Source organism: Hydrogenophaga intermedia, from assembly GCF_000723405.1.
GTDB classification, from domain to species: domain Bacteria; phylum Pseudomonadota; class Gammaproteobacteria; order Burkholderiales; family Burkholderiaceae_C; genus Hydrogenophaga; species Hydrogenophaga intermedia.
The window spans coordinates 1-42,586 of record NZ_CCAE010000038.1 but is presented as its reverse complement, the minus strand read 5'-3'; the positions used below and the strand labels follow the sequence as shown (position 1 = coordinate 42,586).

Sequence of the window (42,586 nt, the reverse complement as noted above, 5' to 3'; positions counted from 1 at the left end):
TCCCTTCATGGGCGCTCGCATGCTGCGCCGTCAACTGCAGCGCCAGGGCATTCACGTCGGGCGGCGCCACATGGGCACGCTCATGCAGCGCATGGGCATCCAGGCCCTGTGCCCGCAGCCTGGCACCAGCAAGCGCCACCCGCACCACAAGGTCTACCCCTACCTGCTGCGCAAGGTGGCCATCCGCCGCGCCAATCAGGTCTGGGCGCTGGACACGACCTACATCCCGATGAAGCGCGGGTTCGTCTACCTCACGGCCGTGGTGGATGTGGCCAGCCGCCGGGTGCTCGCTCACAAGGTGGCCATCACGCTGGAGGCCTGTCATGCCAGCGAGGTGATCGAGCAGGCGTTCGCCCGCTTCGGGGTGCCCGAGATCGTCAACACCGATCAGGGCAGTCAGTTCACGGCTGATGAGTTCACCCACGCGGTGCTCTCGCGCGGATGTCGCCTGTCCATGGACGGCAAGGGGGCATGGCGCGACAACGTGTTTGTGGAGCGGTTGTGGCGCACCATCAAGTACGAGCGGGTGTATTCGCCCGTGTGGGCCTCGTCTTCAACGATCAGGATCTTCATGGTCGCAAGGGTTCAAAACGAGTGTGCCATGGGGCCAGCGCATATTCCCAACATGACAAATCTGTAATGAAGCCGACAGATCGCTGTTCCCGCCCCCGCCCAACAATCCGCACGCCAATCCAATCGATCAAAGGAGTCGGTGAGTGAAAAATCCATTGAGCAAGCATGGCCCCAGCGTGCTGGTGGCCGCGGTGGTTCTGTCCATGACGGCCGTGGCCGGCGCCCAAACAGCGGTGGAGCAGTCATCGGACTGGAAGGCGGCCAACGAGGCCGTCGGACAGTTCAAGCGCGGACACGCGGACCTGCTCAAGTGGGAGGCGGCCAACGGCGCCGAGGCGCCCAAGGATGCCGCCGCCGCGACCGGTTTCCCCGTACCCTCGCTGGAGGTGGCCACGCGCCTGGCTTGGCGGCCGCACCTGGAGCTTCAGAAGGTTCTGCCCCGACTTGGTGAGGCCAATGTCGATCGCATCGTCCAGGGTCGCTGGCAAGAGGTGGACGCTCGCCATCAGCGCCGCATCGAAGGGGTGGACGAGGTATTCGAGGTGGCCGCTGAGGCGCGCCGCGCCTGGCTGCGCGCCGTGGCAGCCAAGCAGTCCGTGCGCTTGCAGCGCGCCTCGCTGGAGGCGGCCGAGGCTGCCACCGAATTGGGCCGACGCATGGTCAAGGTGGGCAACTGGAGCGCGTATCAGCAGAGCCGCGTCGAGCTGGGCCTGGCCAGCGAGCGGCGCGCGCTGCAGCAGGCCACCGTGGCCGCGCGGCAAGCGGAGCGCACCCTCCTCCACACGCTGCAGCTCAACGGCGTGCACGAACGCCTGGCATTGCCCGACACCTTGCCGGATCTGCCAAAACGAACGCTCTCACCAGCGGAACTCAATACCGAACTAGCCGAGATTCAAGCGCAGTTGCCCCGTGTGGAGCAGTGGAAGGCCGAAGCCAACTTCGGGCAGGCGCTGGCCTCGCGCGACGCCACCCTGAGCGTGGCGCGCGGCCTGCGCGACGATGTGATGGCGCAGCGAAACCTCATCGTGGACGAGAGCGTGCTCCAGTACAACGGCATGCTCAAGAGCGTGTGGGAGTTGCTCACCGAGGTGCAGGCCCACGCGCAGGCGCAGCGCGAAACCATTGACGCCGTGCGCGACTACTGGCTCGCCGACACCGACCTGATGTGGGTGCTGCAAGGCGGCGAGCCCACGGCCTTCGTCTCGCCCGGGGGCGCCGCCGGCGGCGAAGCCGCTGCGGCCGGTCACTGAACACCCAACTGAACATCAACATGAACAACCGTCGTCAATTCTTCGCTGGCGCCGCCGCCACCATGGCGGGCCTGTCCGTTGCCCGATCGGCGCTGGCCGCCCTGCCCGAGCCCGTCATCCAGACCTCCGTCGACACGGCCCCGCCGCTGGTGCCCAACACGGGCCGCCCCTACAACCCCGTGGTCACGCTCAACGGCTGGAGCCTGCCCTGGCGCATGAGCAACGGCGTCAAGGAATTCCACCTGGTCGCCGAGCCCGTGGTGCGCGAGATGTCGCCCGGCTTCAAGGTCAACATGTGGGGCTACAACGGCCAGAGCCCGGGGCCCACCATCGAAGTCGTCGAGGGCGACCGCGTGCGCATCTTCGTCACCAACAAGCTGCCCGAGCACACCACCATCCACTGGCACGGCCAGCGCCTGCCCAACGGCATGGACGGCGTGGGCGGCCTCAACCAGCCCGCCATCCCGGTGGGCAAGACCTTCGTCTACGAATTCGAGGCGCGCCGCCCCGGCACCTTCATGTACCACCCGCACGCCGACGAGATGGTGCAGATGGCCATGGGCATGATGGGTTTCTGGGTCACGCACCCCAAGGGGAAGCACCCGCACATCAGCGAGGTCGACCGCGACTTCTGCTTCCTGCTCAATGCCTTCGACGTCGAGCCCGGCAGCAAGACGCCCAAGGTCAACACCATGACCGACTTCAACATCTGGGCCATGAACAGCCGGATCTTCCCGGCCATCGACACGCTCAACGTGCGCCTGAACGACCGTGTGCGCATCCGCGTGGGCAACCTGACGATGACCAACCACCCCATCCACCTGCATGGGCACGAATTCCTGGTGACCGGCACCGACGGCGGCCCCACCCCGCCCGCCACCCGTTGGTACGAGGTGACCACCGACGTGGCTGTTGGCCAGATGCGCCAGATCGAGCTCATCGCCGACGAGGAAGGCGACTGGGCCTTCCACTGCCACAAGAGCCACCACACCATGAACGCCATGGGCCACGACGTGCCCACCATGGTCGGCGTGGACCACCGAGGGCTGGTGAACAAGATCCAGCGCGTGGTGCCCGACTACATGGTGATGGGCGAGCGCGGCATGGCCGACATGGGTGAGATGCAGATGCCCATTCCCGACAACACCGCACCCATGATGACCGGCACCGGTCAGTTCGGCCCCATCGAGATGGGCGGCATGTTCAGCGTGTTCAAGGTGCGCAAGGACCAGAAGCCTGGCGACTACAAGGACCCCGGGCCCTACAAGTTCCCGCAAGGCACCGTGGCCTACGAATGGGCCGGCGCCACGCCGGCTGCGCCGCGCGCGGCCACGCCGCAGGGCAAGGCCGACGCAACGGCGGTCAAGCCGCACTCTTCCGGCAAGCACCATTGAGTGCGTGTGTCATTCCTTGTCTACTACAACCCACTGGAGCCTTTCATGAAACTTCGCACCACGGCTTTGTTGCTCGCGCTGGCCTCGATCACCTCGCTCGCTGTCGCCCACGGCAATGAGGAGCACAAGAAAGCCGGGCCGGTCAAGATGGAGCAGAAGGATTGGGGCATCGCCGGCAACCCCAAGGCGGTGACCCGAACTATCGAGATCGGCATGACCGACGCCATGCGCTTCACGCCGGACAAGCTGGAGGTGCGCCAAGGCGAAACCATCCGCTTCGTGCACACCAATTCGGGCAAGGTGATGCACGAGTTCGTGCTGGGCACCAAGAAGGAGCTTGATGAACACGCGGCGCTGATGAAGAAGTTCCCTGGCATGGAGCACGAGGAGCCCTACATGTCGCACGTGGCCCCCGGCAAGCGTGGCGAGATCGTCTGGCAATTCAACCGCGCCGGCGAGTTCGACTTCGCCTGCCTGCTGCCCGGCCACTATGAGGCCGGCATGGTCGGCAAGATCAAGGTCGTGGCCAGGTGAACCAGGGCCATTGCGTATCCACTTTCAGGAGAAACACCATGAAATTCACCCCTATCCTCGCGGCGGCCGCCCTTGCCTTGGGCGCGCTGGCCCAGCCGGCCTTCGCCCAGGCCATGGACCACGGCAAGCCCGGCATGCAGCAGAACCTGCCCCCGGTCGACGCCGAGGTGCGCCGAGTCGACAAGGACAACGGCAAGATCACCCTCAAACACGGCGAGATCAAGAACATGGACATGCCGCCCATGACCATGGTGTTCACCGTGCGCGACAAAGCGATGCTCGAGGGCATCGCCGCGGGAGACAAGGTGCAATTCACCGCCGTCAACGAAAAGGGACAGATGCTGGTCGAATCGATCAGGCCCATCAAACCCTGAGCCCAGACAGCAGGCAGCACGGCCCGAGATTCGCACCGCCGGCGCGGCCGATGGCTTAGCATCCGTCCATGCGCCACTGGATCGCCATCTTGCTCTTGCTGACCCTGCCGTGGCAGGCCATGGCCAGCACGGGCTCTTGGACGATGCCCTGCGCCATGGCGGGTGAAGCCATGGTGGCCGATGCGTTCGCCGATGGCGACACGGCCGACGCCGGCAGCGATTGTTGCAACGACTTTGCCGCCTGGGCGCGCACTGGCCAGGTCTGCCAAGCGGGGACTGTCTGCATGCCAGCCAGTGTCTGGCCCGCGCTGGCCCCCCTCGCTCTGGCACTGTCTCCGCCGCCGCCCGCGTCTCCACCCATGTGGCTGGGACGACACGGGCCCCTGTTCTCCCCTTCCGGTATCTGGCGACCGCCTTCGGTGGGCTGAGGTTTTTCGTCCTCAGCGGCGGCGCGTCTCTTGGCGCCGCCAGTTTCGTCATTTTCCGGAGATACCCCCATGGTTTCCTTGCCTTGCAGCCGCTGGCGGCTGCGCAGGGCGCTGGGTGCCGCCCTGCTGCCTGTGGCAGGGTTGGCGGCCCTGCTCGGCTCGCCCACCCTCCATGCCCTGACCCTGGACGAGGCCGTTGCCCTCGCGCAGTCGCGCTCGTCCGCGGTATCGGCCCGCAACAGCGAGGCGCGTGCAATGGGCGAGCAAGCCGCCCAAGCCGGCACCCGGCCAGATCCGGTCCTGCGCTTGTCCCTGGACAACCTGCCCATCAACGGCGCCGAGCGCTGGAGCACCACACGCGACTTCATGACGATGCGCTCGGTTGGTGTCATGCAAACGCTGCCTTCGAGCGACAAACGAGAAGCACGCCGACTGGAGCGTGAACGCCAGGCCGAAGCCCTGGCCGCACAGGCCGTGGCCCAGGCCGCGGCGGTGCGCCGGGAGGCGGCCTGGGCCTGGTGGGGCCTGCGGGCTGCGGCGCAGCGCCGCGAGGTGCTGCAGGCACAGGTCGCACAGACCGCGGATCTGCTGCTGGCGGCCGAGGCGGCGTGGCGCAGCGGGCGAGGCAGCGCCAGCGCGGCGATCGCCGCGCGCGAGCAGGGGCAGCGCCTGCAACAGGCTTTGCTTGCCGCCACCGCCGAGCACGAGGCCGCGCGCACGTCACTGCAGCGCTGGACCCGCGAGACCGCGCCCGAGTGGCTGGCCGAGGCCCCAGCCATTGACGGCGGCTTGCCGGATACCGCCGCACTCTTGGCTCAACACCCCGAGACGCAAGCGGCACAGGCCCGCGTCGCGGCCACGCACGCCTCGGCCGGCCTGGCCGATGCCGAGCGCTCGCCCGACTGGAGTGTGGAGTTGATGCTCAGCCAGCGGGGATCGCGTTACACCGACATGGTCTCACTGGGCGTATCGATTCCGCTCACTCTCCAGCGAGGGCTGCGGCAGGATCGCGAACTGGCCGCGCGCCTGGCCGAGGCCAGCGCACGCGAGGCCGAGGCCGAGGACGTGCAGCGCGAGCTCGAGCAGCAACTGCAAACCTGGCGGCTGCAATGGCAGGCGGCGCTTGCCCAGCGTGAGCTCATCGATCGGCAACGTGCGCCGCTGGCGCGTGAGCGCGTGCAGGCGGCGTTGGCCGCCTACCGGGCGGGGCAGGAAACTCTCGCGACGGTGATCGAGGCCCGGCAGGCCGAGCTGTCACTGGCGCTCGAGCGTATCGACGTGGAACTGTCGGGCGCGCGCGCCTGGTCGGCACTCACCTATGCCCTGCCCCGGGACCAGAAGGCCGTGGCCCAAGGAGAACGCCCATGAAGACATCTTCCATTCGAGGCCTCGGGCGGTGGCTGAGCGGCGCGCTGATCCTGGTCGTGGTCGCCTTGGCGGGCTGGTGGGTCGGCCGCCAGGGTGCCGTGCCGGCGCCCGCCGTACAGACACGGGCCGATGCGCCCGCCACCTTGCAGGATCCCAGCCAGTGGACCATCGCGCAAGGCGAGGAAGCCACCCGGCGCCACCTGAGCGAAGGCCTGAAGGCCGGCGACCAGGACCCGGTGACGGGTCGGCGGATTCTGAACTACCACGACCCCATGGTGCCGGGCAGAAACTTCGAGGCGCCGGGCAAGTCACCCTTCATGGACATGATGCTGGTGCCCCGCTACGCCGGTGCCGAGGGCAGCGACAGCGGCAGCGTCAGCGTGAGCCCGCGCATCCAGCAGAACCTGGGGCTGCGCACCGTGGCCGTCACCGAAGGCCGGCTGCGGTCGCAGGTGCTGGCCGTGGGCAACATCGCCTGGAACCAGCGCGAACAGACCCTGATGAGCGCACGTGCGCTGGGCTTCGTCGAGCGACTGCATGTGCGCGCGGAGTTGGAGCGGGTCAGCCGCGGCGCGCCTCTGTTGGACTTGTACGTGCCCGAGTGGGTGGCCGTGCAGGAGGACTACCTGGCCACCACGCGCATGCAGGGCCCGGGGGCGGACGTGCTGCGCGAGGGCGCGCTGGCGCGCATGCGCCAGGCCGGGCTGTCGGCCGAGCAGATCGACGCCGTGGTGCGCGCCGGAAGGGTGCAGGCTCGCGTGACGCTGCGCGCGCCGCACGCCGGCTTCGTGAGCGAGTTGATGGTGCGCGAGGGCGCCACGGCGACGCCCGGTCTGCCGCTGCTGCGCCTGCAGGGCACGCGCCAGGTCTGGGCCGAGGCCGAGGTGCCCGAAAGCCAGGCCGCCGGCCTGCGTGTCGGTATGGCCGTGAGCGCGACCACGCCGGCCCTGCCTGGCGAGACACTGAAGGGCGAGTTGCAAGCCCTGCTGCCCGCGCTGGACCCGACCACGCGCACTCAGCGAGCGCGGCTCGTGCTCGACAACCCACAGGGCCGCCTGGTGGCCGGGCAGCTCGTGCAGATGCGCCTGCAGCCCGACGAGGGCGAAGCGCGCCTGCTGCTGCCAAGTGACGCGCTCATCCGCACCGGGCGGCGCAACGTGGTGATGCTGGCGGAGGACGGCGGACGTTTTCGTCCCGCAGAGGTTGAGGTGGGCCGCGAGGCCGATGGCCAGGTGGAGATCCTGTCGGGACTGCAGGCCAACCAGCGGGTGGTGCGATCGGGGCAGTTTCTCATCGATTCCGAAGCCAGCCTGCGCGGGCTGCAAGCACGCCTGAATCAGGAGGCCCCACCCCCGGGACCGACCACACCCACCGCAGCCGCCGCCCTCACCCACCGCACCGAGGCGCGCGTCACCGCGCTCAAGCCCGGGCTGGTCACGCTGGACCACCCGCCCATCGCGTCCTTGAAATGGCCGGCGATGGTGATGGACTTCCAGCTGCCGCCGCCCCAGCGCTTGCCGCGCGATCTGGCGGTCGGTGAGCGCGTGCAGGTCGAGTTCCGCGAACAGGAAGGCGAGCTGCCGCGCATCGTCGAACTGCAGCGCCTGGCACCGGGAGCGCCGCGATGATCGCCCGCCTCATCCGCTGGAGCATCGCCAACCGGCTGCTCGTGCTCATCGGCACGCTGCTGGTCAGTGCCTGGGGTGTGGTCTCGCTGCTGCGCACGCCACTGGATGCCTTGCCCGACCTGTCGGACACGCAGGTCGTGGTGCGCACGAGCTGGCCCGGGCAGGCTCCGCAGATCGTGGAGAACCAGGTCACCTATCCGCTGACCACCACCATGCTGTCGGTGCCGGGGGCGCGCGCGGTGCGCGGCTTCTCCATGTATGGCGACAGCTTCGTCTACATCCTGTTCGAGGACGGCGTGGACCTGTACTGGGCGCGCTCGCGCGTGCTGGAGTACCTCAACCAAGTGCAGTCGCGCTTGCCGGCGGCGGCGCGCTCGGCCATCGGCCCCGACGCCACTGGGGTGGGCTGGGTCTACCAGTACGCCCTGGTCGATCGCAGCGGCGCGCAGGATCTCGCCCGACTGCGCGCCCTGCAGGACTGGTTCCTGCGTTTTGAGCTCAAAACCGTGCCGGGCGTGGCCGAGGTGGCCAGCGTGGGGGGCATGGTGCGGCAGTACCAGATCGTGCTCGATCCCAATCGCCTGGCCGCGTACCGCCTCACGCAGCAGGATGTGAGCGAGGCGGTCGCGCGCGCCAATCAGGAGGCCGGCGGCTCGGTGCTCGAACTCGGGGAGGCCGAGTACGCGGTGCGCGCGAGCGGCTATCTGCGCACGCTGGACGACTTCCGCGCCATTCCCCTGCGTGCTGCGGCCACGGGCGCAGCGGTCACGCTGGGCGACGTGGCGCGGGTGCAGATCGGCCCCGAAGCGCGGCGCGGCATTGGTGAATTCAATGGCGAGGGCGAGGCCGCGGGAGGCATCGTCGTCATGCGCAGCGGCGAAAACGCGCTGGCCACCATCGCGGGCGTGAAAGCGCGGCTGGCCGAACTCCAGCGCAGCCTGCCCCCCGGCGTGGAGGTCGTTCCGGTGTACGACCGCTCCGGCCTGATCGAGCGCGCAGTGGACAACCTGCGTACCAAGCTCATCGAGGAGTTCATTGTGGTGGGCTTGGTCTGCCTGGCCTTCCTGTTCCACCTGCGCAGCGCCTTTGTCGCCATCATCACGCTGCCACTGGGGGTGTTGATGGCCTTCATCGTCATGCACCAGCAGGGCATCAACGCAAACGTCATGTCGCTCGGAGGCATCGCCATCGCCATTGGGGCTATGGTGGACGCGGCCATCGTGATGATCGAAAACGCGCACAAGTGGCTGGAGCGCTGGCAGCACGAACACCCCGGCGAGACGCTGCGCGGTGAGGCTCGCTGGCGACTGGTGGGCGATGCCGCGGTCGAGGTGGGACCGGCGCTGTTCTTCTCGCTGCTGGTGATCACGCTGAGCTTCGTTCCCGTGTTCACGCTGCAGGCCCAGGAGGGCCGGCTGTTCTCCCCCTTGGCCTTCACCAAGACCTACGCCATGGCGGCTTCGGCGGGCCTGGCCGTGACGCTCATACCGGTGCTCATGGGTTACCTCATCCGCGGCCCTATCCCGGCGGAAGACCGCAACCCGATCAACCGCGCTCTGATGGCGCTGTACCGCCCGGCCCTGGACGCGGTGCTGGCCTGGCCAAAGCTCACGCTGGCGGTCACCGCCATGCTGCTGCTGGCCACCGCCTGGCCTTTGCACAAGCTGGGCTCCGAATTCATGCCACCGCTGGATGAGGGCGACCTGCTCTATATGCCCACCGCTTTGCCCGGCCTGTCCATTGGCAAGGCGGCGGAGCTGCTGCAGCAGACCGACCGGCTCATCAAGACCGTGCCCGAGGTGCAGAGCGTCTACGGCAAGGCAGGCCGCGCGGAAACCGCCACCGACCCGGCGCCGTTGGAGATGTTCGAGACCACGATCCGCTTCAAGCCGCGTGAGCAGTGGCGGCCCGGCATGACCATGGACCGGCTGGTCGAAGAGCTTGATCGCACGGTGCGAGTGCCCGGCCTATCCAACATCTGGGTGCCGCCGATCCGCAACCGCATCGACATGCTGGCCACCGGCATCAAGAGCCCCGTGGGCGTGAAGCTGGCCGGCCCCGACCTGGCCACGATCGAGCAGCTTGCAAGCGAAGTGGAGCAGGCCGTGAAGGCCGTGCCAGGCGTGAGCAGTGCACTGGCCGAGCGTGTAGCCGGCGGGCGCACCATCGACGTGGACATCGACCGCGCACGTGCCGCCCGCTTTGGGCTGAACATCGCCGACGTGCAGGCCGTGGTGGAAGGTGCCATTGGGGGACAGGTCATCGGCGAGACGGTGGAGGGACTGCAACGCTTCAGCATCAACCTGCGCTATCCGCGCGAACTGCGCGACTCCCTGCCCGCGCTGGGCACCCTGCCCATCGTGGCGCCCAACGGCCAGCGCCTGGTGCTGAGCGACGTGGCCAATCTGCGCATCGCCGATGGCCCGCCCATGCTGCGCAGCGAGAACGGTCGCCTGGCCGGCTTCGTCTATGTGGACGTGCGCGGGCGCGACCTGCGCGGCACCGTGCTGGACATGCAGCGCGCGGTGGCGCAGGCCGTGGCGCTGCCGCCGGGGTATTCGGTGTCGTGGTCGGGCCAGTTCGAGTATCTGGAGCGCGCCGCCGCCCAGTTGCGGCTGGTGGTGCCCTTCACGCTGCTGATCATCTTTGTGCTGCTCTACATCACCTTCCAACGGATGGACGAGGCCCTGCTCATCATGGCCACGCTGCCCTTCGCGCTGGTGGGTGGCGTGTGGCTGCTGTGGGCGCTGGGACACCAGCTCTCGGTGGCCAGTGCGGTGGGCTTCATCGCGCTGGCGGGCGTGGCCGCCGAGTTCGGCGTGATCATGCTGGTCTACCTCAAGCAGGCGTGGCAGGCGCGCCTGGCGATGGGTCAGGTGGGCCAGCACGCGCTGCTCGATGCGATCCGCGAAGGCGCGGTGCTGCGCGTGCGGCCCAAGGCCATGACGGTGGCCACCATCGTGGCGGGCCTGCTGCCCATCCTGTGGAGTGAGGGCACCGGCAGCGAGGTGATGCAGCGCATCGCCGCGCCCATGGTGGGCGGCATGCTGAGTGCGCCGCTGCTCTCGCTGTTCGTGGTGCCTGTGATCTACCGGCTGATGCGCCGCGGCGAAGGAGATCAGGCCGGGCGGTAGCCGGCTTCGCTCAAGGCCTCGGCCAAGGTTGCTCGGCCCTCGTCGCTGCGGACGGCGACCTTGCGAAGCGCCATGTCGACCTCGACCGCGCAAGCCGGATCGACCTGCTTGAGCGCGCGATTGACCTTTGCCGCGCAGTGGCCACAGGTCATGGAAGGCAACTGAAATTCATGCATGAGAGGCTCCGTGAAGGTGAAAGGAGGCTTCACGGTAGGCCTTGACATCATGGCAAGGTCAAGCGGCAAGGCATATCGTGGACATGCTTGACCTTGACACCATGTCAAGCCTGAGCATCAGCTTCCACGCTGAAAATCACTTCGAAAGCCACCATGAACTCACTTGTTACGTCTCTTTCCGAATACCGCTTGCCCATAGGAGGCATGACCTGTGCGTCCTGCGTGACCCGAGTGGAAAAGGCGCTGAAAGCCGTGCCCGGGGTGAGCGAGGTCAGCGTCAACCTAGCCACCGAGACCGCCTCGGTCAACGCCAGCGGCCCGGCTGCCGGTGCCCAGCTGGTGGCGGCTGTCGAGAAGGCCGGCTACCAGGTCGCCGCACAGAGCTTCGAGTTCGCCATCGAGGGCATGACCTGCGCCTCCTGCGTGGGCCGTGTCGAGAAGGCCTTGCAAGCCGTGCCCGGCGTGAGCGAGGCCGAGGTCAATCTGGCAACCGAACGAGCAACGGTCCGCGCCATCGGCGTCACCGCGCCCGTGCTGGTGGCGGCCGTGGAAAAGGCGGGCTATTCGGCCCTGCCCCATGAGGAGCAGAACACGGCCGCGCACGGCGCCCATAGGTCCAGCGACCCGTGGTGGCCCGTGGCACTGGCGGCCCTGCTGTCGCTGCCGCTGGTGCTGCCCATGGTGGGCATGCCGCTCGGCGCCGACTGGGCTTTGAACGGTTGGCTGCAACTGGCCCTGGCCACGCCGGTGCAGTTCGGGCTGGGCGCGCGCTTCTACCGCGCGGGCTGGAAGGCGCTGCGCGCGGGCACCGGCAACATGGACCTGTTGGTGGCCCTGGGCACCAGCGCGGGCTACGGTCTGAGCCTGTATCTGCTGTTCAAGCATGCGGACCATGGCACGCCGCACCTGTACTTCGAGGCCTCGGCGGTGGTCATCACGCTGGTGTTGCTGGGCAAATGGCTTGAGGCGCGCGCCAAGCGCCAGACCACGGCCGCCATCGCCGCGCTCAACGCGCTCAAGCCGGAGATCGCGCGCGTGCGCACGCCCAATGGCGATGTGGACCTGCCGCTGGCGCGGGTGAAGTTGGGTGACGTGGTGATCGTTCGCCCCGGCGAGCGTGTGCCGGTGGACGGCAAGGTGCTCAGCGGTGCGAGCCAGGTGGACGAGTCCCTCATCACGGGTGAAGGTCTGCCGATAGCAAAGCACACGGGCGACAAGGTGACGGGCGGATCCGTCAACGCCGAGGGCCTGCTGGAGGTGGAAACCACCGCGGTCGGCGCCGAGTCCACGCTGTCGCGCATCGTGCGGTTGGTGGAGTCGGCCCAGGCGAAGAAGGCACCCATCCAGCGCATCGTGGACCGCGTGAGCGCGGTGTTCGTGCCGGTGGTGCTGGGGCTGGCGTTGCTCACACTGCTCGGCTGGGGCTTGTTCGCGGGCGACTGGGAACGGGCCATCCTCAACGCCGTGGCGGTGCTGGTGATCGCCTGCCCCTGCGCGCTGGGCCTGGCCACGCCCACGGCCATCATGGCCGGCACCGGCGTGGCCGCACGTCACGGCATCCTGATCAAGGACGCCGAGGCACTGGAGGTGGCGCACCGCGTGGACACCGTGGCGTTCGACAAGACCGGTACGCTGACCGAGGGCCGGCCACAACTCGTGGCCAGTCTGGCCGCGGCGGGGCACGAGGCAGATCTGATTCCCTGGAGCTTGGCGCTGCAGGCCGGCAGCGAACACCCGCTGGCGCGCGCTGTGCTCGAGTCGCCTCAGGCCGCGGGCCTGACGCCCCTGCCCGCCCGCCAGGTGCACGCGGTGCCGGGGCGCGGCATGTCAGCCGAGGTCGACGGCCATGCACTGCGCCTGGGCAGCCCGCGCTTCATGCAAGAGCTGGGTGTGGACACCTCGGCCCTGGCCGCGCAGGCGCAGCAACTGCAAAACGAAGGCCGCACCGTGTCCTGGCTGGCCGACGTGACGCAGGCGCCGCAACTGGTGGGCTTGCTGGCCTTCGGCGACGCGCCCAAGGCCAGCGCGGCGCGCGCGGTGGAGCGCCTGCACGGCATGGGCGTGCGCACGGTGATGCTGAGCGGTGACAACCGGGGCGCCGCCACGGCCATGGGCCAGCGGCTGGGCATCGCCCGGATCGAGGCCGAGGTGCTGCCGGCCGACAAGGCCAGCATCGTGGGCGAGCTGAAACAGGGTGGCCACACGGTGGCCATGGTGGGCGACGGCATCAACGACGCCCCTGCCCTCGCCTCGGCCGACGTGGGCATCGCCATGTCCACCGGCACCGACGTGGCCATGCACGCGGCCGGCATCACGCTGATGCGTGGCGACCCGGCCCTGGTGGCCGACGCGATCGATATCTCGCGCCGCACGTACAGCAAGATCCGCCAGAACCTGTTCTGGGCCTTCGCCTACAACGTGATCGGCATACCGCTGGCGGCGGCGGGCCTGCTCAACCCGATGGTGGCGGGCGCGGCCATGGCGCTGAGCAGCGTGAGCGTGGTGAGCAACGCCCTGCTGCTGCGCGGATGGCGGCGCTGAAGCTTCAGTGGCCGCGCGCCGCGGCCACAAACTGCGCGAAGCCCTGCACGAAGTCCGACAGTTGGCGGGCGATGGCTTCGTCCTGCAGATCGCCGTCGGCGCCAAACACCGAGCCGGCGCGCGACACCATCAGGCGCCCGCCGCTCCAGTGTTGCGCGCCCAGGGTGCGCAGCACGGGCAGCCAATGGGCCTGGCCCATCACCGTGCCGAAGCCGCCGGGCGAGGCACCGATGACGGCGACCGGGCGGTTGCGGAACACGTCTGGCATGCCCGGTGTGGGGCGCGACAGCCAGTCGATGGTGTTCTTGAACACGCCCGGGATGCCGTTGTTGTATTCGGGCGATACCAGCAGCAGGCCGTCGGCGGCCAGGATGCGTTCCTTCAATTCGCGCACGGCCGGTGGCGTGCCGCTGGCCTGCTCCACGTCGCCGTCGTACAGCGGCACGCCGTGCACGGTGGCGGTGTCGAAGGCGATGTCCGCTCCGGCGCTCGCCTGCGCGGCCTTGAGCAGCGCGGTGTTGAAAGAGCCGGCGCGAAGGCTGCCGGACAGTCCAAGCAATGTCGTCATGGGATGGGGCTCCTGGTGGGAACCGCGAGGCTACACCGGCTGATCAGCGTCCCATGCCCTCCCGCTCCATCAACAGGTAGGTGTTGTAGGCGTTGATGCGGTTGGCCGCCCCGAACAGCGGCAGAGACTCGAAGCGCGACCAGTCGGTTCGCGCGTACGCGTCCTCGAAGGGTTCCAGGTTGCGCGCAGCCTCGCCCATGGCCTGGCGCAGGTGGACGAGGTAGTCGCGGGTCAGTTGGAGGTCGGCAACCGACTGATCGGACACCGGCCCATGGCCCGGCACCAGCAGACGCGGCTGCAAAGTCAGCAGGCGGTCGAGCGAGCGAATCCAGCCGCTGCTGTCGGCCAGGCCCACGAAGGGAATGCGGCCGCGAAACACGAGGTCGCCCGCGAACAGCACGCCGGTGCGTTCGTGCAGCACCACCAGGTCTTCGGGCGTGTGCGCCGGGCCGGCGAGTTGCAGTCGAAAACGCTCGCCGCCGAGTTCGATCACGGTGTCGGCCTGCAACCAACGGTCTGCCGGCACCAGTTGCGTGTGTTCGTCGATCCAGGGCGCCAGCTCTTCGCGGCTGGCCTGCAGGCGCAGCCGCGCCGTGTCGGATGCCAGGTACTCACGCCCCTGCTCCCCTGCCACGATGGTGGCGCCCGCTGCCTTGAAGCGCTGCAAGCCGTAGATGTGGTCCGCGTGGTAGTGGGTCACGATCACGTAGCGAACTGGCAGCGGCGTGACCCGCGCGATCTCGGCCAGCAATTCGTCAGCCAGGGCTGGCGAGCCCAGCGCGTCGATGACCACCACGCCCTCGCGCGTGACCACGAAGGCGGCGTTGGAGATGAAGTTGCGGTTGGCCGGCGAGCCCAGCGCGGCCGCACCTTGCGCGAACCAGGTGTCGGGGGCCACCGGCTGCACGCGCAGCGGCGCTTGTGCCAGGGCCTGGGTCAGTGTCAGCAGGCCCGACAACAGAGCGAGAACAGCGCGGCGAAGGAAATAGCAGAACATAAGCAAGGCCGAATGTATCAGCGCCAGAGCGGTCTGGCGAGGCCGTGCCGGCGCGGCCGCTGGCTTGCTTCTTGCACTCGCGACTGGGGGCCACTGACCGAGGGAAACACCTGCCCTTTTGGAGCCAGCTCCCCAGAACCCCAGACCTACAATCCCGCCTACTTCGCACCACCCGGATGGCCCGGGTGGGCGGCAACCGAGATCTCTCATGAAACACGCTGTCCTGTATTCCGCGCTCGTCGCCGCGGTGGCCCTGTCGGCCTGCGGCAAGAAAGAGGAAGCGGCCCCCGCCGCGGCGCCGGCTCCGGCCCCGGCCGCTGCGCCCGCCGCCGCCCCGGCCCCGGCCGCGCTGCCCGAACTGAAGGTCGCCATCGACCCGACCTACGAGCCCTTCACCTTCAAGACCGCCGACGGCAAGCCCACCGGCTTCGACGTGGACATCGCCGAGGCCCTGTGCAAGGAAATCAAGCGCCAGTGCGTCTTCGTCGAACAGGTGTGGGACAGCATGATCCCCGGCCTGCAGGCCAAGAAGTACGACGCGATCATCAGCTCCATGTCCATCACCGAGGAGCGCCTGCAGGTCGTCGACTTCACGGACAAGTACTACTTCACGCCCAGCCGCATCGTGGTGAAGAACGGCACCGCCTACACCGACCCGGCCTCGCTCAAGGGCAAGAAGCTCGGCGTGCTCAAGGGCAGCACGCAAGAGAAGTACGCCATGGCCGAGCTCAAGCCCGCCGGCGCGAACATCGTTCCCTACGAAGCGCAGGACCAGGTCTACCTGGACATCAAGTCCGGCCGCCTCGACGGCACCGTGGCCGACCAGGTGGAAGTCAACGGCGGCTTCCTGAGCAAGCCCGAAGGCAAGGACTACGGCTTCGTCGGCCCCGTGCTGGACGACCCCAAGTACTACGGCACTGGCGTCGGCGTGGCGCTGCGCAAGGGCGAAACCGCGCTCAAGGACGAGCTGAACGCCGCCATCAAGACCATCCGCTCCAACGGCGTCTACGACACCGTCAGCAAGAAGTATTTCGACTTCGACGTGTACGGCAAGTAAGCCAGGCGCGGTTTGTCCGGCTACTACCAGTCCATCCTGCAAGGCGCCCTGCTGACGGTGGGCGTCTCACTGGCCGCCCTCGTGGTGGCCATTTTGTTGGGCCTGGTGGGCGCGGTGGCCAAGCTTTCGGGCCGCCGCCCCCTGGTGTGGCTGGCCACGGTCTACACCACCGTGGTGCGCGGCGTGCCCGAACTCGTGCTCATGCTGCTCATCTTCTACGGCGGCACCATCGGCCTGAACCACCTGCTCGAAGCCATGGGCAGCCGCCGCACGGTGGACATCAACCCTTTCGCAGCCGGCGTGCTCACCATCGGCTTCATCTATGGCGCCTACATGACCGAAACCTTCCGCGGCGCCATCCTCGCCATCCCGCGCGGGCAGATGGAAGCGGCCTGGGCCTTCGGCATGGGGTCGGTGCGCACGTTTCTGCGCATCACCGCGCCGCAGATGGTGCGCTACGCCATCCCCGGCTTCACCAACAACTGGCTGGTGCTCATCAAGGCCACGGCCCTGGTCAGCCTGATCGGCCTGCACGAGATGACCTACCTGGCCAAGCAGGCCAGCGCGGCCACGCGCGAGCCCTTCACCTTCTTCCTGTTCGCGGCGGCGCTGTTCCTCGCCTACACCTCGGTGTCGCTGTGGGCGCTGCGCTGGGTCAACCGGCGCTTCAGCCTCGGCGTCAAGCGCGCGGCCTGAGCCGTTTCGAGCCTCACGCATGCGCTGGGACATCATCTTCCAACCCGCCCACCTCGCCATGTACGGCGAGGGCGTGCTCACCACCCTGAGCCTGCTGCTGTCCTGCCTGGCCATTGGCGGGGTGCTGGCGGTGGTGTTCGCTCTGGCGCTCACGCAGGGCCCGGCGCCCCTGCGCTGGCTGGTTGGCGGCTACACCTACGTGATCCGCGGCACGCCGCTGCTGATCCAGATGTACATGATCTATTACGGGCTGGCCCAGCTTGAATGGATCCAGGCGCGCTGGGACGCGGTGTGGCCCTGGACGATGTTCAAGGACGCCTTCTTCTGCGCCCTGCTCGCCTTCAGCCTGAACACCGCGGGCTACACGGCCGAAATGCTGGCGGGCTCCATCCGCGAGACGGCTGCCGGCGAGATCGAGGCCGCGCAGGCCATGGGCATGGGCCGCTGGCAGGCGCTGCGGCGCATCGTGCTGCCCAGCGCCATGCGCCGCACCCTGCCCGCCTACAGCAACGAGGTGGTGATGATGCTGCACAGCACCAGCCTGGCCAGCGCCGTGCCGGCCATGCTCGACGTGACCGCCGCCGCCAGCCGCATCTACTCCGACTTCTACCTGCCCTTCGAGGCCTACATCTTCGCGGCCGCCATCTACCTCACCATCACCTTCACCCTGGTGGGCGTGTTCAAGCTGAGCGAGCGGCACTTCCTCGCCCACCTGGCGCCGCGCGCGCACTGACTGAGCTATCGTGTGTCCACCATGGAACGGCGCGAACACCCCCTGCTGAGCCCGAGCCTGGGCAGCCAGAAGCACCTGGTGTCCTTCCGCTATGGCGCGGCTGACGCCCGCCCCAAGGTCTACCTGCAAGCCAGCCTGCACGCCGAGGAATTGCCGGGCATGCTGGTGGCGCACCACCTGCGCCCGCTGCTGGACGCCGCCGAGCGCGCCGGCCGCCTGCGCGGGCAGGTGGTGCTGGTGCCCGCGGCCAACCCCATCGGCCTGTCGCAGCGGCTCAACCACCGCGCCATGGGTCGCTTCGAATTCGGCACCGCGCAGAACTTCAACCGCCACTACCCGAACCTCGCCAACGCAGTGTTCGACTCGGTGCGCGACCGCCTGGGCGCTGACCCGGCCGCCAACGTGGCCCTGGTGCGCCGCGCCGCCACCGACTGGCTCAAGGCGTGGCAGCCCGCGAGCGAGCTCGACAGCCTGCGCCGGCAACTCTTCTTGCTGGCGCACGACGCCGACGTGGTGCTCGACCTGCACTGCGACTGGGAGGCCGTGCTGCACCTGTACGCCGAAGAGGCCTGCTGGCCACCGCTGGCACCGCTGGCGTGGCTGCTGGGTTGTCGCGCCGTGCTGCTCGCGCGCGACTCGGGCGGCGAACCCTTCGACGAAGCGCTCTCCGGCCTGTGGTGGCGGCTGGCCGAGCGCCTGCGGGCCGAGGGCATCAAGCACCCGCTGCCGCAGGGCTGCGCCAGCGCCACCGTGGAACTGCGCGGCGAGGCCGACGTATCGCACGCGCACGCGCAGGCGGATGCGAAGGCCCTGATGGACTACCTGCAGCACGTGGGCGTGATCGACGGGCCCGCGCCCGCCATTCCCGCACCCTCGTGCCAGGCCACGCCGCTGGCGGGCTCGGAAACCCTGCACAGCCCCGTGGCGGGCGTGGTGGTGTTCAGCGCCCGCCCGGGCGACACGCTCGCGGCTGGCGACCTCGTCGCCGAAATCATCGACCCCCCCGCGCCGGGCGCCTCGCGCGTGCACCGCGTCACCGCCGGTGTGGCGGGCGTGCTCTACGCCGCCATCGGTGAACGCTACGTCGTGGCCGGCGGCGAACTCTGCAAGATCGCCGGCACCACACCGTTTCGCACCGGGCACCTGCTCGGCGCCTGACTCACCACGCAACCATGACATCGACCGCCCCCTTCCCCGCGGCCGCCGCGCCCCTGCTGGCCGTGCACGACATCCACAAGCGCTTCGGGCAGAACGAGGTGCTCAAGGGCGTGTCGCTCGAAGCCCGCGCGGGCGATGTGATCAGCCTGATCGGCAGCTCTGGTTCGGGCAAGAGCACCCTGCTTCGCTGCATCAACCTGCTCGAAAAACCCAACGCGGGGCGCATCGTGCTCGGCGGAGAGGAGCTCAAGCTGGCGGCCGATCGGCACGGCGAGTTGCACGCGGTGGACGCCAGGCAATTGCAGCGCCTGCGCACGCGCCTGGCCATGGTGTTCCAGCACTTCAACCTGTGGGCGCACATGACGGTGCTGCAGAACATCATCGAGGCGCCGGTGCACGTGCTGGGCGTGCCGCGCGACCAGGCGGTGCAGACGGCGCGCAAGTACCTGGAGCGTGTGGGCCTGGCCGGCGTGGAAGACCGCTATCCCTCGCACATGAGCGGCGGCCAGCAGCAGCGCGTGGCCATTGCGCGTGCGCTGGCGGTGGAGCCGGCGGTGATGCTGTTCGACGAGCCCACCTCCGCGCTGGACCCGGAACTGGTGGGCGAGGTGCTGCGCGTGATGCGCCTGCTGGCCGAGGAAGGCCGCACCATGGTGGTGGTGACGCACGAGATGGGCTTCGCGCGTGAGGTGTCCTCGCACCTCATCTTCCTGCACAAAGGCTGCATCGAGGAACAGGGCGTGCCACGCGAGGTGCTGGCCGCGCCGAAGAGTGAGCGGCTCGCCCAGTTCCTCAAAGGGAACCTGAAGTAAGCCGCGCCCGGCTCAGGGCGTCATCTCCATCTGGCTCGCCCACCTGGGCGGCTTCAGGCTCAGCGAGCGGTGCCCGTTCGCCGACCACGTGGCGCTCATGTCGCGGTAGCGGCTGGAGAACACGTTGCCGCTTTGTCCCGTCTGGTAGATGAAGACCGAGCGGTCGAGGTCGGCCAGGTCGTAGATGGCGCGCAGGCTTGCCGCGTGCCGGTTGGCGAAGGGCGCGTCGGCCTTGTCCAGGTGGTACTGGCCCACGTTCACAGTGAAAGGATCGCCGCCAGTGGGCTCGCGCACCTCGAAGAAACGCGCCAGCGGCTTCACGTTGGAGAACGGTCGGTGCGCCGAGATGGCCGGGTGCGCGTCGCCCCAGCGCCAGGCCGACACGTCCGATCCGTGCGCGGCCGACAGCCTGTCGAGCGCGCGCGAAAAGGCCTCGCCCGAGGCGTGCACGCAGCCCTGCACGCCGCACCAGGCGCGGTTGTCGCTCTCCAGGAAAACCTCCACCGACTGGCGGAACAGGCGCTTGCCGTACAGCGCCTCGAAGCGCTCCTTGCCCAGGCGCTGCCCGATCACGCCGCGCGTGAACTCGTCGATCCACGCGGTGTAGATCAACGGCGCGGCCGAGTCGGCACGCATCACGCCGTCGAAGCCCTGCAGCGCGGCGCGCGCGGCCTCGGCCAGCGGGTGCGTGGACGGCGCCTTCAACAGGTGCGGCATCAGCCGCAGCGTGGACTCGGCGTGCTGGTCGCCCTGGATGGTGCGCATGCTGGCCACGTCGTGCTTGGGCGTGGCCTCCAGCAGCGTCTCGATGCGCTGCTGGCGGTACGGCGGTGCCCAGTCCTGTGTCAGGAAGTGCGGGTAGTCGGCGGCGTGGATGCGCTGGTTCGCGGTGGCGATCCAGCCGCGCGCGCCATCGTCCTGTGGCGTGTCGGCGTAGGGCAGCCAGCCCGTCCAGTCGTAGCGCGGCTCCCAGCCCGGCGCTGGCGCCACGCCACGGATGTCGTTGTCCGGCGCGCGCAAGGGCACGCGCCCGGCCGCCTTGTAGGCGATGCGCCCCGTGCGGTCGGCCATGACGATGTTCTGCATCGGCGCGCGGAAGGTGGAGAACGCGGCCAGCAGGTCCTCCACGCTCTGCGCGCGATTGGACGCGATGGTGGCGGACACGTTCTCGTCGTCGGCCAGCGCCGTCCAACGCAGCGCGAGCACGAAGCGAGCGGTGTCGATCACCCGCCCGTGCTGTGTCTGTGCGTCGCTGAGCACCGGGCCGTGGCGCGTGTGGCGCACCAGGTGCGTCACGTCGGCCTGCCCTTTCACGCGGATGGTCTCGGCGCGCACGGTGAACGGGGCCCAGGCGGGCTCGCCGTTGGCCGAGGGCACGCGGTACTCGCCCGTGTTGGCTGGGTTGATCTGCTCCAGGTACAGGTCCTGCACGTCGGGCCCCGTGTTGGTGAAGCCCCAGGCCACCCCGGCCGTGCGACCCAGCACCACGAAGGGCGTGCCCGGCAGCGTGGCGCCGATCACGTCCATGCCCTTGAGCCCGCCGGCGTCGGGCGCCTGCAGGCGCGCGAAGTACCAGATGGCGGGCGCGCTCAGGCCCAGGTGCGGGTCATTGGCCAGCAGCGGCTGACCGCTTTGCGTGCGCGAGCCGGCCACCACCCAGTTGTTGGAGCCCTTGTTCTCGTTGAATCCGAAGCTGGCGGTCCAGTCGCGCAGGTCCAGGGCGATGCGCTCGCGCCAGCCGGTGTCGCCGGTCGTGGACGGCGCCTGCGAGGTGGTGGTGCCATTGCCTGAACCGTTGACCTTGAACACACCCAGCTCCCGGTACAGCCGGCCCAGGTCCGCCGTGGCGGCGGGCGCCTCGCCTGGGTACGGCGGGAACAGCTCCCACAGCGCCGGGGTGTCCAGCACCTGCAGCGCGGACAGGCGCGCGAACTCGTTGCCCCAGTTGCCGCCCAGGTCCAGCGCCATCATGATCGACCAGCCAACGCTGTCGGCCGGGTCCCACCAGGCGCCGCGCTTGGCTTCTTCGCGCGGGTCCACGCCCAGCACCAGGAACTCGGGCGTGAGCGCCTGTTCGCTGCTGGCGAAGAAGGCGTTGACGCCCGCGCTATAGGCCTCCACGGCGGCCTTCGCCTCGGGCGGCAGCGTGGCCAGCTGGCGCTGCGCCACCTGGCGGATGCCCAGGGTGCGCATGAGCTTGTCGGTCTCCAGCGTGGCCGGGCCCAGGAACTCCGACAAGGTGCCGCGCATGACGGCGCGGTTGAACGCGAGTTGCCAGCCGCGCTCCTGCGCGTGCACATAGCCCAGCGCCATCCAGGCGTCGCGCGGGCTTTGCGCCAGGATGTGCGTCACGTCGCTCCCGTCGCGGTTGACCTGCACCGGCGCGGCCAGCCCGCTCACCTTCAACTGGCCCTCGGTCTGCGGCAGCGTCTGGCGCGCGTACCACAGGCCCAGGGCGGCGGCCAGCACGAGCAACAGGCCGATCAGGGTGACGAAGCGGCGGATCCAGCGCATGGTTCTTGTCTCTCTCGGGGCTTGCAACGAGCCGCGAGGATATACCCCCCACTACCGGAGACTAGGCGAGGCTGTCGCCCAGGTGCGGGAGGTTCAGCGTGCGCTGGCGGCGGAGCTGCGCGCCAGCGCCATGCTGCCGTCCATGAGCTTGTAGCTCACGGTGGGCGCGCTGAAATCGGAGAACGGCGCGCCCAGCGAGATCTCGCCGTCGCTGTGCAGCACGCAATCCTGGCGACGCAGCTGCACCACCGAATCGCTGCCGCCAAAGCGCACCCAGGTGCCGTAGCTGCTCACGTCTTCCAGCACATAGTTGCCTGAGCGCAGGCCGATGGTAGCGTGCATGCGCGACACGCGCGGGTCGCTCACCACGAAGCTGGCCTCGGGCACGCGGCCAATGCGCAGCGGCAACTCGCCCGAGCTGAACGTGCGCGTGGCGTCGAGCCAGGCGAGCTCGATGCCCGCGAAATCGGAGTCGTCCTTGGGTGTGAGGGCGTGCAGATCGGCCGGCACGGTGAGGAACTCGGACTGCATGTCGGCCTGCCACTCGACGCGGAACACCTCGCAGGGATCGACCTTGCCCTTGATGCGCATGGCGCCCAGGTTGCGGCTGCGCACCAGCGAACGCGGCTCGAGCTTCTGGATGACGGTGTCGCTGGCGAAGATCTGCTCGGGCCCGGCCAGGTCGCTCAATCGCGAGGCCAGGTTCACCGCGTCGCCGAAGCAGTCGCCGTCCACCCACACCACCGGCCCGCGGGCCAGGCCGATCTGCATGAGCAGCTTGAGGTGGGCCGGCCATTGCTGCACGCGCTTGCCGTGCTCCTGCTGGATCTGCACCATGGAATCGACGGCCGCGCGGTTGTCCGCGAAAGCCATCAACACGCCATCGCCCAACATCTTCACCACCGTGCCACCGTTGGCCTGGCCACGTGCACCAATCCATTGGGTCAGCTTGGTGACCGCCTTGGTAGCCCGGTCATTGCCCAATGTCTCGAACACGGACGTGCTACCGGTGAGGTCGACAAAGGCGATCGTGAGTTCGGGCATGGGGGCGGGAAAACCTGCGGACCATTAGAGCATGGCCATTCGAGCAGATCGTTACATCCTCAACCGATGCAAGTGCCCTTTACGCGTCGTGAATGGCCGCGCCGTATGTGTCGCGCCGACAACAATGAGTGCAAAAGGTTTACTTGTCTAAGGTAGTGCATGAAACTCCTGCGCTAACGGCATGATTTACTGTTGTTTTTTCCGATGTATCAGGACTCATACGATTGCATCGACATACTTCAAGCCGTATTCTGGCCCTCCCTTTCGTGTGACGGAACTCTCACCCCCATGCGCTGGTTCAAGCCAAGTCTTCGCAACAGCATCTCGGCCCTGCTAGGCCCGAGTGCGCGTGCGGACGATGAGGACGAACTGGAACCCGTGCGCGAGGCCATGCTGCGCGTGCTGGGCGAAGACGGGGCGCGCCTGAACCCCTCGCTCAAGCGGCGCCTGAAGTTCATGCATGACGCGCACAGCCTCTGGTATGCGCGCGGCGAATTGGTCGCGGTGCTCAGCCGCGTGCACGGCGAAGCGCTTGCGGTGCACCGCGTGCAAAGCCTCTCGCCGGTGTTTCAGGGCCTGGTGCCCAAGGCGCTGATCGACGCCTCACGCATTCGAAGGGCTTGACCCAGCGGGCACCGCGGAACCGGCTTTGCCGGGCCGCAGGTGCCGCCCCCTCGAGGGGGTCACGCGAAGCGTGGCGGGGGTGCTCAATGCTCATGCCCCCAGAAGATCAGCGCATCGCGCCCCTCCACCACCATGTCCACCGTGCGCCCCACGGGCAGCAGCACCTTGGTGGGCACGTGCCCGAAAGGCAGGCCGGTGTAGATCGGGGTTTTCGTCTTTGAACGCAGCCAGTCCGTCACGGACTTGAGCGAGAAGCCGCGGTCGTAACCCGGGACCGGCTTGAAGCGGTTGAACGCGCCCAGCAGCACCGCCTTCTGCGCGTCCAGCACGCCCGCCAGCAGCAACTGCGTCAATTGGCGCTCCAGCCGGTAAGGGTGCTCGCCCACGTCCTCCAGGAACAGCACCCCGCCCTTCACCGCCGGCAGGTACGGCGTGCCCACCAGCGAACACAGCACGCTCAGGTTGCCGCCCCAGAGCGTGGCTTCGTGCACGTGCCGCTTGGGTTTGGTGGCGTGCGCCTTGGCATCGGCCAGCGGCAGAGTCCAGCCCGAACCCTCGGCCGAGCCGTCGAGCAGGTCGCCAAAGCAGGCCAGCATGATCTCGTCGGGCTCGGCCTCGGTGCCGAAGTCCTCGCCCAGCGCGGGGCCGGCCCAGGTGGTGGCGCCGGTCTTGGCCAGCAGCGCGAGCTGCAGCGCGGTGAAGTCGCTCAGGCCCACGAAGCGCGTGCCCTTCTCGATGGCTTTCGTGATGGCCTTGTAGGGCAGCTCGGGCAGGATGCGCGTGAGCCCATAGCCGCCACGCGAGATCAGCGCCACGTCGGCGCCACTGGCCGCGGCGCGGCCGATGGCGGCCAGGCGGGTGGCGTCGTCGCCCGCGAAGCGCATGTGGGCGCGCAGCGCATCGGCGTCGATCTCGACCTCGTGGCCCAGGGCCTTGAGGCGCTTCACACCACGGCGAAACGCGGCCTTGTCGCGCACGGCGCTGGCGGGGGAATAGATGTAGATGTTGCTCATGGATTCGATGAAGAAAAATGCGTCAGGGCCGCGCGCGCGATGGGCTCACCGTGCTCCTGCACGAAGTGGCCGGCCTGCGGCAGCAGCAGCGGTTCGGGGCAGCCGCGGATGTCCTCGCGCAGCGCGCGCATCACCGGCTCGCCGAGCACCGGGTCTTGCTGGCCGATGGCCATGAGGCTCTGGCCGCGCCATTGCTCGCGCCAGAAGCGGCTTGCCTCGCGGCTGACGGCGGCGCCGTCGCTGTCGGGGAATTCGGGAACCATGGGCGGGAAGGCACGCAAGGCGGCGCGGTGGCCGCGGTCGGGGAACGGCGCGTCGTAGGCCGCGCACTCGGCCTCGCTCATCTGCGGATTGCCGCGCGCGAACAGGCGGCTCACCGAGAAATCGGGTTTGCTCGCGCACATCTCGCGCCAGGCCAGGAAGCCGGGCGACAGCGGCGCCTCGCCAGTGGCCAGCGTGGTGTTCATCAGCAGCACGCCCCGGTAGCGCGCGGGCGCGGCCATGGGCAGCGTCAGGCCCAGCAGGCCGCCCCAGTCCTGCACCACCAGCACCACGTGGCGCAGGTCCAGCCGCTCGACGAACTCCAGCAGCACCTGGCGGTGCCAGGTGAAGGAATGGGCGCTGTCCTTCTTGGGCTTGTCGCTCTTGCCGAAGCCGATGAGATCAGGCGCGACCACGCGGTACCCCGCCCCGAGGAACACGGGAACCATGCGGCGGTAGAGGTAGCTCCAGGCCGGGTTGCCGTGCAGGCAGAGCCAGGTCAGCGGCGCATCGGCGGGGCCTTCGTCGAGGTAGTGAAGGCGCAGCCCGTTCAGCGCCGGCAGATCGCTCAGGTAGCGCGGCGCCCAGGGGTAACCGGGCAGGTTCTCGAAAGCGGTGTCGGGCGTGCGCAGCGCGTCCTCGCGCAGGGGATGGGGGTTCATGCGGCGCTCCTTGAAGAAATCGCGCAGCAGCTCGGCGCCCTCTGCGGCCAGCACGCCGCCCTGCACCTGCGTCTGGTGGTTCAGTTGCCGCTGTGCGAAGAGGTCGATCACCGAGCCCGCCGCGCCGGTCTTGGGGTCGGGGGCACCGTACACCACGCGGTCCAGCCGCGCGTGCAGCATGGCGCCGCTGCACATGGCGCAGGGCTCCAGCGTCACGTAGAGGGTGCAGCCGTCGAGACGGTAGTTGCCCAGGCGGCGCGCGCCTTCGCGCAGGGCCAACATCTCCGCGTGCGCACTCGGGTCGTGCGAGCCGATGGGCGCGTTGCGGCCGGTGGCGATGACGGTGCCGTCCTTCACCAGCACGGCGCCCACGGGCACCTCGCCGGCCTCGGCGGCGGCGCGGGCCTCGGCCAGTGCCAGGCGCATGAAGGCTTCGTCGCGGTCCTGGCTCGGCGTCATGCGGGCGAGTGTAGGCGAGCGCATTGACTGCCCCCGCGCTCTGGCATGATCCCGGGTTGCCCAGGGAAAACCCTCAAAAATGTCCACCACCCGCGCGAGCGGCCGGCTGTGGGAGCTCGACGCGCTGCGCGGCCTCATGCTGGTGCTCATGACCCTCACCCACATGCCCACCGGCTTCTCGCCGGTGCTGAGCCAGCCCTTCGGCTTCGTCTCGGCGGCGGAGGGCTTCGTGTTCCTGTCGGCGCTGCTGGCCGGGCGCGTCTACGGCGCGCGGGCCGAACGCGTGGGGTTCGCCGAACTGCGCGGCGGCCTGTGGCGGCGCGCCGGCCAGCTCTACCTGTGCCAGGCGGCGCTGCTGCTGCTGGCCTTCACGCTCATCGCCTGGCTGGGTGTGGTGCGCCACCAGGGCGGTGTCACGGGGCTGCTCGAATTCTTCTTCATCGACCGCGCCACCGCCGTGGGCGCGGCACTGGTGCTGTTGCACAACCCGCCGCTGCTGGACGTGCTGCCGCTCTACATCCTCTTCATGCTGCTCACGCCGTGGCTGCTGGCGCACGGCCGCCGCCAGGGCTGGCGCGGCCTGCTGTGCGCCAGCCTGCTGCTGTGGCTGGCCGAGCAGTGGGGCCTGGGCGCGGCCCTGCACGGCCTGGCGCGCGCCGCCGGCTGGCCCGTGCCTTACCGCGACATGGGGGCCTTCCATCTGTTCGCCTGGCAACTGCTGTGGGTGGTGGGGCTGTGGCTGGGCACGCGCCGCACGCCGCTGCCACGTGCGCGCTGGTGGGCCTGGGGCCCGGCGCTGCTGCTGGCATCCGCGGCCCTGCTGTGGCGCCACATGGTGGGGCAAGACCCGATGCCCGGCGTGCCCGCCGTCGCCGCGCTGTTCGACAAGTGGTCCCTGGGCCCGCTGCGCCTGCTCAACGGCGCCTGCCTCGTCACCCTGCTGCTGGCCAGCGCGCCGCTGTGGCGCGCGCTGCCGCGCCCGCTGCCTTTGGAGCTACTGGGTCGCCAGTCGCTGCCCGTCTTCTGCGCGCATCTCGTGATCGTGCTGTTCACGCTGGCCTTCTTCGGCTCCATCCAGACGCTGAGGCCCTGGAGCACCGACGCCCTGCTGCTGGCCGCCGCTTTCGCCGGGTTGTTCGCAGTGGCCCTGGCCGCCCAGTGGCGAGACCAGGGGGGCCGCTTGCGGCCCACACTGGCCAGCGCCCTGCGCTGAGCCCCCGGGCGCCCCGCGACGGGGAACTTCGCCCTCTGCCCGGCGCTCCAGCAGGCTGGAACCTGCCCGCCTTGTGGCCCTTGGGTGCCCTGCTCCGGATGGTCAGGCCACGCGCCCCCTCACCCCGCTTGTTGCGCCATGCGATCCACGGACACCCGTCGCTGGGAGCTCGACGCCTTGCGCGGCCTGATGCTCATCCTGATGACGACGACCCACCTGCCGACGCGCTACGCGTCGATCACGGGGCAGCCCCTGGGCTTCGTCTCGGCCGCCGAGGGCTTCGTCTTTCTCTCCGCCTACATGGCTGGCCTGGTGTACGCCGCCCGGGGCCGGCGCGACGGTGAGCTCGCCATGCGCCGGGCCTTCTGGGGCCGCGCGGTGGCGCTCTACGCCTGCCAGATCGCGCTGATCGGTTTTGCCTTCACGGTGATCGCGGGCCTGGCTGTCGCGGGCCGCCAGCCCGCCGTCACCGACCTGCTGGCCTTCTACCTGGCCCAGCCTTTGACCGCCATGCTCAGCGCCGCCCTGCTGCTGTACAGCCCCGCGCTGCTGGACATCCTGCCGATCTACATCGTGTTCATGGTGGTCAGCCCGCTGGTCATCATGCACGGGCGGCGCGGTGCCTGGGGCTGGATGCTGGGGCTGAGCCTGGCGCTGTGGTTCGGCGCGCAGTTCGGCCTGGGGCCCTTGCTGCACGGCGCCCTGCAGCGGGTGGTGGCGCTGCCGGTGCGTTACCAGGACATGGGCGCCTTCGAGATCCTGGCCTGGCAGTTCCTGTGGATGCTGGGCCTGTGGATGGGCGCCACGCGGCACGAGGCCGGGCAGAAGCCGATGCCACCCATCCCCCGCTGGATGCTGTTGCTGGCGCTGTTCATGGCGCTGCTGTGCCTCGTCTGGCGCCACGCCATTGGCCAGGTGCCGCTGCCGGGCGTGGACGCGGTCAACCGCATGTTCGACAAATGGACGCTGGGGCCGCTGCGCCTGCTGGACTTCATGGCGCTGCTCTTGCTGGCCCTGCATTTCGGCCCGGGCCTGGCGCACCGCCTGCCACGCCTGCGCGCGCTCGAGTTGTTGGGCAGGGCCTCGCTGCAGGTGTTTTGCGCGCACCTCGTGATGTCGCTGGTGGCGCTGGCTCTGCTGGGCGCGACCACGGACCAGCGCTCCTGGTGGATCGACACCGCCGTGCTGGTGCTGGGTTTGGCGGGCCTGTGGGCCACGGCCTGGGCCACCCGCGCGCTGGAGCGCTGGCGGCGCGGTGGCGCCGGGCGGGTGGGCTCGGCGGTCCGTGTCAGAGCTTCAGGCGCGCCGCGATGAGTTCGCGCCAGACGCCATAGCCCGTGGCGTTGAGGTGCAGGCGGTCGGCGCCGAATAGGTCGGCCTTGGGCCGGCCGGCTTCATCCAGCATGGCGCTGTGCACGTCGATGAAATCGAGCTGGGGGTGGCCTTCGGTGTAGGCCTTGATGAGCCGATTGGTGGCCTGGATCGCCGGCAGCAGCGATTCGCGCGCCGGGCTGGGCTTGATCGAGACGAAGGCGATGCGCGTGGCCGGCGCGGCCTGCAGCACCTGCTGCACGAAGCGCTCGTAGCGCAGCAGCACCTCGGCGGGCGTGGCGCCCTCGTCCAGGTCGTTCTCGCCCGCGTAGAGCACCACCTGGCGCGCTTGGTAGGGCAGCACCAGCCGGTCGACGAAGGCCACGCAGTCGGCCAGGCGCGAACCACCGAAGCCGCGCTTGATGATCACCGGCTGCTGCTGGAAGGCGCTTTCCAGCTTGTCCCACAGGCGGATGGAGGAGCTGCCCACGAAGAGCACACCGCCGGGCTGGGGGCGGGAGAGGCGGTCCTGCTCGGCGAAGGCCTGCAGGCTGGCGCGCCAGCGCAGCTCGGCCACCAGCGGGTCGAAAACGGAGCGCGCCGCCGCCGGCGTGGCGACAGCCGGCGGCAGGTTCACCAGGCGCTCGACCGCGCTGGTGGTGGCGAAGCCGGCAGGCAGCGCGACGGGCCCCGCTGGCCCGACGCCCTGCGCCCCCGCCAGCGGGCTCAGCGCGGCGCCCAGCGCGTACGCGGCGAGCCGGCGACCCCTCGTGAAACGGTCGGTCATCATGGTTCGGTGGTTCCCAGGTTCAGCCGGCGCATCCAGCCCGCCAGGGCCTGCTCCTGCTCGCCGCCCTGCTCGTACAGGCGCAGCATCGCCGCGTGGGATTCGCGGCGGTGCTGATTGAGCTTGACCTTGCAGCGAAGTTCCAGCACCCGCAGCTCGAAGGCGTGGATGCCCTGCATGAGCTTGTGCTGGAAGTCCTCGGGCAGGCCGCGCCACTGCTCGGCGTAGGCCGGGTCGTGGTCGTGGATGAGGTGCTTGAGCAGGCGGTCCTTGTCGTCGAAGGAATCGATGAAGCGCGCCTCGACACGCGCCTGCACCGTCAGGTAGTTCCAGGTCGGCACGCGCTGCAGGTCGGGGTAGACGCGCGGCGTCATGTAGGCGTGCGGGCCGTTGAACACCGCCAGCGCCTGAGGCCGGGCGCGCAGGTGGGCCGCCTGCGGGTTGGGCCGCGCCACGTGGCCCAACAGGGTGAGGCCCTCACCCCCCTCGCCCGCTTCCACCACGTGCAGCGGCAGCGGGGTGAGGAAGGGAAACCCGTCGTCGTCGGTGGTGATGAGCTGCGCGAAGGGGTGCGCGCGCATCAGCGCCAGAGCGATCGCGGGGTCCGTGGTGGCGAACTGGGGCGGGAGGTACATGCAGGTCGGCGGCCTCGGGCCGTGGGTGCCGGGGGCGTCGGCGGATTGTTTCATATGCAATCGGCCACGGCACCCGGTGTGATGCCACTGTCATGCGGGGAAACCATGATCCTGGCCACAAGACCCGTCGTTGCCGGAGCGCCCCCATGCCGAACCCGTTCAAATCCCTGTCCCTGGCCCTGTTCGCGGGCGTGCTGCTGTGCCTGGCCTTCGCGGTGGCGGCCTGGCGCACCGGCCGCCTGGCGTGGTGGGGCGCGGAAGGCCTGGCGATGGGCGCGCTGGCGGCGGGCCTGTGGCTGCGCCGGCGGCCCCGCCGGCTTGAGGCCGACCCCGAACGCTGGGCGAGTTTCTGAGCGCGCCCGCGCGATTCAGGCGCCGCTGAACACGCCGCCGTAGCGCTTCCTCAGCTCGTTCTTCTGCACCTTGCCCGTGCCGCCCACGGGCAGCGCGTCCAGAAACACCACGTCCTCGGGCACCCACCACTTGGCCACGCGCTCGGCCAGGAAGCCCAGGATCTCGTCCTTCTCCAGCGCCGCGCCGGGCTTGCGCACCAGCAGCAGAAGGGGCCGCTCGTCCCACTTGGGGTGCTTGATGCCGATCACCGCCGCCTGCGCGACCGCCGGGTGGCCGGCGGCGGCGTTCTCCAGGTCGATGGAGCTGATCCACTCGCCGCCGCTCTTGATCACATCCTTCGTGCGGTCGCGGATGGTCATCACGCCGTCGGGGGCGATGGTGGCGATGTCGCCCGTGGGAAACCAGCCATCCACCAGGGCCGTGCGCTCGGCCTTGTAGTAGCGCTCCACGATCCACTGCCCGCGCACCATCAGTTCGCCCTGCGACGTGCCGTCGCGCGGCAGCGTGGTGCCCATCTCGTCGACCACCTTGATTTCGATGCCCGAGACCACCTTGCCCTGGCGCGCCACCAGGGCGTGGCGCTCCTCGGCCGGCTTCTCCCAATCGGCCGCGCTCAGGTTGCTCAGCGTGGCGATGGCGGCGGTCTCCGTCATGCCCCAGCCGTGGCGCACTTCCACGCCGTAGACGTCGTTGAACTTCTCGATCAGCGCGCGCGGCATGGCCGAGCCGCCCACCGCCGTGAGCCGCATCGTCGAAAACCGCAGGCCGCCCTGCTCCACGTGCTGCAGCAGGCCCATCCAGATGGTGGGCACGCCCGCGCTGATGGTCACTTTCTCGCTTTCCATCAGCTCGTACAGGCTCGCCCCGTCCAGTCGCGGGCCGGGCAGCACGATGCGCGCGCCCGCCACCATGGCCGCGTAGGGAATGCACCAGGCGTTGATATGGAACATGGGCACCACCGGCAGCACGCTCTCGCGCGTGGACAGGCCCAGGACGTCGGGCAGGCAGGCCGTGGTGGCGTTGAGCACGATGGCGCGGTGCGAGTACAGCACGCCCTTGGGGTTGCCCGTGGTGCCGGAGGTGTAGCAGAGCACCGCGCCGGTCTTCTCGTCGAACTCGGGCCAGTCGAAGGTGTCGGGCTGGTGGGCGATCAGGTCCTCGTACGCCAGCGGTTTCACGGCGCCGCCGGCCGCGGGCAGGTGTTCGGCGTCACTCAGGCACACCCAGGCCTTCACGTGCGGGCATTTGTCTGCGATGGCCTGCACCAGCGGCGCGAAGGTGCTGTCGAACAGCACCACGCGGTCCTCGGCGTGGTTGAGGATGTACACGAGCTGCTCGGGGTGCAGGCGCGGATTGCAGGTGTGCATCACCATGCCGCTGCCCGACACCGCGTAGTAGGCCTCCAGGTGGCGGTGGTTGTTCCAGGCGATGGAGGCCACCGCATCACCGGGCTGCAGGCCCAGTCCGCGCAGGGCGTTGGCCAACTGGCGCGCGCGCCGCGCGATCTGCGCGATGCTGAGACGCACCGTGGGACCGTGCGTCTCGCGCGAGACCACTTCCTGCGTGGCGTTTTGCGCGGCGCTGTGTTCGAGCAGGCCCGAGATCAGCAGCGGGCGGTCCATCATGAGGCCGGGTTTGAGCATGGGTTCTTGTCTCCGTGTGTGGCGCTCGCGGCGCGTGTTGGTGTTGCCCGCCATTCTCATTCCAGGCCGGCGTTGTGGTGCAGTCCCCACGACCGCACCCGCCGGTGCGATGATGGCGCCGCCCCACCCCCCCGCCAATGGACGCCCTTCACCACCCCGCCTTCCAGAGCCTCGTGCAGCCCGCATTGTTGTGCCTGGCCTGTCTGGGCCTGCTGCGCACGGCGCGCGCACCGGGGCTGCGCCCCTGGTGGCCCATGGGCGGGGCCATTGCACTGGCACTGTCGCTGGCCGTGTGGCCTGGCCTGGTGTGGCCCGCCACGGCGCAGGCGCACAAGCTGCCCTGGATCGCGCTGCTCGGCCTGCTGGCCATGCTGCCCGCGCTGCTGGACTCGCGCGCCGCGCGCAACACCGACGTGCCCGCGCGGCCCTGGGGCCTGGGCGCGCTCGCCTGGCTCGGCGCCGCGGCCTGGCTGCTGGGCCCCATGCCGACGCCGGGTCGCCTGCTGGCCGTGGCCGCGGGCGTGCTGCTGCTGGCCTTGCTGGCCTGGTCGCCGCGTGCGCCACAGGCCGAACCCACCGGGGCCGCGGGCTCGGCCGCCGCGCTGGCGGTGGCGCTGCTGGGCCTGACGGCGCTGGGCGGCCTGGGCGGCTCCCTGCTGCTGGCCCAACTGGGCCTGGTGTTGGCGGTGTGCGCCGCCCTGCCCGGTCTGTGGGTCTGGGGCCTGCCGCGCGCCGGGCTGCGCCTGTCGGCCGCCGCGCTGATGCCGCTGGGTGTCGCTGGCCTGGCGCTGGCCTGCCTGGTGCACGCGGGCGGCCAGGCGCCGCTGGCCTCGCTGGGCCTGCTGGGCGTGTCACTCACGGCACCCTGGTGGCTGGCGGGCTTCGCCTGGAGCGCACGGCACTGGCGCTGGCGCCCGCTGGTGGTGGCGCTGCTGGCCGCGCTGCCGGTGGCGCTGGCCGTGCTCTGGCAGGCCAGTGCGGGTGCACCCCCGGCCGATGCGGGCACCACCGTTCCGGATGACCCGTACTACACGCCGCGTTGGCAATAGCGAATAGCGGCACATGGCGCGCCCCTCCGAACCCAGCCCCCAGACCCTGACCGATGTGCCGCGCGACTGGCCAGCGCTGTGGGCTCGCCTGCTGGCCGTGCGCCTGGGCACCGCGACCAGCGGCCACGCCGGACCCGCCCTGAGCAACGGCGAAGGCTGGCGCCTGCAGGGCAGGTACAGCGCGCGCAGCGCGGAGCTGTTCAGCCTTTACAAGCCGCTGCTGGACGCGCGCACCGCCCACGACGGCCGACCCTGGGTGATCGCCCAGATGGGCCAGAGCCTGGACGGCTTCGTGGCCACCGCCTCGGGCGACTCCTACTACGTAAACGGCGCGCACAGCCTGCTGCACCTGCACCGCCTGCGGGCGCTGTGTGACGCGGTGCTGGTGGGCGTCGGCACCGTGGCCATCGACGACCCGCAGCTCACCACCCGCCGCGTGCCCGGGCCGAGCCCGGTGCGTGTGCTGTTCGACCCGTCGGCCAGCCTTGACGGCCATTCGCGCGCGCTGCGCGATGGCCTGGCGCCCACGCTGTGGCTGTGCGACGAGCGCCACGCCCAGGCCGCGCGCGAGCGGCTGCCGCGCGGCCCCGCCGCGCCGGCCGAGGTGCTGGGTGTGCCGGGGCTGATCGGCGCCAATGGCGACGGCCCGGGCGTGCGGCGCGCCGTCGCCGCGCTGGCCGAGCGCGGCCTGCGTGTGCTGTTCGTGGAGGGCGGCGGCGTCACCGTGTCGCGCTTCTTCGCCGCGGGCGCGCTGCAGCGCCTGCACCTGGCGGTGGCGCCGGTGCTGGTGGGCCAGGGCCGGCGCGGCCTGCGCGTGCCGGCGCAGACCGTGATGGCCGATTGCCCGCGCCCGCCCGCGCACCGCGTGGCACTGGGCGAGGACACGCTGTGGGACCTGGATCTGTCGGGGCAGGTGCCGCAGGATTGACGTCAGGATCCGCCGCCGGGCCGCCCCAAGGCGGATCAGCCTTCTCGCGGGGCAGCGACCCGCGCAGCGGCGGAGCGTGGGGGTTCGATCAAGGCGCGGGCCAGGCCAGCAGATCGAGGTGCCCCACGCGCAAGCTGCCCCAGCCGAGCCTGCGCAGACGACGGGCCCGCCACGCCCGCACCAGCGGCGCCTGCGTCGGCTCCTGCTCGATCGCGGCGCGCGCGAAGCCGTCGATCATGGCCATCTTCATGGCCTGGTCCCCGCGCCGCACGTGCCAATCGCTGCGCCCCAGCGCCACCCGATAGCCGCGCTCGCGCAGTGCCTGCTGGAGCCAAGGCACGGCCCGCGCGCCCAGCGCCGGCCCCAGGCCCTTGTCGCGGCCCTGGTGGGCGGCAAACAGTTCGCCGACCCAGTCGTCGTCGGCCACGGTCGGTGTCCAGTCGTGCCCCCCGTCCACGTTCAGCGCAAAGAACAGCGTGGCGCGCGCCTCGGTGGCGCGGCGCACCAGTTCGTCCAGCCACTCGGCCCCTGCCAGATCCAGCAGCGCCGAGGCCGTGACCAATTGCACCTGCGCCCAGGGCAGCGCGTGCAGCCCGCGCCCGAGTTCGGCTTCGCGCCGCAGCGCCGTGGCGTCGAAGCGCACGCCGCGCCAGCGCACGGGCTCGTCGAGCGGCGCGTCGGCATCGGCCGGCGAGGGCCAGGCGCGCAGCAGCGCCGCGTCGTGGTCCAGGGCCAGCCATTGCTGCTCACCGCCCAGGCGAGGCGCCAGCCAGCGCCAGTTGGCGCCCGTGCCACAGCCCAGGTCCATCACGCGCCAGGGTTCGGGCCCGGGCCGCAGGGTCCGCAGGCGCGCCACCAGCCGCGACGAGGATTCGCGCGCCGCCGCGTCGAAGGGCTCGCGCAGCGCGAGCCAGTCGGTGGCAAAGGTCTCGGGTTTGGTCATTGCGGCGCTCCCATCACGGCATCCATCACGGTGTCGAAGCGCGCCGCCTGCTCGGCCCACGAGGGCAAGCGCCGGGCGGCCTCGCGCGCGCCCCCGGCCAGGCGTTCGCGCAGCGCGGCATCGCTGATGACCCGGGCCAGCGCGTCGCGCCAGGCGGCTTCGTCGCCCGCCGGTGGCAGCAGGCCCGCCTCGGCCGGCACGGTGCTGGCCAGTGCGCCCGCGCGGCTGGCCACGATGGGCAGGCCGTGCAACAGGGCCTCATTGATCACCATGCCGAAGCCCTCGTAGCGCGAGGCGAGCACGAAGACATCGGCCGCCGCGTAGCGCGCCTGCAGCGCCGCGTCGACCAACTCGCCGTGCCAGACCACGCGCCCCGCGAGCGGCCCCGAGGCGGTGCTCGCGAGCAGGCCGCTGGCGCAGGCCGCGTCGCGTTCGGCGCTGCCCACGCAGTGCAGGGTCCAGTCCAGCTTGACCAGGCCCGACAGCGCGCGCAGCAGCAGCGCGTGGTCCTTGCGCGGCGTCAGCGTGGCCACGCAGAGCAGTTGCACACCGCCCGCCGTGGCTGGCCGTGACACCGACGGCGGCAGGTGATTGCCCGGTTCCACCACCGCGATGCGCTCTGCCGGCACGCCGAGCGCGGCGACCTCGTGCGCCGTGGTGGCACTGACCGCCACCACCTGGCGCGTGTGCCGCAGCGCCCTCGCCTCCTGTTCGCGCAGCCGGCGCGCCTGCGCAGCGTCCAGTCCGGTTTCCAGGTGCAGCGGGTGGTGCACCAGCCCCAGCCAGCGCAGGCGCTGTGCGTGCGGCGCCACCTCGGCATCCAGCGCACCGAAGGCCAGGCCGTCGGCGATCACGCAGGTGCCGTCGGGCAAGGCCGCGAAGGCCGCGCGCGCCGCTGCCCGCGTGGCCTCGTCGGGCCAGGGCCAGTCGCCGTCGATTCGCAACACCTCCACCGCGCGGCCGCGCGAGCGCAGCGCCTCGAGCAGGCACCGGTCGTACGTGAAGCCACCCGTGGGGGTGAGCGGATCGCCCGGCACCAGCATCACGCAGGGAGCGCGCACCGGCTCAGCCCGCCACCAGCGGGGCCAGAACCGCTTCATACGCGGCCCAGGCCACGTGCGATTCCTGCAGGCTCACCCGCATGGCCGTGAGGCCGCCCGAGGCGCTGCCCGGCACCGCGTGCGGGCCCAGTTCGCCCGCGGCGATGCGCGCCGCCAGGCGCTGGAACAGCGCGTGCGCCAGGAATTCGGTGGTGGTGTTGCGGCCCGCGAACTCGGGCAGTTCGTCGAGGTTGCGGAAGTTGAGCCGGGCGAGTTCCTCGCGCAGCACCTGCGTGGCCAGGCCGATGTCGGCCACGATGCCATCGGGGTCGAGCGCGGCGCGGCGCAGCTCCAGGTCGACCATGTAGGTGGCGCCGTGCAGGCGCTGGGCGGGGCCGAACACCTCGCCCCGGAAGCTGTGGGCGATCATGAAGTGGTCGCGGACGGTGATGCTGAACATGTCGGGTTTCAGGGGTTCAAGTGGGGTAGTCGATACGTTGGCACAGCGTCGCGGTGTCGCCACCGGCCAGGCGCGCCAGCACGCCGGGCAGCTCGTCGAAAGGCGCGTGGTGGGTGATGAGGGCGTCCAGCGCCGGGTCGGTGAGCAGCGAGAGCGCCAGCGCAAGCCGGCGCGCGTGGCTCCAGCGCGCGCGCTGCGCGGTGGCCACCTGCCCCACCTGCGAACTGCGCAGCGTGAGGCGGCGCGCGTGGAAGGCCTCGCCCAGCGGCAGCGCCACCGGCCGCGTGCCGTACCAGCTCAGCTCCAGCACCGTGGCCTCGAAGCCGGCCAGTTGCAAAGCTGTGGCCAGCCCGGCCGGTTGGCCGCTGGCATGGATCACCAGATCCGCCTCGGGCCTCGCGTCCTCAGGCAGCGCGAAGCCCGCGCCGAGTGCGTGCGCAATGGCCGCGCGCGCGGCCACCGGGTCCACCAGTTGCACCTCGGCCCCCGGCAGGCGCGCGGCCAGCCAGGCCACCAGCAGGCCCAGCGTGCCGCCACCCACCACGGCGATGCGATCGCCCAGGCGTGGCGCGGCGTCCCACAGGGCATTGATGGCGGTCTCCAGGTTGGCGGCCAGCACGGCGCGCGCGGGCGGCACGCCGGGTGGCAGTGGCGTCACCGCCTCGACCGGTACCTGGAACACGGTCTGGTGCGGGTGCAGGCAGAAGACCGCGCGGCCGAGCAGGTGCGCCGGGCCGGCCTCCACCACGCCCACGGCCACGTAGCCGTACTTCACCGGCGCGGGAAAGTCCCCCACCTGGAACGGCGCGCGCATGCGCTGCGCTTCGCTGGCGGGTACCTCGCCGCGAAACACCAGCGTTTCGGTGCCCCGGCTCACGCCGCTGTGCAGGCAGCGCACGCGCACCTCGCCCTCGCGCAGGGGCGGCAGGGTCTCGGAGCGGAGCTCGGCGCGCGACGGGCCGGCGACCCAGCAGGCCCGGGCGGTGGTGGTGTGTGGGGCGTCGGTCAAGGTGAAGTGGGCGGTTCGGTCGGCATCGGGCGCAAGGAACGCAAAGAGGGCTTGCGTCCGCGCGCCATCGCGAGGAACCTCGCGGTACTCCATTCATCTTAGATGGCCCACCGCACCACCGCCATGAACCCCGCCGCCGCCGCCGTCTTCCCACCGGGCAGGGCCCTGCGGCTCGACGCCGGGCGCGCCCTGGCCGGCACCGCGCTGGTGCTGTCGTGCGTGGCCGGCGGCGTTGCCCTGGCGGGTGGGCTGGGCACGGACTACCCTCTCAAGGCCCTGCTGGCCTACGCCCTGGGCGCCGCGCTGGTTTGGCGGGGCCTGGCGCTGGGCGGCCACCCGCACGCGCGCTTCGGCGCGGCCAACCGCGTCACGCTGGCGCGCCTGGCCGGCATGGCCCTGGTGGCCGCGCTGCTGGGCGAGGCCGTGCCCGCCGAACCGCCGTCGGCGCAGCCGGTGGGTGGCTGGGCGCTCATCGTCTTCGCCACCGTGGTGGCGGTGCTGGACGCGGCCGACGGTGCCCTGGCCCGCCGCCAGGGCCTGGCCAGCCGCTTCGGTGCGCGCTTCGACATGGAAACCGACGCCGCCTTCATGCTCGTGCTGTGCGCGCTGGTGTGGCAGGCCGGCCAGGCGGGGCCCTGGGTGCTGGCCTCGGGCCTGATGCGCTACGCCTTCGTGGCCGCCGCCGCCTTCCTGCCCTGGCTGGCCGGCCCGCTGCCGCCCAGCGTGCGCCGGCAGACGGTGTGCGTGGTGCAGATCACCGCCCTCATCGTCTGCCTGGGCCCCATCGTGCCGGTGCCACTGGCCTCGGCCATCGCCGCGCTGAGCTTGCTGCTGCTGAGCGCCTCGTTCGCCATCGACATCCGTTACCTCCAGCGCCACATCGCGCGCCAACGCCACCCCCCACCGGAGACCCGCGCATGAACACCCCAACGCTTCGCCGCCGTGGCCTCGTCGCGGGCGCCGCCCTGGCTGCCTGCCTGCTGGGCGCGCCCACGCTGGCCCAGGCCCAGGCACCGCGCTACGAGATCGACCCGGACCACTTCACCGTGGCCTTCCTGGTCGACCACATCGGCTACGCCAAGGTGCTGGGCAGCTTCCGCGCGGCGCGTGGCAGCTACCGCTTCGACGAGGCCAGCGGCACGCTGTCGGAGGTGCGCATCGAGGTGGACACCGCCAGCGTGTTCACCAACCAGCGCAAGCGCGACGAGCACCTCAAGGGGCCGGACTTTCTCAACTCCGGCGAATTCCCGCGCATGGTGTTCACCGCCAGCGGGGCCAAACGCCTGGCCGAGCGCCGTTTCGAGATCGCCGGCCAGCTCGAGCTGCTCGGCAAGTCGCAGCCGCTCACGCTGACGGCCACCTGGAACAAGAGCGCCGAGTCGCCGCTGGGCGGCATCGGGCGCAAACCTTACGTGATGGGCGTGTCCGCGCGCGGCAGCTTTCGCCGTGGCGCCTACGGCATGAACTACGCGCTGGACAACGGCTGGGTGGGCGACACGGTCGACCTCATCGTCGAGTTCGAGGCGGTGCGCCAGTGAGCGCGGCCGTGCGCCGCACGGAGGCAGCCTCGTGACGGCCGCCGGCTGGCTGCGCGTCGGCCTGGCGTTCTTCGTCCTCAACACCCTGCTCACGTTCGAGAACCGCTGGCCCGGGCTGGGCGTGCGCTACATGCCCCGCCTGTCCTTCGAGCTGTGCCTGGGCCTGGCCTTGCTGGCGGGCTGGGTGGCCTGGCGCGGCGCGCTGTCGGCGCGCGCGGCCACGGGGCTGGCGCTGGGCACCGCGGCCCTGGTGGCGGTGCGTTATGCCGACGTGACCGCGCCCGCGCTGGTGGGCCGGCCGGTGAACGTGTATTGGGACGGCCGGCACGCGCTCGACCTGATCGAGGTGGCGGCGCGGTCCTGGTCGTGGTGGCACGTGGCGGGCGTGGTGCTGGCGCTGCTGCTGGGGGCGGCCGTGCTGGTGCTGGTGGCGCGCCGGGCCATTGTTGAACTGGCGCGCGCCCTGGCCAGCACCGCCTTGCGACGCGGCAGCGTGACCTCGTCCGCCGCGCTGGCGCTGTGCTTCGCGGCCTATGTGCCCGATCAGCGCGACACGCGCTGGTTCTTCTCGCTGCCACTGACGCCCACGCTGTGGAACCAGGCCACGCTGCTCGCGCAGGTGCTGTGGCCCGGGCATGGCAAGGCCGCACTGGGTCACGGCCCGGCGTTCGACACCGACCTGCAATCGCTGCGCGGCCCGCAAGGCGCGGCCGACGTGGTGCTGCTGTTCGCCGAGTCCTATGGCGCGGTCGCGTTGGATGACGCCGACCTTTTCGCTGCGCTAACGCCGTCGCGTGAGCGTTTGCAGCACGCCCTCGCCGCCAGCGAGCGCCAGGTCGTCTCGGCCCGCGTGCGCGCGGCCACCTTCGGCGGTGCCTCCTGGCTCTCGCACGCCAGCCTGCTCTCGGGCATCGACGTCTCCGACCCGGTGCGCCACCAACTGCTGTTGGCCAGCGAACGCCCCACGCTGGTGAGCCACTTCGCGCGGCACGGCTACCGCACCGTGGGCTGGATGCCCGGGATCAAACGGGCCTGGCCCGAAGGCGCGTTCTACGGCTTCGAACGCTTCGCCGACGACCCGCGCCTGGGCTACCGGGGCCCGGACGTGGGCTACTGGCGCATCCCCGACCAGGTGGCGATGGCGCTGCTGCAAGAGCAGGAGCTGAGCGCGCCGGCGGCCACGCGCCGGCCGGTGTTCGCGGTGTTCCCCACGGTCAGCACGCACGCGCCATTCGAGCCGCTGCCGCTGCTGCTGGACGAGCCGCTGCGGGCACCACCGGCCAATGCCTCCGGCCAGTCGGCCAGCAAGGGCTACGCCGACAGCCTGCGCTACCAGTTCGACTGGCTCGCGCGCCACCTCGAGCGCACGGCCAGCAGCCGCCAGGTGCTCATCGTCGTCGGCGACCACCAGCCACCCGGTGGCGCGGCGGGGCGCAATGCCTCATGGGATGTGCCGGTGCACGTGATCACCAGCGACCCGGCCCTCGCCCACCGCTTCGAGGCCATCGGCTTCACGCCGGGGCTGCAACCCGGCGCGCCCGCGCTTGGGGCGATGCACGACCTCACCCGCTGGCTGCTGCTGGCCTTTGACGGGCGCGCCGAACCGCATTGACCAGGTGCCGAACCTGAGCGCTCCGGGCGCTTGCCTCAGGGCCGCACTTCGCCTGATTCGCCCAGTCGGGGCGGCTTGCCCGTCACGGCGGCCTTGGCCATCACCAGGAACTGCGTCAACTGGTTTTCCTTCACGTCCCAGTAGTGCGCGTGCGCGATGTCCACCGCCACCAGGGCCACGTCCGGGTTCTCGGGCCCGCCGGGAAACCACGCCTCCACGGCCGTGTTCCACAGGGTGCGGGTCATGGCCGGGTCGTCGACCACGCGCGCCGTGCCGGACACGGAAACGTAAGTGTCGTCGTCCGGCTCGGCGTAGCTGATGTTGATGCTGGGGTCGGCCGTGAGGTCCGCGACCGGGTCGCCCTGACGCGACATGAAGAACCAGAGGCGGCCGTCCTCCAGGTCCTTGTTCTGCGTGGTCATCGGCCGCGAATGCAAGTGGCCCTGGTGTTCGCCGTGGCGGTGCCGCGTGGTGAACATGCCGAAGCGGATGTCCTTGATCATCTTCCACAGGTCGGCGGTGGTCTTCTGTTCTGCTGACATGGATTGCCTTTCAAAGGGGAGCCCCCCCGTGGCAATCGGTGTTCCCCGCAACGGCTCAGCCCCGCCAGGCGTGCACGTCCCCCGACGGCGCATCCACCGGCAGCCCCCGCAACCACTTGCTCACCGCCTCGGCCGTTTCCCCCTCGGGCCGCAGCAGCCGCTGCCGCTCGCCCAGGGACACCGCGTAGCGATAGCCGCCCCCGCCCGCCAGCGCCTCCAGCCGATCGATGCACCCCAGCGCCACGTCGCGCACCGCCGGCACGAACTCGAAGGACAGCGCCGGCAGTGGCTGGCTCAGCCCCAGCAGCACCTCCAGCTCGAATCCCTCCACGTCGATCTTCACGAAGTCGGGCAGGCCGTGTTGCGCGATGAGTGCGTCCAGCGTGCTCACGTCCACCAAGGGTCCCGGCTCCCAGCGCACGCCCTGGAACGACGGGGCCGCCCCCGCGCGCGACACGAAATCACTCGACAGCGTGGCCACCGTGGGCGTGCGCGGGCTCGCCATCAGCCGCGCCTGCCCGCTCTCGCGGCCCAGGGCCTGTTCCAGCACCAGCACCGACGCATCGCCCCCGAAGCGCCGCCGCAGCATCCGCGCGAAGTCCGGCTGCGGTTCCAGCGCCACCACGCGCGCGCCCAGTTGACGGAACGCCGCCACCCGGTTGCCGGCGTGCGCACCCACGTCGAAGGCCAGCCCGCCCGCCGGCACGAAGCGGCGGTAGAAGCGCCGCAACTGCGCACCGCGCCAGGGAATGGCGCGGTAGATCAGCAGCGAGCGCAGCAGGCCCAGCGTGCTCGTCCATCGAGTGCTCGGCATTTCCATCGCCTCACTGTATCGGCTGCTCGCGTTCGTGATGCGTCCGTCGCCGCACCACCAGCAACAGGTACACCGTGCCAGCGGCCAGCATGGCGTGCGCCCAGAACATGACCGCACCGAGGGCCGCGCCCCACTCGAACCACGCCAGACACCAGGCCAGCGTCAGCGTGAGCGTGCCCAGCGCGCGCCAGATCAGGCCCGCGGGGCGTGGCATCGATCGGCCCAGCAGCTCGTTCCGATGGCGCGCCATGCCCAGGGCCAGCGACGCGAAGCCCATTGTGCACAGACCCGACAGCAGCAGGTGCATCAGGCCTCCCGCTGCCTGGTGTGCGCCCGCCCGTGGGGCTTGCGCGCGCGCCAGGCCATCGCACCCAGGCCCAGCGCCAGCGCCGCGCACGCCACATCCATGCCGACGAAGATGGCGTCCCCACTGGCCAGGCTGCGCCACAAGGGTCGCTGTGTGGTGAGCGCGTTGAGCACCGGCAGTGCGCCGAACAGCAACGCGCCCACGCCCCACAGCAGCGGCCAGGCGCGCGCCGGCCGCAACAGCCCCGCCACGGCCAGGGCCAGCGCCCAGGCCGCGAAGAACGCCTGGATCTCGGCCTCGGGCCGCAGTGGCAGGTGCGTCGGCAACAGGCGGTTGGCCCACAGGTAAGCCGCGCTGGCCAGCGGCAGCCCGGCGACCACGGCCACGTTGAGGCGCCCCACCC

General features: G+C 70.4%; 39 protein-coding genes and 2 pseudogenes. 23 read left to right on the top strand and 18 right to left on the bottom strand.

The window, feature by feature from the left end; all coding sequences use genetic code 11:
* From BN948_RS18455 to BN948_RS18420, 8 genes and pseudogenes are all read left to right on the top strand, one after another.
* Positions 1-565, top strand: a pseudogene (locus tag BN948_RS18455) (transposase); the annotation flags it as partial.
* 151 nt (positions 566-716) lie between these two features.
* Positions 717-1,823, top strand: a complete 1,107-nt coding sequence (locus BN948_RS18450) for a TolC family protein (RefSeq protein ID WP_009515449.1) — start codon at positions 717-719, stop codon at positions 1,821-1,823.
* A 20-nt stretch (positions 1,824-1,843) separates the two neighbouring features.
* Positions 1,844-3,217, top strand: a complete 1,374-nt coding sequence (locus BN948_RS18445; RefSeq protein ID WP_009515447.1) for a multicopper oxidase family protein — start codon at positions 1,844-1,846, stop codon at positions 3,215-3,217.
* Between the two features lie 45 nt (positions 3,218-3,262).
* Complete coding sequence (locus BN948_RS18440; RefSeq protein ID WP_009515445.1) at positions 3,263-3,751, top strand: cupredoxin domain-containing protein; 489 nt, start codon at positions 3,263-3,265, stop codon at positions 3,749-3,751.
* Positions 3,752-3,789: 38 nt separating this feature from the next.
* Complete coding sequence (locus BN948_RS18435) at positions 3,790-4,125, top strand: copper-binding protein (protein WP_009515443.1); 336 nt, start codon at positions 3,790-3,792, stop codon at positions 4,123-4,125.
* Between the two features lie 497 nt (positions 4,126-4,622).
* Positions 4,623-5,921 carry a TolC family protein gene (locus tag BN948_RS18430; protein ID WP_009515439.1) on the top strand — a complete coding sequence of 433 codons (1,299 nt, stop codon included), beginning with the start codon at positions 4,623-4,625 and terminating at the stop codon, positions 5,919-5,921.
* Positions 5,918-7,549, top strand: a complete 1,632-nt coding sequence (locus tag BN948_RS18425; RefSeq protein ID WP_009515437.1) for an efflux RND transporter periplasmic adaptor subunit — start codon at positions 5,918-5,920, stop codon at positions 7,547-7,549. Before BN948_RS18430 ends, BN948_RS18425 begins: the two co-directional genes overlap by 4 nt.
* Positions 7,546-10,683 (top strand): efflux RND transporter permease subunit, encoded by a 3,138-nt coding sequence (locus BN948_RS18420; RefSeq protein ID WP_035623112.1) that lies wholly within the window; start codon positions 7,546-7,548, stop codon positions 10,681-10,683. Before BN948_RS18425 ends, BN948_RS18420 begins: the two co-directional genes overlap by 4 nt.
* On the opposite strand, the gene BN948_RS18415 is transcribed toward BN948_RS18420, so the two are convergent.
* Positions 10,668-10,859 (bottom strand): heavy-metal-associated domain-containing protein, encoded by a 192-nt coding sequence (locus BN948_RS18415; RefSeq protein ID WP_009515426.1) that lies wholly within the window; start codon positions 10,857-10,859, stop codon positions 10,668-10,670. The genes BN948_RS18420 and BN948_RS18415 overlap by 16 nt on opposite strands.
* A 153-nt stretch (positions 10,860-11,012) precedes the next feature.
* Between BN948_RS18415 and BN948_RS18410 the strand changes: the two genes are divergently transcribed.
* Entirely contained in the window at positions 11,013-13,400 is a 2,388-nt protein-coding gene (locus tag BN948_RS18410; RefSeq protein WP_035623110.1) for a heavy metal translocating P-type ATPase, read from the top strand.
* A 4-nt stretch (positions 13,401-13,404) separates the two neighbouring features.
* Here the strand turns inward: BN948_RS18410 and BN948_RS18405 are convergent, their stop codons facing one another.
* Together BN948_RS18405 and BN948_RS18400 are read right to left on the bottom strand one after the other, a co-directional pair.
* Positions 13,405-13,968 carry an NADPH-dependent FMN reductase gene (locus tag BN948_RS18405; protein WP_009517419.1) on the bottom strand — a complete coding sequence of 188 codons (564 nt, stop codon included), beginning with the start codon at positions 13,966-13,968 and terminating at the stop codon, positions 13,405-13,407.
* 43 nt (positions 13,969-14,011) lie between these two features.
* Positions 14,012-14,926, bottom strand: a complete 915-nt coding sequence (locus BN948_RS18400; RefSeq protein WP_238327246.1) for an MBL fold metallo-hydrolase — start codon at positions 14,924-14,926, stop codon at positions 14,012-14,014.
* Positions 14,927-15,173: 247 nt separating this feature from the next.
* On the opposite strand from BN948_RS18400, the gene BN948_RS18395 reads away from it, so the two are divergent.
* From BN948_RS18395 to BN948_RS18375, 5 genes are read left to right on the top strand one after another with little or no spacing between them, the layout of a single operon-like run.
* Positions 15,174-16,022: an ABC transporter substrate-binding protein gene (locus BN948_RS18395; RefSeq protein ID WP_009517421.1), complete on the top strand. Its 849-nt coding sequence runs from the start codon at positions 15,174-15,176 to the stop codon at positions 16,020-16,022.
* 12 nt (positions 16,023-16,034) lie between these two features.
* Positions 16,035-16,718 (top strand): ABC transporter permease, encoded by a 684-nt coding sequence (locus BN948_RS18390; protein ID WP_009517422.1) that lies wholly within the window; start codon positions 16,035-16,037, stop codon positions 16,716-16,718.
* 19 nt (positions 16,719-16,737) lie between these two features.
* Positions 16,738-17,451, top strand: coding sequence for an ABC transporter permease (locus tag BN948_RS18385; RefSeq protein WP_009517423.1), 714 nt, complete (start codon positions 16,738-16,740; stop codon positions 17,449-17,451).
* A 21-nt stretch (positions 17,452-17,472) separates the two neighbouring features.
* Positions 17,473-18,609 carry a succinylglutamate desuccinylase/aspartoacylase family protein gene (locus BN948_RS18380; RefSeq protein ID WP_035623134.1) on the top strand — a complete coding sequence of 379 codons (1,137 nt, stop codon included), beginning with the start codon at positions 17,473-17,475 and terminating at the stop codon, positions 18,607-18,609.
* Between the two features lie 14 nt (positions 18,610-18,623).
* Positions 18,624-19,421 carry an ABC transporter ATP-binding protein gene (locus BN948_RS18375; RefSeq protein ID WP_009517425.1) on the top strand — a complete coding sequence of 266 codons (798 nt, stop codon included), beginning with the start codon at positions 18,624-18,626 and terminating at the stop codon, positions 19,419-19,421.
* Between the two features lie 12 nt (positions 19,422-19,433).
* Here the strand turns inward: BN948_RS18375 and BN948_RS18370 are convergent, their stop codons facing one another.
* Together BN948_RS18370 and BN948_RS18365 are read right to left on the bottom strand one after the other, a co-directional pair.
* Complete coding sequence (locus BN948_RS18370; RefSeq protein WP_009517426.1) at positions 19,434-21,935, bottom strand: penicillin acylase family protein; 2,502 nt, start codon at positions 21,933-21,935, stop codon at positions 19,434-19,436.
* 93 nt (positions 21,936-22,028) lie between these two features.
* A complete protein-coding gene (locus tag BN948_RS18365) occupies positions 22,029-22,979 on the bottom strand; it encodes an adenylate/guanylate cyclase domain-containing protein (protein ID WP_009517427.1) in 951 nt (316 codons plus the stop codon).
* A 288-nt stretch (positions 22,980-23,267) separates the two neighbouring features.
* Between BN948_RS18365 and BN948_RS18360 the strand changes: the two genes are divergently transcribed.
* Positions 23,268-23,603 carry a hypothetical protein gene (locus BN948_RS18360; protein WP_009517428.1) on the top strand — a complete coding sequence of 112 codons (336 nt, stop codon included), beginning with the start codon at positions 23,268-23,270 and terminating at the stop codon, positions 23,601-23,603.
* An 83-nt stretch (positions 23,604-23,686) separates the two neighbouring features.
* Here BN948_RS18360 and BN948_RS18355 read toward each other — a convergent pair whose 3' ends face one another.
* Entirely contained in the window at positions 23,687-24,616 is a 930-nt protein-coding gene (locus tag BN948_RS18355; RefSeq protein ID WP_009517429.1) for an LD-carboxypeptidase, read from the bottom strand.
* On the bottom strand, positions 24,613-25,998 hold the full coding sequence (gene tadA / locus BN948_RS18350) for a tRNA adenosine(34) deaminase TadA (RefSeq protein ID WP_009517430.1): 1,386 nt from the start codon (positions 25,996-25,998) through the stop codon (positions 24,613-24,615). Before tadA ends, BN948_RS18355 begins: the two co-directional genes overlap by 4 nt.
* Positions 25,999-26,077: 79 nt before the next feature.
* Here tadA and opgC (BN948_RS18345) point away from each other — a divergent pair, with 79 nt between their 5' ends.
* A complete protein-coding gene (gene opgC / locus BN948_RS18345; RefSeq protein WP_009517431.1) occupies positions 26,078-27,211 on the top strand; it encodes an OpgC domain-containing protein in 1,134 nt (377 codons plus the stop codon).
* Between the two features lie 138 nt (positions 27,212-27,349).
* Positions 27,350-28,525 carry an OpgC domain-containing protein gene (gene opgC / locus BN948_RS18340; RefSeq protein WP_009517432.1) on the top strand — a complete coding sequence of 392 codons (1,176 nt, stop codon included), beginning with the start codon at positions 27,350-27,352 and terminating at the stop codon, positions 28,523-28,525.
* Here the strand turns inward: opgC (BN948_RS18340) and BN948_RS18335 are convergent.
* Both BN948_RS18335 and BN948_RS18330 read right to left on the bottom strand, forming a co-directional pair.
* Positions 28,500-29,312: a GDSL-type esterase/lipase family protein gene (locus tag BN948_RS18335; RefSeq protein WP_009517433.1), complete on the bottom strand. Its 813-nt coding sequence runs from the start codon at positions 29,310-29,312 to the stop codon at positions 28,500-28,502. The two genes, opgC (BN948_RS18340) and BN948_RS18335, sit on opposite strands and share 26 nt — an antisense overlap.
* Positions 29,309-29,944, bottom strand: coding sequence for an FMN-binding negative transcriptional regulator (locus BN948_RS18330; protein ID WP_009517434.1), 636 nt, complete (start codon positions 29,942-29,944; stop codon positions 29,309-29,311). Before BN948_RS18330 ends, BN948_RS18335 begins: the two co-directional genes overlap by 4 nt.
* 146 nt (positions 29,945-30,090) lie before the next feature.
* Here BN948_RS18330 and BN948_RS18325 point away from each other — a divergent pair, with 146 nt between their 5' ends.
* The gene (locus tag BN948_RS18325; RefSeq protein ID WP_009517435.1) at positions 30,091-30,297 is read left to right on the top strand and encodes a hypothetical protein; all 207 of its coding nucleotides are present in this window, start codon (positions 30,091-30,093) and stop codon (positions 30,295-30,297) included.
* A gap of 15 nt (positions 30,298-30,312) precedes the next feature.
* Here BN948_RS18325 and BN948_RS18320 read toward each other — a convergent pair whose 3' ends face one another.
* Complete coding sequence (locus BN948_RS18320; RefSeq protein WP_009517436.1) at positions 30,313-31,941, bottom strand: long-chain-fatty-acid--CoA ligase; 1,629 nt, start codon at positions 31,939-31,941, stop codon at positions 30,313-30,315.
* 137 nt (positions 31,942-32,078) lie between these two features.
* On the opposite strand from BN948_RS18320, the gene BN948_RS18315 reads away from it, so the two are divergent.
* Complete coding sequence (locus BN948_RS18315; protein WP_009517437.1) at positions 32,079-32,990, top strand: hypothetical protein; 912 nt, start codon at positions 32,079-32,081, stop codon at positions 32,988-32,990.
* A gap of 13 nt (positions 32,991-33,003) precedes the next feature.
* Entirely contained in the window at positions 33,004-33,918 is a 915-nt protein-coding gene (locus BN948_RS18310; protein ID WP_051756222.1) for a RibD family protein, read from the top strand.
* Positions 33,919-34,006: 88 nt separating this feature from the next.
* On the opposite strand, the gene BN948_RS18305 is transcribed toward BN948_RS18310, so the two are convergent.
* From BN948_RS18305 to BN948_RS18290, 4 genes are read right to left on the bottom strand one after another with little or no spacing between them, the layout of a single operon-like run.
* A complete protein-coding gene (locus BN948_RS18305; protein ID WP_009515622.1) occupies positions 34,007-34,861 on the bottom strand; it encodes a class I SAM-dependent methyltransferase in 855 nt (284 codons plus the stop codon).
* On the bottom strand, positions 34,858-35,961 hold the full coding sequence (locus BN948_RS18300; RefSeq protein WP_202901780.1) for a glycosyltransferase family 4 protein: 1,104 nt from the start codon (positions 35,959-35,961) through the stop codon (positions 34,858-34,860). Before BN948_RS18300 ends, BN948_RS18305 begins: the two co-directional genes overlap by 4 nt.
* A complete protein-coding gene (locus BN948_RS18295; RefSeq protein WP_009515626.1) occupies positions 35,927-36,361 on the bottom strand; it encodes a 6-pyruvoyl trahydropterin synthase family protein in 435 nt (144 codons plus the stop codon). Before BN948_RS18295 ends, BN948_RS18300 begins: the two co-directional genes overlap by 35 nt.
* Positions 36,362-36,377: 16 nt before the next feature.
* Positions 36,378-37,370: a zinc-dependent alcohol dehydrogenase gene (locus BN948_RS18290; RefSeq protein ID WP_035623122.1), complete on the bottom strand. Its 993-nt coding sequence runs from the start codon at positions 37,368-37,370 to the stop codon at positions 36,378-36,380.
* A 102-nt stretch (positions 37,371-37,472) separates the two neighbouring features.
* Between BN948_RS18290 and BN948_RS18285 the strand changes: the two genes are divergently transcribed.
* From BN948_RS18285 to BN948_RS18275, 3 genes are read left to right on the top strand one after another with little or no spacing between them, the layout of a single operon-like run.
* The gene (locus BN948_RS18285; RefSeq protein ID WP_009515631.1) at positions 37,473-38,291 is read left to right on the top strand and encodes a CDP-alcohol phosphatidyltransferase family protein; all 819 of its coding nucleotides are present in this window, start codon (positions 37,473-37,475) and stop codon (positions 38,289-38,291) included.
* Positions 38,288-38,908 carry a YceI family protein gene (locus tag BN948_RS18280; RefSeq protein ID WP_009515633.1) on the top strand — a complete coding sequence of 207 codons (621 nt, stop codon included), beginning with the start codon at positions 38,288-38,290 and terminating at the stop codon, positions 38,906-38,908. The genes BN948_RS18285 and BN948_RS18280 overlap by 4 nt, the downstream gene beginning before the upstream one ends.
* A 31-nt stretch (positions 38,909-38,939) precedes the next feature.
* A complete protein-coding gene (locus BN948_RS18275; RefSeq protein WP_009515634.1) occupies positions 38,940-40,520 on the top strand; it encodes an alkaline phosphatase family protein in 1,581 nt (526 codons plus the stop codon).
* A gap of 35 nt (positions 40,521-40,555) precedes the next feature.
* Here the strand turns inward: BN948_RS18275 and BN948_RS18270 are convergent, their stop codons facing one another.
* The 4 genes and pseudogenes from BN948_RS18270 to BN948_RS26940 all read right to left on the bottom strand — a co-directional run.
* The gene (locus BN948_RS18270) at positions 40,556-41,062 is read right to left on the bottom strand and encodes a pyridoxamine 5'-phosphate oxidase family protein (RefSeq protein ID WP_009515635.1); all 507 of its coding nucleotides are present in this window, start codon (positions 41,060-41,062) and stop codon (positions 40,556-40,558) included.
* 55 nt (positions 41,063-41,117) lie between these two features.
* Complete coding sequence (locus BN948_RS18265) at positions 41,118-41,876, bottom strand: FkbM family methyltransferase (protein WP_009515637.1); 759 nt, start codon at positions 41,874-41,876, stop codon at positions 41,118-41,120.
* Positions 41,877-41,886: 10 nt separating this feature from the next.
* Complete coding sequence (locus BN948_RS18260; RefSeq protein ID WP_009515639.1) at positions 41,887-42,183, bottom strand: DUF3325 domain-containing protein; 297 nt, start codon at positions 42,181-42,183, stop codon at positions 41,887-41,889.
* A pseudogene (locus BN948_RS26940) lies at positions 42,183-42,586 on the bottom strand (PepSY-associated TM helix domain-containing protein); the annotation flags it as partial. The pseudogene BN948_RS26940 and the gene BN948_RS18260, both read right to left, overlap by 1 nt.

Excerpts from the sequence above, each read along its gene's own strand:
- BN948_RS18315 (WP_009517437.1), top strand. The coding sequence starts at position 32,079 with ATGGACGCCCTTCACCACCCCGCCTTCCAGAGCCTCGTGCAGCCCGCA.
- BN948_RS18335 (WP_009517433.1), bottom strand. The coding sequence starts at position 29,312 with ATGATGACCGACCGTTTCACGAGGGGTCGCCGGCTCGCCGCGTACGCG.
- BN948_RS18330 (WP_009517434.1), bottom strand. The coding sequence starts at position 29,944 with ATGTACCTCCCGCCCCAGTTCGCCACCACGGACCCCGCGATCGCTCTG.
- BN948_RS18285 (WP_009515631.1), top strand. The coding sequence starts at position 37,473 with ATGGCCCACCGCACCACCGCCATGAACCCCGCCGCCGCCGCCGTCTTC.
- BN948_RS18270 (WP_009515635.1), bottom strand. The coding sequence starts at position 41,062 with ATGTCAGCAGAACAGAAGACCACCGCCGACCTGTGGAAGATGATCAAG.
- BN948_RS18405 (WP_009517419.1), bottom strand. The coding sequence starts at position 13,968 with ATGACGACATTGCTTGGACTGTCCGGCAGCCTTCGCGCCGGCTCTTTC.
- opgC (WP_009517432.1), top strand. The coding sequence starts at position 27,350 with ATGCGATCCACGGACACCCGTCGCTGGGAGCTCGACGCCTTGCGCGGC.
- BN948_RS18260 (WP_009515639.1), bottom strand. The coding sequence starts at position 42,183 with ATGCACCTGCTGCTGTCGGGTCTGTGCACAATGGGCTTCGCGTCGCTG.
- BN948_RS18440 (WP_009515445.1), top strand. The coding sequence starts at position 3,263 with ATGAAACTTCGCACCACGGCTTTGTTGCTCGCGCTGGCCTCGATCACC.
- BN948_RS18300 (WP_202901780.1), bottom strand. The coding sequence starts at position 35,961 with ATGAAGCGGTTCTGGCCCCGCTGGTGGCGGGCTGAGCCGGTGCGCGCT.
- tadA (WP_009517430.1), bottom strand. The coding sequence starts at position 25,998 with ATGACGCCGAGCCAGGACCGCGACGAAGCCTTCATGCGCCTGGCACTG.
- BN948_RS18280 (WP_009515633.1), top strand. The coding sequence starts at position 38,288 with ATGAACACCCCAACGCTTCGCCGCCGTGGCCTCGTCGCGGGCGCCGCC.
- opgC (WP_009517431.1), top strand. The coding sequence starts at position 26,078 with ATGTCCACCACCCGCGCGAGCGGCCGGCTGTGGGAGCTCGACGCGCTG.
- BN948_RS18385 (WP_009517423.1), top strand. The coding sequence starts at position 16,738 with ATGCGCTGGGACATCATCTTCCAACCCGCCCACCTCGCCATGTACGGC.
- BN948_RS18395 (WP_009517421.1), top strand. The coding sequence starts at position 15,174 with ATGAAACACGCTGTCCTGTATTCCGCGCTCGTCGCCGCGGTGGCCCTG.
- BN948_RS18410 (WP_035623110.1), top strand. The coding sequence starts at position 11,013 with ATGAACTCACTTGTTACGTCTCTTTCCGAATACCGCTTGCCCATAGGA.
- BN948_RS18320 (WP_009517436.1), bottom strand. The coding sequence starts at position 31,941 with ATGCTCAAACCCGGCCTCATGATGGACCGCCCGCTGCTGATCTCGGGC.
- BN948_RS18375 (WP_009517425.1), top strand. The coding sequence starts at position 18,624 with ATGACATCGACCGCCCCCTTCCCCGCGGCCGCCGCGCCCCTGCTGGCC.
- BN948_RS18360 (WP_009517428.1), top strand. The coding sequence starts at position 23,268 with ATGCGCTGGTTCAAGCCAAGTCTTCGCAACAGCATCTCGGCCCTGCTA.
- BN948_RS18425 (WP_009515437.1), top strand. The coding sequence starts at position 5,918 with ATGAAGACATCTTCCATTCGAGGCCTCGGGCGGTGGCTGAGCGGCGCG.
- BN948_RS18430 (WP_009515439.1), top strand. The coding sequence starts at position 4,623 with ATGGTTTCCTTGCCTTGCAGCCGCTGGCGGCTGCGCAGGGCGCTGGGT.
- BN948_RS18305 (WP_009515622.1), bottom strand. The coding sequence starts at position 34,861 with ATGACCAAACCCGAGACCTTTGCCACCGACTGGCTCGCGCTGCGCGAG.
- BN948_RS18325 (WP_009517435.1), top strand. The coding sequence starts at position 30,091 with ATGCCGAACCCGTTCAAATCCCTGTCCCTGGCCCTGTTCGCGGGCGTG.
- BN948_RS18310 (WP_051756222.1), top strand. The coding sequence starts at position 33,004 with ATGGCGCGCCCCTCCGAACCCAGCCCCCAGACCCTGACCGATGTGCCG.
- BN948_RS18420 (WP_035623112.1), top strand. The coding sequence starts at position 7,546 with ATGATCGCCCGCCTCATCCGCTGGAGCATCGCCAACCGGCTGCTCGTG.
- BN948_RS18435 (WP_009515443.1), top strand. The coding sequence starts at position 3,790 with ATGAAATTCACCCCTATCCTCGCGGCGGCCGCCCTTGCCTTGGGCGCG.
- BN948_RS18370 (WP_009517426.1), bottom strand. The coding sequence starts at position 21,935 with ATGCGCTGGATCCGCCGCTTCGTCACCCTGATCGGCCTGTTGCTCGTG.
- BN948_RS18355 (WP_009517429.1), bottom strand. The coding sequence starts at position 24,616 with ATGAGCAACATCTACATCTATTCCCCCGCCAGCGCCGTGCGCGACAAG.
- BN948_RS18265 (WP_009515637.1), bottom strand. The coding sequence starts at position 41,876 with ATGCCGAGCACTCGATGGACGAGCACGCTGGGCCTGCTGCGCTCGCTG.
- BN948_RS18365 (WP_009517427.1), bottom strand. The coding sequence starts at position 22,979 with ATGCCCGAACTCACGATCGCCTTTGTCGACCTCACCGGTAGCACGTCC.
- BN948_RS18380 (WP_035623134.1), top strand. The coding sequence starts at position 17,473 with ATGGAACGGCGCGAACACCCCCTGCTGAGCCCGAGCCTGGGCAGCCAG.
- BN948_RS18445 (WP_009515447.1), top strand. The coding sequence starts at position 1,844 with ATGAACAACCGTCGTCAATTCTTCGCTGGCGCCGCCGCCACCATGGCG.
- BN948_RS18415 (WP_009515426.1), bottom strand. The coding sequence starts at position 10,859 with ATGCATGAATTTCAGTTGCCTTCCATGACCTGTGGCCACTGCGCGGCA.
- BN948_RS18295 (WP_009515626.1), bottom strand. The coding sequence starts at position 36,361 with ATGTTCAGCATCACCGTCCGCGACCACTTCATGATCGCCCACAGCTTC.